General features: G+C 59.5%; 58 protein-coding genes, 2 tRNA genes and 1 riboswitch (1 of these 61 only partly in view). Of the genes, 27 read left to right on the forward strand and 33 right to left on the reverse strand.

All coding sequences use genetic code 11. The features are described 5' to 3' along the window. Window positions 1-195: 195 nt before the first annotated feature. The 5 genes from rplA to CR254_RS12400 form a co-directional block, all read right to left on the reverse strand. Complete coding sequence (rplA, locus tag CR254_RS12380) at window positions 196-894, reverse strand: 50S ribosomal protein L1 (protein ID WP_097930453.1); 699 nt, start codon at window positions 892-894, stop codon at window positions 196-198. Next, the gene (gene rplK / locus CR254_RS12385) at window positions 894-1,319 is read right to left on the reverse strand and encodes a 50S ribosomal protein L11 (protein WP_097930454.1); all 426 of its coding nucleotides are present in this window, start codon (window positions 1,317-1,319) and stop codon (window positions 894-896) included. Before rplK ends, rplA begins: the two co-directional genes overlap by 1 nt. A gap of 127 nt (window positions 1,320-1,446) precedes the next feature. Further along, window positions 1,447-1,980 carry a transcription termination/antitermination protein NusG gene (gene nusG / locus CR254_RS12390; RefSeq protein WP_097930455.1) on the reverse strand — a complete coding sequence of 178 codons (534 nt, stop codon included), beginning with the start codon at window positions 1,978-1,980 and terminating at the stop codon, window positions 1,447-1,449. Between the two features lie 140 nt (window positions 1,981-2,120). Further along, complete coding sequence (gene secE / locus CR254_RS12395) at window positions 2,121-2,318, reverse strand: preprotein translocase subunit SecE (protein WP_097930457.1); 198 nt, start codon at window positions 2,316-2,318, stop codon at window positions 2,121-2,123. A gap of 31 nt (window positions 2,319-2,349) precedes the next feature. Next, a tRNA-Trp gene (locus CR254_RS12400) sits at window positions 2,350-2,425 on the reverse strand. Between the two features lie 175 nt (window positions 2,426-2,600). On the opposite strand from CR254_RS12400, the gene CR254_RS12405 reads away from it, so the two are divergent. Further along, a complete protein-coding gene (locus tag CR254_RS12405; RefSeq protein ID WP_097930459.1) occupies window positions 2,601-2,978 on the forward strand; it encodes a hypothetical protein in 378 nt (125 codons plus the stop codon). Between the two features lie 238 nt (window positions 2,979-3,216). Here the strand turns inward: CR254_RS12405 and CR254_RS12410 are convergent, their stop codons facing one another. From CR254_RS12410 to CR254_RS12435, 6 genes are all read right to left on the reverse strand, one after another. Next, the gene (locus tag CR254_RS12410; protein WP_180955985.1) at window positions 3,217-4,188 is read right to left on the reverse strand and encodes a zinc transporter ZntB; all 972 of its coding nucleotides are present in this window, start codon (window positions 4,186-4,188) and stop codon (window positions 3,217-3,219) included. Between the two features lie 78 nt (window positions 4,189-4,266). Then, on the reverse strand, window positions 4,267-5,442 hold the full coding sequence (tuf, locus tag CR254_RS12415; RefSeq protein WP_097930437.1) for an elongation factor Tu: 1,176 nt from the start codon (window positions 5,440-5,442) through the stop codon (window positions 4,267-4,269). 446 nt (window positions 5,443-5,888) lie between these two features. Further along, window positions 5,889-5,962: transfer RNA gene (locus CR254_RS12420), tRNA-Gly, on the reverse strand. A gap of 82 nt (window positions 5,963-6,044) precedes the next feature. Then, window positions 6,045-8,975 carry an isoleucine--tRNA ligase gene (gene ileS / locus CR254_RS12425; protein WP_097930463.1) on the reverse strand — a complete coding sequence of 977 codons (2,931 nt, stop codon included), beginning with the start codon at window positions 8,973-8,975 and terminating at the stop codon, window positions 6,045-6,047. Between the two features lie 197 nt (window positions 8,976-9,172). Further along, the gene (locus CR254_RS12430; RefSeq protein WP_219618008.1) at window positions 9,173-9,931 is read right to left on the reverse strand and encodes an SDR family NAD(P)-dependent oxidoreductase; all 759 of its coding nucleotides are present in this window, start codon (window positions 9,929-9,931) and stop codon (window positions 9,173-9,175) included. A 10-nt stretch (window positions 9,932-9,941) separates the two neighbouring features. Continuing rightward, complete coding sequence (locus CR254_RS12435) at window positions 9,942-10,763, reverse strand: SDR family oxidoreductase (RefSeq protein ID WP_097930467.1); 822 nt, start codon at window positions 10,761-10,763, stop codon at window positions 9,942-9,944. A gap of 185 nt (window positions 10,764-10,948) precedes the next feature. Here CR254_RS12435 and CR254_RS12440 point away from each other — a divergent pair, with 185 nt between their 5' ends. After that, complete coding sequence (locus tag CR254_RS12440; RefSeq protein WP_097930469.1) at window positions 10,949-11,968, forward strand: alcohol dehydrogenase catalytic domain-containing protein; 1,020 nt, start codon at window positions 10,949-10,951, stop codon at window positions 11,966-11,968. A gap of 44 nt (window positions 11,969-12,012) precedes the next feature. Here CR254_RS12440 and dapB read toward each other — a convergent pair whose 3' ends face one another. Continuing rightward, window positions 12,013-12,816: a 4-hydroxy-tetrahydrodipicolinate reductase gene (gene dapB, locus CR254_RS12445; protein ID WP_097930471.1), complete on the reverse strand. Its 804-nt coding sequence runs from the start codon at window positions 12,814-12,816 to the stop codon at window positions 12,013-12,015. A 159-nt stretch (window positions 12,817-12,975) separates the two neighbouring features. Here dapB and rbfA point away from each other — a divergent pair, with 159 nt between their 5' ends. From rbfA to rpsO, 6 genes are all read left to right on the forward strand, one after another. After that, entirely contained in the window at window positions 12,976-13,386 is a 411-nt protein-coding gene (rbfA, locus tag CR254_RS12450) for a 30S ribosome-binding factor RbfA (protein ID WP_097930804.1), read from the forward strand. 24 nt (window positions 13,387-13,410) lie between these two features. Then, entirely contained in the window at window positions 13,411-14,979 is a 1,569-nt protein-coding gene (locus CR254_RS12455) for a sulfotransferase family 2 domain-containing protein (protein ID WP_097930473.1), read from the forward strand. A 22-nt stretch (window positions 14,980-15,001) separates the two neighbouring features. Beyond that, entirely contained in the window at window positions 15,002-15,904 is a 903-nt protein-coding gene (gene truB / locus CR254_RS12460) for a tRNA pseudouridine(55) synthase TruB (protein WP_097930475.1), read from the forward strand. Window positions 15,905-15,941: 37 nt separating this feature from the next. Then, entirely contained in the window at window positions 15,942-16,466 is a 525-nt protein-coding gene (locus CR254_RS12465; protein ID WP_097930806.1) for a DUF1643 domain-containing protein, read from the forward strand. Further along, the gene (locus CR254_RS12470) at window positions 16,454-17,338 is read left to right on the forward strand and encodes a DMT family transporter (protein WP_097930477.1); all 885 of its coding nucleotides are present in this window, start codon (window positions 16,454-16,456) and stop codon (window positions 17,336-17,338) included. Before CR254_RS12465 ends, CR254_RS12470 begins: the two co-directional genes overlap by 13 nt. A gap of 134 nt (window positions 17,339-17,472) precedes the next feature. Then, window positions 17,473-17,742 carry a 30S ribosomal protein S15 gene (gene rpsO, locus CR254_RS12475; RefSeq protein WP_097930479.1) on the forward strand — a complete coding sequence of 90 codons (270 nt, stop codon included), beginning with the start codon at window positions 17,473-17,475 and terminating at the stop codon, window positions 17,740-17,742. A 64-nt stretch (window positions 17,743-17,806) separates the two neighbouring features. On the opposite strand, the gene CR254_RS12480 is transcribed toward rpsO, so the two are convergent. After that, a complete protein-coding gene (locus CR254_RS12480) occupies window positions 17,807-18,466 on the reverse strand; it encodes a hypothetical protein (protein WP_097930481.1) in 660 nt (219 codons plus the stop codon). A gap of 168 nt (window positions 18,467-18,634) precedes the next feature. Here CR254_RS12480 and pnp point away from each other — a divergent pair, with 168 nt between their 5' ends. Continuing rightward, the gene (gene pnp / locus CR254_RS12485; RefSeq protein ID WP_097930483.1) at window positions 18,635-20,758 is read left to right on the forward strand and encodes a polyribonucleotide nucleotidyltransferase; all 2,124 of its coding nucleotides are present in this window, start codon (window positions 18,635-18,637) and stop codon (window positions 20,756-20,758) included. Window positions 20,759-20,833: 75 nt separating this feature from the next. Here the strand turns inward: pnp and CR254_RS12490 are convergent, their stop codons facing one another. After that, window positions 20,834-20,995 (reverse strand): YqaE/Pmp3 family membrane protein, encoded by a 162-nt coding sequence (locus CR254_RS12490; RefSeq protein ID WP_097930485.1) that lies wholly within the window; start codon window positions 20,993-20,995, stop codon window positions 20,834-20,836. A 59-nt stretch (window positions 20,996-21,054) separates the two neighbouring features. Then, complete coding sequence (locus CR254_RS12495; RefSeq protein WP_180955986.1) at window positions 21,055-21,708, reverse strand: pseudouridine synthase; 654 nt, start codon at window positions 21,706-21,708, stop codon at window positions 21,055-21,057. A gap of 40 nt (window positions 21,709-21,748) precedes the next feature. On the opposite strand from CR254_RS12495, the gene CR254_RS12500 reads away from it, so the two are divergent. Next, window positions 21,749-22,618: a DMT family transporter gene (locus tag CR254_RS12500; protein ID WP_097930487.1), complete on the forward strand. Its 870-nt coding sequence runs from the start codon at window positions 21,749-21,751 to the stop codon at window positions 22,616-22,618. A 25-nt stretch (window positions 22,619-22,643) separates the two neighbouring features. On the opposite strand, the gene CR254_RS12505 is transcribed toward CR254_RS12500, so the two are convergent. After that, entirely contained in the window at window positions 22,644-24,563 is a 1,920-nt protein-coding gene (locus CR254_RS12505) for a transglycosylase SLT domain-containing protein (protein WP_219618009.1), read from the reverse strand. 150 nt (window positions 24,564-24,713) lie between these two features. On the opposite strand from CR254_RS12505, the gene dapA reads away from it, so the two are divergent. Together dapA and smpB are read left to right on the forward strand one after the other, a co-directional pair. After that, window positions 24,714-25,592, forward strand: coding sequence for a 4-hydroxy-tetrahydrodipicolinate synthase (dapA, locus tag CR254_RS12510; protein ID WP_097930491.1), 879 nt, complete (start codon window positions 24,714-24,716; stop codon window positions 25,590-25,592). Window positions 25,593-25,613: 21 nt separating this feature from the next. Beyond that, window positions 25,614-26,090, forward strand: coding sequence for an SsrA-binding protein SmpB (gene smpB / locus CR254_RS12515; RefSeq protein WP_097930492.1), 477 nt, complete (start codon window positions 25,614-25,616; stop codon window positions 26,088-26,090). Between the two features lie 39 nt (window positions 26,091-26,129). On the opposite strand, the gene CR254_RS12520 is transcribed toward smpB, so the two are convergent. Further along, complete coding sequence (locus CR254_RS12520; RefSeq protein ID WP_097930494.1) at window positions 26,130-26,585, reverse strand: 6,7-dimethyl-8-ribityllumazine synthase; 456 nt, start codon at window positions 26,583-26,585, stop codon at window positions 26,130-26,132. 70 nt (window positions 26,586-26,655) lie between these two features. Further along, window positions 26,656-26,788: riboswitch (FMN riboswitch) on the reverse strand. 67 nt (window positions 26,789-26,855) lie between these two features. Between CR254_RS12520 and CR254_RS12525 the strand changes: the two genes are divergently transcribed. Both CR254_RS12525 and CR254_RS12530 read left to right on the forward strand, forming a co-directional pair. Continuing rightward, on the forward strand, window positions 26,856-27,554 hold the full coding sequence (locus CR254_RS12525) for a GNAT family N-acetyltransferase (RefSeq protein WP_245851618.1): 699 nt from the start codon (window positions 26,856-26,858) through the stop codon (window positions 27,552-27,554). Next, a complete protein-coding gene (locus tag CR254_RS12530) occupies window positions 27,551-28,120 on the forward strand; it encodes a peroxidase-related enzyme (RefSeq protein ID WP_097930496.1) in 570 nt (189 codons plus the stop codon). Before CR254_RS12525 ends, CR254_RS12530 begins: the two co-directional genes overlap by 4 nt. A 67-nt stretch (window positions 28,121-28,187) precedes the next feature. Here the strand turns inward: CR254_RS12530 and CR254_RS12535 are convergent, their stop codons facing one another. The 5 genes from CR254_RS12535 to CR254_RS12555 all read right to left on the reverse strand — a co-directional run bounded on the left by CR254_RS12535 (window position 28,188) and on the right by CR254_RS12555 (window position 30,853). Next, on the reverse strand, window positions 28,188-28,679 hold the full coding sequence (locus CR254_RS12535) for a F0F1 ATP synthase subunit B family protein (protein WP_097930498.1): 492 nt from the start codon (window positions 28,677-28,679) through the stop codon (window positions 28,188-28,190). Window positions 28,680-28,691: 12 nt separating this feature from the next. Continuing rightward, window positions 28,692-29,240, reverse strand: coding sequence for a F0F1 ATP synthase subunit B' (locus CR254_RS12540; protein WP_097930500.1), 549 nt, complete (start codon window positions 29,238-29,240; stop codon window positions 28,692-28,694). 185 nt (window positions 29,241-29,425) lie between these two features. After that, window positions 29,426-29,662, reverse strand: coding sequence for a F0F1 ATP synthase subunit C (locus CR254_RS12545; RefSeq protein WP_097930502.1), 237 nt, complete (start codon window positions 29,660-29,662; stop codon window positions 29,426-29,428). A gap of 50 nt (window positions 29,663-29,712) precedes the next feature. Further along, window positions 29,713-30,492: a F0F1 ATP synthase subunit A gene (locus CR254_RS12550; RefSeq protein WP_508619139.1), complete on the reverse strand. Its 780-nt coding sequence runs from the start codon at window positions 30,490-30,492 to the stop codon at window positions 29,713-29,715. Window positions 30,493-30,547: 55 nt separating this feature from the next. Next, window positions 30,548-30,853 carry an AtpZ/AtpI family protein gene (locus CR254_RS12555; RefSeq protein ID WP_097930504.1) on the reverse strand — a complete coding sequence of 102 codons (306 nt, stop codon included), beginning with the start codon at window positions 30,851-30,853 and terminating at the stop codon, window positions 30,548-30,550. 246 nt (window positions 30,854-31,099) lie between these two features. Between CR254_RS12555 and CR254_RS12560 the strand changes: the two genes are divergently transcribed. Then, on the forward strand, window positions 31,100-31,474 hold the full coding sequence (locus tag CR254_RS12560; RefSeq protein ID WP_097930506.1) for an ArsR/SmtB family transcription factor: 375 nt from the start codon (window positions 31,100-31,102) through the stop codon (window positions 31,472-31,474). Here the strand turns inward: CR254_RS12560 and smc are convergent. After that, a complete protein-coding gene (gene smc, locus CR254_RS12565) occupies window positions 31,434-34,886 on the reverse strand; it encodes a chromosome segregation protein SMC (protein ID WP_097930814.1) in 3,453 nt (1,150 codons plus the stop codon). The genes CR254_RS12560 and smc overlap by 41 nt on opposite strands. Before the next feature lie 182 nt (window positions 34,887-35,068). Here smc and CR254_RS12570 point away from each other — a divergent pair, with 182 nt between their 5' ends. Then, window positions 35,069-35,605 carry an NADPH-dependent FMN reductase gene (locus CR254_RS12570; protein ID WP_097930508.1) on the forward strand — a complete coding sequence of 179 codons (537 nt, stop codon included), beginning with the start codon at window positions 35,069-35,071 and terminating at the stop codon, window positions 35,603-35,605. Here the strand turns inward: CR254_RS12570 and CR254_RS12575 are convergent. Further along, window positions 35,602-36,066 carry an Lrp/AsnC family transcriptional regulator gene (locus CR254_RS12575; protein WP_097930509.1) on the reverse strand — a complete coding sequence of 155 codons (465 nt, stop codon included), beginning with the start codon at window positions 36,064-36,066 and terminating at the stop codon, window positions 35,602-35,604. The two genes, CR254_RS12570 and CR254_RS12575, sit on opposite strands and share 4 nt — an antisense overlap. A gap of 134 nt (window positions 36,067-36,200) precedes the next feature. Between CR254_RS12575 and hppD the strand changes: the two genes are divergently transcribed. After that, entirely contained in the window at window positions 36,201-37,310 is a 1,110-nt protein-coding gene (gene hppD / locus CR254_RS12580; protein ID WP_097930511.1) for a 4-hydroxyphenylpyruvate dioxygenase, read from the forward strand. 51 nt (window positions 37,311-37,361) lie between these two features. Here the strand turns inward: hppD and CR254_RS12585 are convergent, their stop codons facing one another. After that, window positions 37,362-37,841 (reverse strand): ester cyclase, encoded by a 480-nt coding sequence (locus CR254_RS12585; RefSeq protein ID WP_097930513.1) that lies wholly within the window; start codon window positions 37,839-37,841, stop codon window positions 37,362-37,364. A gap of 127 nt (window positions 37,842-37,968) precedes the next feature. Between CR254_RS12585 and CR254_RS12590 the strand changes: the two genes are divergently transcribed. After that, window positions 37,969-38,859, forward strand: coding sequence for a LysR family transcriptional regulator (locus CR254_RS12590; RefSeq protein ID WP_097930515.1), 891 nt, complete (start codon window positions 37,969-37,971; stop codon window positions 38,857-38,859). Window positions 38,860-38,919: 60 nt separating this feature from the next. Here CR254_RS12590 and infB read toward each other — a convergent pair whose 3' ends face one another. The 5 genes from infB to mgtE all read right to left on the reverse strand — a co-directional run bounded on the left by infB (window position 38,920) and on the right by mgtE (window position 45,975). Beyond that, on the reverse strand, window positions 38,920-41,460 hold the full coding sequence (infB, locus tag CR254_RS12595; protein ID WP_097930517.1) for a translation initiation factor IF-2: 2,541 nt from the start codon (window positions 41,458-41,460) through the stop codon (window positions 38,920-38,922). Window positions 41,461-41,538: 78 nt separating this feature from the next. Next, window positions 41,539-42,150, reverse strand: coding sequence for an RNA-binding protein (locus tag CR254_RS12600; RefSeq protein WP_097930518.1), 612 nt, complete (start codon window positions 42,148-42,150; stop codon window positions 41,539-41,541). Window positions 42,151-42,173: 23 nt separating this feature from the next. After that, window positions 42,174-43,808: a transcription termination factor NusA gene (gene nusA / locus CR254_RS12605; protein WP_097930520.1), complete on the reverse strand. Its 1,635-nt coding sequence runs from the start codon at window positions 43,806-43,808 to the stop codon at window positions 42,174-42,176. A 6-nt stretch (window positions 43,809-43,814) separates the two neighbouring features. After that, entirely contained in the window at window positions 43,815-44,378 is a 564-nt protein-coding gene (rimP, locus tag CR254_RS12610; protein ID WP_097930815.1) for a ribosome maturation factor RimP, read from the reverse strand. Between the two features lie 217 nt (window positions 44,379-44,595). Continuing rightward, complete coding sequence (gene mgtE, locus CR254_RS12615; protein ID WP_097930522.1) at window positions 44,596-45,975, reverse strand: magnesium transporter; 1,380 nt, start codon at window positions 45,973-45,975, stop codon at window positions 44,596-44,598. Between the two features lie 218 nt (window positions 45,976-46,193). On the opposite strand from mgtE, the gene rimO reads away from it, so the two are divergent. From rimO to CR254_RS12635, 4 genes are read left to right on the forward strand one after another with little or no spacing between them, the layout of a single operon-like run. Next, window positions 46,194-47,573: a 30S ribosomal protein S12 methylthiotransferase RimO gene (rimO, locus tag CR254_RS12620; protein ID WP_097930524.1), complete on the forward strand. Its 1,380-nt coding sequence runs from the start codon at window positions 46,194-46,196 to the stop codon at window positions 47,571-47,573. Next, window positions 47,570-48,070 (forward strand): GNAT family N-acetyltransferase, encoded by a 501-nt coding sequence (locus CR254_RS12625; protein WP_097930526.1) that lies wholly within the window; start codon window positions 47,570-47,572, stop codon window positions 48,068-48,070. Before rimO ends, CR254_RS12625 begins: the two co-directional genes overlap by 4 nt. Before the next feature lie 9 nt (window positions 48,071-48,079). Further along, window positions 48,080-48,310: a DUF8831 family protein gene (locus CR254_RS12630; RefSeq protein ID WP_097930528.1), complete on the forward strand. Its 231-nt coding sequence runs from the start codon at window positions 48,080-48,082 to the stop codon at window positions 48,308-48,310. Further along, window positions 48,288-48,749, forward strand: coding sequence for a hypothetical protein (locus CR254_RS12635; protein ID WP_097930530.1), 462 nt, complete (start codon window positions 48,288-48,290; stop codon window positions 48,747-48,749). Before CR254_RS12630 ends, CR254_RS12635 begins: the two co-directional genes overlap by 23 nt. A 3-nt stretch (window positions 48,750-48,752) precedes the next feature. Here the strand turns inward: CR254_RS12635 and CR254_RS12640 are convergent, their stop codons facing one another. Together CR254_RS12640 and CR254_RS12645 are read right to left on the reverse strand one after the other, a co-directional pair. Then, window positions 48,753-50,177: a flavin-containing monooxygenase gene (locus CR254_RS12640; RefSeq protein ID WP_097930532.1), complete on the reverse strand. Its 1,425-nt coding sequence runs from the start codon at window positions 50,175-50,177 to the stop codon at window positions 48,753-48,755. Window positions 50,178-50,180: 3 nt separating this feature from the next. Continuing rightward, on the reverse strand, window positions 50,181-50,447 hold the full coding sequence (locus CR254_RS12645; protein ID WP_097930817.1) for a DUF167 domain-containing protein: 267 nt from the start codon (window positions 50,445-50,447) through the stop codon (window positions 50,181-50,183). Window positions 50,448-50,549: 102 nt separating this feature from the next. Here CR254_RS12645 and CR254_RS12650 point away from each other — a divergent pair, with 102 nt between their 5' ends. The 5 genes from CR254_RS12650 (at window position 50,550) to bhcC (ending at window position 55,302) form a co-directional block, all read left to right on the forward strand. Continuing rightward, window positions 50,550-51,149 (forward strand): AAA family ATPase, encoded by a 600-nt coding sequence (locus tag CR254_RS12650; RefSeq protein WP_097930534.1) that lies wholly within the window; start codon window positions 50,550-50,552, stop codon window positions 51,147-51,149. A gap of 49 nt (window positions 51,150-51,198) precedes the next feature. Continuing rightward, on the forward strand, window positions 51,199-52,293 hold the full coding sequence (locus tag CR254_RS12655) for a histone deacetylase-like amidohydrolase (RefSeq protein WP_097930536.1): 1,095 nt from the start codon (window positions 51,199-51,201) through the stop codon (window positions 52,291-52,293). A 103-nt stretch (window positions 52,294-52,396) separates the two neighbouring features. After that, entirely contained in the window at window positions 52,397-53,071 is a 675-nt protein-coding gene (locus tag CR254_RS12660; RefSeq protein WP_097930538.1) for an alpha/beta fold hydrolase, read from the forward strand. A 101-nt stretch (window positions 53,072-53,172) separates the two neighbouring features. Next, entirely contained in the window at window positions 53,173-54,015 is an 843-nt protein-coding gene (locus CR254_RS12665; protein ID WP_097930540.1) for a bifunctional allantoicase/(S)-ureidoglycine aminohydrolase, read from the forward strand. Window positions 54,016-54,138: 123 nt separating this feature from the next. Continuing rightward, window positions 54,139-55,302 carry a 3-hydroxy-D-aspartate aldolase BhcC gene (bhcC, locus tag CR254_RS12670; RefSeq protein WP_097930542.1) on the forward strand — a complete coding sequence of 388 codons (1,164 nt, stop codon included), beginning with the start codon at window positions 54,139-54,141 and terminating at the stop codon, window positions 55,300-55,302. Between the two features lie 51 nt (window positions 55,303-55,353). Here the strand turns inward: bhcC and CR254_RS12675 are convergent, their stop codons facing one another. Then, on the reverse strand, window positions 55,354-55,924 hold the end of the coding sequence (locus CR254_RS12675) for a uracil-xanthine permease family protein (RefSeq protein ID WP_097930544.1). Its footprint extends 863 nt past the window's final position; only the last 571 of its 1,434 coding nucleotides appear in the window; its start codon lies beyond the right edge, outside the window; its stop codon occupies window positions 55,354-55,356.

Genomic DNA, 55,924 nt, shown 5'->3' on the forward strand with positions numbered 1-55,924 from the left:
TGATGGGCACGAATGCCCATCCCTTGGGTTCCCGTCCGGGGTCCCGCCAAGATCTGCCCGAAAGCAGAACCTTAACATGTCCCCCGTCTATGGCAGGAATTACGACCCTTTCGGATCACCCACCGTCTCGGACGGATGAGGCAGGCGAACCTGCCCCGGAACATCCCCGCCGCGTGGCGGGGAATCTCTTGCCGTTTACTCGGCCAATGCGCCTGCTACGTCAACCTTAACGCCAGGGCCCATTGTCGATGTCAGCGCGATGGACTTAACGTAAGTGCCCTTCGCGCCTGTCGGCTTCGCCTTGTTCACGGCATTTACGAATGCCTTAACGTTCTCAACCAGAGCAGCCTCATCAAAGGATGCTTTGCCGATACCCGCGTGAACAACACCAGCTTTTTCAGCTTTGAATTGAACTTCGCCACCCTTTGCTGCTTCAACGGCCGCTTTCACGTCCATCGTTACAGTGCCGACCCGTGGGTTTGGCATCAGGTTGCGCGGGCCGAGGATCTTACCCAGACGACCAACGATTGGCATCATGTCAGGGGTCGCGATGCAACGATCGAAGTTGATGTTGCCGGCCTGAACCTGCTCCATCAAATCTTCTGCACCAACGATATCCGCGCCAGCTTCAGTTGCTTCGTCAGCCTTTGGACCGCGTGCAAATACAGCTACGCGAACTGTCTTGCCGGTGCCGTTTGGCAGGCTAACAACGCCACGAACCATCTGGTCCGCGTGGCGAGGATCAACGCCGAGGTTCATGGAGATTTCCACGGTCTCGTCGAATTTCGCCTTAGCGTTGGATTTGATCAGGCTAACAGCGTCCGTGATGGAGATGTTGTGCTTGCCTTCGAATGCGGCTTTCGCAGCCGTCATGCGCTTACCGAGCTTAGCCATTACTTCACCTCGATGCCCATCGACCGGGCGGAGCCCAGGATGATTTTCATGGCGCCTTCGATGTCGTTGGCGTTCAGATCGACCATTTTCGCTTCTGCGATCTCACGAACCTGCTTAGCGGTCACAGTACCAGCCACTTCACGCGAAGGGGTTTTGGCGCCGGACTTCAGCTTTGCAGCTTTCTTGAGGTAGTAAGAAGCAGGAGGCGTTTTGATCTGCATTGTGAACGACTTGTCCACATAATACGTGATCACGGTTGGGCAAGGTGCGCCAACTTCCATTTCCTGCGTCTTGGCGTTGAACGCCTTACAGAATTCCATGATGTTAATGCCGCGCTGACCCAGTGCTGGGCCGACGGGTGGGGATGGGTTTGCCTTACCGGCAGGCACCTGAAGCTTCAGCTGCCCTGCTACCTTCTTGGCCATGATGGCCTCCTCTTCTCACACCCTCAGGTCGCGACCCTTGGGTAGTTTGTGATGTGGTCTGGTCCGGTGCGCGCGCGCCCCTCGCCTCCCACGATTTGACCCCTGCCCTAGATTTAGGCAGGACCGTTCACTCGCCCTTGCGGACTTGTGTGAATTCCAGTTCGACCGGCGTTGCGCGGCCAAAGATCGAGACAGTCACCTTCAGGCGCTGGTTCTCATCGTCAACTTCCTCAACCATACCGGCGAAGCTCTCGAACGGACCGTCGGTAACAGTAACCTGCTCGCCCACGTCGAAAGTGATAAGAGTGCGCGGCTTCTCCACGCCCTCCTGAACCTGATTGGTGATCCGGTCCACCTCTGCCTGACGCAGTGGCGACGGCTTGCCCATCGGGCCCAGAAAACCAGTGACCCGGTTCGTATCGTTGATCAGGTGATAAGCGCGATCCGTCATCTCCATGTTGACCAGAATATATCCGGGCATGAAGCGCTTCTCGGTCTCAACCTTTTTACCGCGGCGGACCTCAACAACCTGTTCGGTCGGGACCAGCACCTCAGTGATATCGTCTTGCAGGCCTTTTTGCTCGACCTGCTCCATGATCGACTCGGCGACTTTCTTCTCGAAGTTCGAGAGAACGTGAACAGAGTACCACCGTTTCGCCATATCGAGTTTTTACCTTGCTTGTGAGCCATTACTGACCCGTAATTTCAATACCCCCAAAACAAAATCGGGCGCGCCGTTCGAATCTAGCGCGCCGTACTGTCTTGAGGTTTGGATGCGTCTACCGCCAAGAGACCCTGAGATCAAGCACCGAACTGTAGAATCTGCTCCAATCCGAAGGAGATCAGCCGATCAATGAAGAAGAAGAACAGTGCAGCGATCGTCGCCATGATGAAAACCATCACCGTGGTCAGCATCACCTCACGCCGTGTGGGCCATGCGACCTTGACCGCCTCAGCGCGAACTTCCTGCACGAACTCTGCGGGATTGCTTTTAGCCATAAGTCGTCTCCTCAGCGTGCTTGTGTCGGCCTGGCAGGGGCAGGGGGACTCGAACCCACGGCCCTCGGTTTTGGAGACCGATGCTCTACCAACTGAGCTATACCCCTATGAGGCCACGGCCGACGAGCAGTCAGTTACGTGCTTTGCGCCCCGGACGCAAGGGGGCCGTGGCCACCTAATTACCGATACAATCTAAAATCTACACTCTGAGATGTTTTCCACTTGTGGTTGTGCGCACAAATGTGGCTCAATTATGGCACTCAGAACGCTAGGAGCATCGTCATGACCGCACTAACCACACGCTTGCGTCCCCTCTTTGGCGCTGCATTGCTGGGCATTGCGTCTGCGCCTCTCATGCTAGCGCTGGCCGATAACGGGCAGACCCATCGCGGACCACAGCGCGCAGCACATGTGGAGCTTCAGAACTTCCAGTTCAGCCGTGTTCGTGCAGCCATGGCATTGACCAAACGTGCGAACAATCCCGGTGCGATTCCCGTCAACATCCACACCGCCGATCCACAGGCGCCCGGTTATGTCTGGCGGGTGACATCTGATGTTCAGTCCGCACCTAGTGCGCTAGAACAGTATGATTCAGATCCAGTTAGGGTAGCAGTATATGCTCCCGTACAGCCGAATGGGGCAATTGCCCTAACCCAATAGCCATTCCGAATTCAGCGTGTTTGCGCTATACTGCGTGATAGTAAGGGGGCTATTATGATAGATAATCACGCCAATATTAGATCAACACTCACAACACTTATCGCCTTAACTGCGGTCGTTCCATTGTTGGTAGACATCAATAGTAACAGCAAAGCAGATATCGCGCAAAACCAGCACACGGTGACACAACCGTTCACCCTGACTCCACCTCTCATTAACGTCACCCGCTAGGTAGTCGCTACATCCATTTACGATATCGTAGGGCCCAGATGATTGCGACCGCCATGCCGACCAGTGACACGCACAGCACGGCAAAGGCCCACGGCGTGTTCACGCCTGGCAGGCCGCCAACATTCACGCCCAGCAGGCCGGTGATAAAACCCAGCGGCAGGAAAACCGCCGACAGAATCGCCAACGCATAGAGGTTTCGGTTCAGTCGGTCCGACAGCACGTTTGCCAATTCATCTCGAATCACCTGAGCCCGCTCACGCAGCATGTCCAAATCCTCGACATGCCGCATGACCCTGTCCGCCGTTTCCTGCAACATGCGACGATCCTCTGCCATCAACCAAGGCGCATCCATATCGCGCAGAGCACGCATGGCATCACGTTGTGGCGCGATGTAGCGGCGCAGAATAATGATTCGACGGCGAGTCTCCGCAATCTCACGGCGTAAATCCGGCCCGGGGGCATCCAGAATCGCTTGTTCCTGCGCGGCAACGGCATCCTCCAACTCATCCAGAACCGGCTCCATGCGCTCGGTCAGCAAACGTGCCAGCGTGGCAAGAAAAGCTCCGGGCGCGTCCGGTCCCCGCCCTGCCCGCACTAAATCCTGCAAATCCGCAACGGCTCGCAAGTCCCGTTTGCGCAGGCTAACCACGCGCCGCGGATCGACCCATAGGCGTAGCGAGATCATATCCTCGGGCACCGCGCCCTCGTTCAGGTTCACCCCGCGCAATAGCAATAACGCGCCATCGTCACTAACCGCGCAGCGCGGGCGAGTATCCTCGGCGGTTAATGCCGTGTGCAGCACCGGATCCACATGGCTAAGATGGCGCGAGAGGAACGCTACCGTACGATCATCATCCGCATCCAGATGGGCCCACAGCAACGTTTCGGCATCCAGCAGGGGGTCAACCTCATCCCGCGCACAACTGCGTCCGCGATCAGGTCCGTTCAGAATCAATGAGCTGAGTACAAAATCCGTCATGCGCTCCATCCTGCCATCAAACGCAAAGCGCCGCCGCAATTGCTTGCGACGGCGCCCTGAATATTCAGTACGAGAGTATTACTCGTGGATTTTGGAGACGACGCCCGCGCCGACGGTGCGGCCACCTTCGCGGATAGCGAAGCGCAGCTTCTCTTCCATTGCGATAGGCTGGATCAGTTCAACGTCGAACTTCAGGTTGTCGCCAGGCATAACCATCTCGGTGCCTTCGGGCAGCATTACCGTGCCAGTTACGTCCGTTGTACGGAAGTAGAACTGTGGGCGGTAGTTTGCGAAGAATGGCGTGTGACGGCCACCCTCTTCCTTGGTCAGGATGTATGCTTCTGCCTCGAACTTCGTGTGCGGCATGACCGACTTTGGCTTACACAGGATCTGGCCCCGCTCAACGCCGTCACGGTCGATACCACGCAGCAGAACGCCAACGTTGTCGCCTGCCTCACCGCGATCCAGCAGCTTGCGGAACATCTCGACGCCCGTGCAAGTCGTGGTCTTGGTGTCGCGGATACCCACGATCTCGATGCTGTCGCCAACGTTGATAACGCCACGCTCAACACGACCGGTTACAACTGTACCACGGCCGGAGATCGAGAATACGTCCTCGATTGGCATCAGGAACGGCTGGTCAACTGCGCGCTCGGGCTGCGGGATGTACTCATCCACAGCTGCCATCAGCTTTGCGATGGAGTCTTTGCCGATCGCATCGTCGCGATCTTCCAGAGCGGCCAGAGCCGAACCAGGGATCACCGGGATATCGTCGCCAGGGTAGTCGTAGGAGGACAGCAGCTCGCGGATCTCCATCTCGACCAGCTCAAGCAGCTCTTCGTCGTCAACCTGATCGACCTTGTTCATGTACACAACCATGTACGGGATGCCGACCTGACGGCCGAGCAGGATGTGCTCGCGCGTCTGTGGCATTGGGCCATCTGCTGCGTTCACAACCAGGATCGCGCCGTCCATCTGCGCAGCACCGGTGATCATGTTCTTGACGTAATCTGCGTGGCCCGGGCAATCAACGTGCGCGTAGTGACGCGTTTCCGTCTCGTACTCAACGTGTGCCGTCGAGATCGTGATCCCGCGGGCTTTCTCTTCTGGCGCGCCGTCAATCTCGTCATACGCCTTGAAGTCGCCAAACTGCTTCGTAATCGCAGCTGTCAGCGTCGTCTTGCCGTGGTCAACGTGACCAATCGTGCCGATATTTACGTGCGGTTTCGTCCGCTCGAACTTTGCCTTCGCCATGATGGCCTCCTTCTTACTTCGACGGGTGATCTAACTACACCGCCAGACAGTCACTTCGCTCGGTTGAATACCGGCCTAAATTCGCCGCGATTGCGGCGGCGAAACCTTATGATAGCGCGTTAATCCGCCCGTGGACGGGATTTGAACCAACAACGCTACGCAACATTTGTGAATGAAACACTGCACTTACTACAGCATCAGCACTAGAAATTACGCTGTGCTGCGCATGCGCAGGGCGAGCAATCGCGTCATCAATGGCCGTGAGGGGGGATTGCGCAACAAATGCGCATGCCAAAGGCGCGACTGGACACGCAACCGCAAAAGCTCGGATCAATCTCATAGCTGCCACCTCACGTGTTTCATGCAACTGCTCAAGCAATCTTCCGAGGCTAACTAGAAGGTTCACGTTAACGGCGCAATACCGATGTTCGGCAGATGTGAAGATTTGGAGCGGGCGGCGGGAATCGAACCCGCGTCTTTAGCTTGGAAGGCTAAGGTCTTACCATTACACAACGCCCGCGCTGGCGTCTGAATACCCAAGCTGCCCACCGGCTGCAAGGGGGGACGCGCAGTGACTTTGCCTCTGCGCGTCCTTTTCTTGATTAACTCAGCGCCGTATCGCAGCGACCGCACACACCTGCATGGGCGTGGGTGCCAACATCGGGCAAGATTTTCCAGCAACGGGCGCATTTTTCGCCTGCCGCTAGGGCCGGAACAACGGCGACACCAGCAACATCATCGAGGGTGAATGCCCCCTCTGGTGCGGGCTGGTCGCTCAACACCACATCCGAGGTGATGCACAGATCCGCCAACGGCAACCCGTTCAACTGGGCACGCAGATCATCATCGAGGATGTGCACAACCGGCGCTGCCTCCAGCGAGGCACCGATCCGCTTTGCCGTCCGTTCGATCTCCAACGCGCCCGTGACAACACGGCGCACAGCGCGAATGCGGGTCCACTTAGCGGCCAGTGCCTCATCAGCCCATTCCGCAGGAACATCCGCGAAATCCTCTAGGTGAACACAGCCCTCGGGGTGCTTTTCCAGCCAGACCTCTTCCATGGTGAAGGTCAGGATCGGGGCCAGCCACTTGGTCAGATGCGTGTGCAGCGCGTCCAGAACGGTCCGTGCCGCGCGCGCCTCAACCGAGGTTTCAGCGTCGCAATACAGCGCATCCTTGCGGATATCGAAATAGACCGCCGACAGGTCGATGGTGCAGAAGGTAAACAGCTTCTGGAACACCCCCTGGAAGTCATATTTCGCGTAGCCCTCACGCACCTGAACGTCCAATTCGGACAGACGGTGCAGCACCCAACGCTCCAGCTCAGGCATATCGGCATGGGCGACCGGCTCATGCTCCGCCATAGAGCCGAGGATATAACGGAACGTGTTGCGCAGACGGCGATAGCTGTCAGCAACACCCTTCAGGATTTCAGGCCCGATCCGGTGATCCGCGGTGTAATCGGTCTGGGCAACCCACAGGCGCAGGATATCCGCACCGTATTGCTTGACCACCTCGGCGGGAACAATCGTGTTGCCGATGGATTTGGACATCTTGATGCCCTTGGCGTCCAACGTGAAGCCGTGGGTCAGAACGCCCTTATACGGTGCGCGCCCCATCGTGCCGCAGGCCTGCAACATCGAGGAATGGAACCAGCCGCGATGCTGATCCGTGCCCTCTAGGTACAAATCCGCAGGCCAGCCCGCATCGGGACGGTCGCGCAGAACGAATGCGTGGGTCGAGCCGGAATCAAACCAAACGTCGAGGATATCCCCGACCTTCTCCCAGCCCTCACCAGCGCGTTCGCCCAGGAACCGCTCAGCCGCGTTATCCTCAAACCAGCAATCTGCGCCCTCAGTCGCGAATGCCTCAGCGATGCGTGCGTTCACCGCATCATCGCGCAGCAATTCAACTTCACCGTCCGAGGATGTCTTGATGAAGCATGTCAGCGGCACACCCCATGCCCGCTGGCGCGACAGCACCCAGTCGGGGCGATTTTCGATCATGGCGTGCAAACGGTTGCGACCGTTCTTGGGCGTCCACGTCACCAGCTCGTCGATGGAGGTCAGCGCCCGCTCACGGATGGTCGTGCCATAGGTGTCATCACCGCCGATGGCCTTGTCGATGGCCACGAACCATTGGGGGCGGTTCAGACGGATCACCGGCGCCTTGGACCGCCACGAATGCGCGTCCGAGATTGTGATCCGCTTGGATGCGATCAGGCCGGAAACTTCGCGCAGCTTGGCCATCACAGCCTTATTCGCGCCGCCGGGCTTACCGTTCGGCTTCAGGATCGCCTCACCACCGAACAGGGGCAGATCGGCGCGGTAGGAGCCGTCTGCCTCGATGTTGAAGGTCATCTTCAGCCCATGCTTCAGACCGATCTGGTAATCGTCATCACCATGGGACGGTGCGGTATGCACGAAACCCGTACCCGCATCATCGGTCACGTGATCGCCGGGCAGCATCGGAACATCGTAATCCCACTCACCCGCAGCATCGGCAGCACCACGGAATGGGTGCGCCAGAGAGATTGCCTCCAACTGCAACGCATCCAGACCATGCAAGCACTCATAGGCATCAACGCGGGCATCCGCGAAAACCTTCTCTGCCAAGGCATCCGCCAGCAAAAATTTCTCACCGACCTTGGCCCAGTTTTCCTCGGCCGCCTCAGTCACCTGATACAGGCTGTAATTTAGCGTGGGGTTAAAACAGACCGCGCGGTTGGACGGGATCGTCCACGGCGTTGTTGTCCAGATAACAACGTTCGCGCCGTTTAAATCATCAGGCAGAACGCCAAGGCCGGTGCCCTCGCTATCGGCGCCCGCTTCCATCAGTTTGATAACGTCACCGACAGGCTCAATCGGGAATTTCACCCAGATCGCATCAACCTGACGGTCGTGATATTCCACCTCCGCCTCAGCCAAAGCAGTTTTCTCAACCGGCGACCACATCACAGGTTTGGACCCGCGATAAAGCGAGCCATTCATGACGAACTTCATGAATTCCTCAGCGATTGTCGCCTCGGAGCTGAAATTCATCGTCAGGTAGGGGTTCGCCCAGTTGCCGGTGATGCCGAGGCGCTTGAATTCCTCGCGCTGGATATCGACCCAGCCCTGCGCGAATTCGCGGCACTCACCACGAAATTCGTTGACGGGCACGTCATCCTTGTTGCGCCCCTTGGCGCGGTATTTCTCCTCGATCTTCCACTCGATGGGCAGGCCGTGACAATCCCATCCGGGGATGTAGCAGGCATCCTTGCCCATCATCTGCTGGCTGCGCACAACCATATCCTTGAGGATTTTGTTCAACCCGTGGCCGATATGCAGGTGACCATTGGCGTAGGGAGGGCCGTCATGCAGAACGAAGGGCGTGCGGCCCTCCTTTTCGCGCAGACGGTCATAAACGCCGATCTCGGCCCAGCGCGCCAGCCATTCCGGCTCACGCTTGGGCAATCCCGCCCGCATGGGGAAATCGGTCTGCGGCAGGTTCAACGTTGTTTTATATTCTGGGGTGGTGGTCTCGGCGCACATTTCGGCGGCTCCGTCACTATCAGGAAAATCAGGTAAAGGCGGCGCGGTCCGGCCATACGCCTTGTCCCGGCATCGCAATCAGCGTGCCGGGCGAATAATTCGGATAGCTATTAGAAATCCACCGGTCATGCCCGTGTCATAGCGCAGCGCAGCGCACTGGTCCAGATAGGACAGTGCACTGGGCAACAGGTTCCCGCTCAATAGGCGGTAACGCCCCCGTCCAGTGCAATCGTCTGACCGGTCATGAAGCTATTTTGCGGGTCAGCCGCGAATAGAATGGCCGCGATGATCTCCTCCCGCTCGGCCAACCGCTTCATCGGAACGCCGCGTGTCAGCTCCGCCTCGGCTGCGGCCTTATCGGGTGCCGCGCTGATAACATCGGCGACCATTTTGGTGCGGGTAAATGCTGGACAGATCGCGTTGACCCGAATGCCGCGCCGCGCATTTTCCAGCGCTGCCGTGCGGGTCAAACCCGTTACGCCATGCTTTGCCGCCGCATAGATCCCCAATGTCGGTGCAGCAACCAGCCCCGCAATCGAGGACAGGTTGATGATCGCGGATGTTGACCCATCGGCCCTGTTTTGCTGCTGCAATTGCGGCAATTGCGCCTGTAGGGCCCAGAACATGCCCAGCAAATCCACCTCGATCACGCGACGGGCGATATCCTCGGGCGTTTGTTCGATCCGCATGGGCTGATGCACGATACCGGCATTATTCAGCGCAACATCCAGCCGACCGCCGATTTCAACGGCCTTGGCCACCAGCGCCTTGTGATCCTGCGGGCTGGCCGCGTCGGCGATCATCCAAGCGGCACCTAGGCGGGCGGCGACATCCTCAACCTGTGGGGAGATATCGCTGAGCAACAATTTTGTCCCGCGCGCGGCAAAGGCCTCGGCAGCGGCTTCACCCAAACCGGCAGCGGCACCGGTGATCAGAACAGTTTTACCTTCAAACATGCTCAGCCCCTCAATGCGCGTTTGCGAAAAGCTTCGCAGGGGTCTGCACGCTCATCCCGCCATCCAGTGGCAGGATAGCGCCGGAAACATAAGCGCCCGCCTTGCCGCACAGATATAGCGTGGCACCTGCAATATCCTCAGCCGCGCCGATACGGCCCAGCGGCACACCAGCGCCGACCTTCTCCGCCTTTTCCGCAGTGCCGGTGGCAAAGCGGGTCATCTTGGACGGGAACGGACCGGGGGCGAAGGCATTGACGGTGATCCGCTTGCCTGCAAGCTCACCTGCCAGCGTTTTGGTCATGTGGTGCACAGCCGCCTTGGACATGGTGTAGGAATACGCGCCCTCGGCCAGTGGCAAGGTGCCCATGACAGAGCCGATATTGATGATTCGCGCAGGGTCCGCATCACTGCTGGCAGCCACCAAGAGCGGGGTCAGGTCGCGGGTCAGGGTAAACATCGCGCCGACATTCACATCCATGATGCGGGTCCACTGTTCCATGGGGAATGTCTCATATGGCTCACCCCATGTGATGCCTGCATTGTTCACCAGGATATCCAGTTTCGCAGTACACCCCTGAACCTCTGCCACTAGCGCAGCAATGCCATCCGGTGTGGACACATCCGCGGCAAAGCTCTCAACACGACCAGCGGGGGCGCCTGCGTTAATCTCATCCGCTGTGACCTGACAGGCATCCCCCTTGCGCGAACAAATCATCACTGTCGCGCCACCCTCGGCCAGTGCCTGCGCGATCATGCGGCCAATGCCGGTAGCCCCGCCTGTGACCAGCGCCACCTTGCCCTGAACCGAAAATAAGTTGTCGAGATATGCCATGTGATCCTCCCTTACCGCCCCCTTTTGCGGCGGCGTTTTGTTGGGCCCAGAATGGCCACCGCATCCAGCATAGGTAAACCCCCGCAGATGAGTGACGCGACGTGACGAGCGGAACAGTCCCTGTGCCCTGTGCAAGCGGCCCTACCCCGCCTAGGCTTCGTCCAAGTCAGAATAAGGAGAACCTCATGAGCATTCCCGAAACGATGCGCGCCCTTGTCCAATTGCATGACGGCTATTCCGGCACGCAGGAAGGTCCGGCGATCGATACCGTCGCACCCTATCTGGAGCTTCGTGAAATTCCCGTGCCACAACCCGCTGCGGGGCAAGTGCTGATCAAGGTAGACCTCGCCGCCGTAAATCCGTCCGACCTGCATTTCATCAAGGGTGAGTACGGTCAGCCCCGCATCAAGGATTGCCCCGCCGGGTTCGAGGGCGTGGGCACAGTCGTCGCCGGTGACAGCCCGTTTATGGGGCAGCGGGTCAGCTTTTTCGCCACCCATTCCGGCACATGGGCCGATTACGCCATGACCGAGGCACAGGGTCTGGTCCCCTGCCGCCCCGATCTGGCCGCCGCCGATGCAGCAGGGCAGATCGTGAACCCGCTGACCGCGATGGCCATGTTCGATATTGTGCGCGAAAGCGGTGCTGACAGCTTTATCCTGAATGCAGCGGGTTCGCAGTTGGGCAAATTGCTGATCGGCTTGGGCCGTGATTACGGCATCGCGCCCATCGCGGTGGTCCGACGGGCCGAACAGGCCGATCTGCTGCGCGAACATGGCGCGGCAGAGGTATTGATAACCTCGGATGAGGATATGATGGCCAATGCCGCCCCGATCCTGCGTGAGCGTAAGCCGCGTATCCTGCTGGATGCTGTGGGCGATCAGGCAACGGCTGATCTGTTCTTTGCCATGCCCAACCGCGCCCGCTGGGTGAATTACGGCAAGCTGTCCACAACTCCACCGCAACTGACACAGATGGGCCAGTTGATTTTCCAGCAAAAGGTCATCGAAGGCTTCTGGCTGACCCGCTGGATGAAGGACACCGCCCCGCAAAAACTGGGCGCCGTGATTGCCGAGGTGCAGGAGCGTTTCGTCTCAGGCAAATGGCAAACGGACGTAGCAGCCATTGTTCCGCTGGCGGACGTGATGCAAAGTCTGCCTGCCGCAACCAAAGTCGTGGACGGCAAGGTTTTCATCAAACCCTGATGACAGGTTGCACGGGGCCATCGCGCCCCGTGCAGCCAATCCGGTCAGCTAAGCCCTAGAACGTCCACCATATCGAATTCGCCAGATTTCTGGCTATGCCCCCAAACGGCAGCGGTCACCGCGCCGCGCGCGAACAGCATCCGATCAGACGCAATATGGCCCAGCGTGATCCGCTCACCCGTTCCCGCAAAAATTGCCTGATGCTCACCCACCACATCACCGCCACGCAGGGCCGCAAAGCCTATCGCGCCGCGCTTACGCTCACCCGTGATACCGTCACGGCCGCTTTCGCGCATTTCGTCCAGATTGATGCCGCGCCCCTCGGCTGCGGCCTCGCCCAGCATCAATGCGGTGCCGGATGGGGCGTCTACCTTGTGCCGGTGATGCATCTCGATGATCTCAACATCGAAATCCTCGCCCAGCGCGGCGGCGACCTTGCGCGTTAGAACCGTCAGCAAGTTCACGCCAAGGCTGAAATTACCCGCCCGCACGATTGTCGTGTGAACGGCGCAGGCGGTCAGATGCGCCAGATCGTCCTCCTCCAACCCTGTTGTGCCAATCACATGCGTGGCCCCCGCCTGTGCGCATAGCGAAGCATGTTCGCGGGTCGCCGATGGTGCTGTAAAGTCGATGACGGCATCGGCCCGTGCAATCGCGTCCACGGCCTGCGCCTCAACCACCACATCGGATGCTGTTTCGGGCAGAACCTCCCGCAGGGTTTTCCCGACCCATGGATCATCCGGCAGGGCGGTTGCGCCGACCAATTCGCAGCGCGTATCCTCGGCCACGGCACGGGCCAGCATCCGGCCCATTCGGCCTGTTACTCCGGTAATCGTGACTGCAATCATGGCGTCCTCCTGCTGTGTTGGCACTGAGATAGGCTGGACAGCGCCGCTTGGGCAACACCCACAGGAACCTCTGTCGCAAATTAACCCCATGCTGCGCAAACTTACCGCCACACCCTGCGGCTGCTTGACTCCGGCCGCTATCCGCACGACATGGCCATCATGGCAAGTAACAAGTTTCACGAGGGCGCCGGCCCCTCGCAGCGTCAGCTCCGCGTAGGCGAGCTTATCCGCCGCGCCCTGTCGGACACATTAATGCGCGGCGATCTGCATGATCCTGACCTCGCACATGTCTCCGTCACGGTGGGCGAGGTACGGATGAGCCCCGACCTGCGCCATGCGACTGTTTTCGTCATGCCGCTGGGTGGTGGTGATGTGCAATCCGTGATCAAGGCACTGGCCCGCAACCAATCCAACCTGCGCCGTGCGATCAGCAAGCAGGTCATAATGAAATATTCGCCCGAGCTTCGCTTTCGCGCGGATGACAGCTACGATCAGATGGACGAAACACGTCGACTGCTGGATCTGGAAGAAGTGCGCCGTGATCTAGATACAGATGAGGATGCCGATTAAACCTCGATTGGAGGGTAAGACGCGATGAGTCTTCTGCCGTGGCGATGGAAGAAACGCCGGAAAATAGCCCCCGAACCTGTCATACAGGCCCCTGCTGTGGACCCCGAGATTGCACGGCGGGAGCGTATCGCGCGGCGTCTTGCCAATGATGAGGCAGCCCGCGATCCGTCCATGCTGCTAACCACGGATGCCTATCCGATATATTACCTGCCGATCACGAAATGCGGGTGCACCTTCCTCAAAAACCTATTCTACTCCCTCGACCATGGGACGGAACATCCCGCAGGATTGTTCGTGCATGAGGAAGAAGACGGCCTGCTAAATGCAGCCGCAGATGATTACGAGACAGTCTATAATAGCCCCTACAGCTTTACCGTGCTGCGCGATCCTGCCAGCCGGTTCATGTCGCTGTATTTCGACAAGATATGGGGCGATGGCGCGGTTAACTTCCCGAAAATCCGCACACATCTAGCTGAAATCGGGGTTGTCGACCTCAGCCGGGATTTGGATACGGAACAGCACCGCGACAATGCCTACCGCCTGCTGGACTGGGTTAGCCGCAATTTGCAGGGTGAGACTGATCTGGCGATCAACTATCACTGGCGTCCGCAAACCAGCCGCCTGCGGCGCGCGCGTATGTTTCGCCTGAACTACCTGACGCTGGAGGGGTTGGACTGGCAACTGCCGATGTTAATGGCCCCCGTCGTGCCAGATATGGCTGAACGCATGCAGGTGGTGAAATCACGCAACAAATCCGCACGCCCTGCGCCCGCAGCAGATGTTTTGGATGAACCGCTAACGGCCGCGATCCGAAAACTCTATCGCGCAGATACCATCCTGCATGATCGGGCACATCGCGCATGGGCCGGTCAGGCGCAGGAGCAACGACAGGGTGAATTTGCAAGCCCGCCCCTGCCCCGCCATCAACGGGTGCAACGCCTCCTCACGCCTCAACCGACCAGCCTGACCTATGCGGCCCAAGCGGGTGGAGTGGCCGTCACCGATGTTTTGACGACAGCAGGATTGATAGGGCAAACCACCGATATTCCGCTTGAGGGTCTGTCCGAGCGTGACGAGCGCGCATTGGTGTTGATGCGCGACCCGCTGGAACGGTTTGGCGCGCTGTATAATTTGATGAATTCCCGTCCGCGCCGCTCCGGCTTTACCGCGCTGCGCCTGACCCTGACAAAGCGTCGCGGGTTCATTCCGCAGCCGCAGAGCATCGACGATCATCTGCATAACCTGCCCATAATGGTGACCTATATGCGGCGGCGGGGTGATGAATTCACCCATGCCCATGGCTTGGCCCGCAGCCGCATGCAGTCCCACGATATCCGGCGCGTGATTGCCGCAGGCGGGACACCTGTCTTCTTTGACCGCTTGGCCGAGGATTTGCCCGCATTGCTGGATCGCCCCGACCTTGCCATACCGTTATCCGCCATTGTGACAGCAAACCGTTTGCCCGACGATATTGCCGCCGCCCTGACGGGACCGGTTGCCGAAAGCGTGCGGAGCCTGTACCGCACCGACTTCGATCTGTATGACAGCCTGCGCAGCGCGGCTGGACTGCCGGTCAGCGGGGAATGGGCCTGAGGGCCGGTACGAAAGAAACGACATGGCAAGACGTAAAAAGGGCCGCGCAATTGACGGCTGGCTCGTAGTGGATAAACCGGCGGGCGTGACTTCCACCACCGTTGTGAACAAGGTCCGCTGGGCGCTGGACGCTAAAAAAGCTGGCCACGCGGGCACCTTGGATCCAACGGCAACCGGCGTGTTGGCAATCGCACTGGGTGAGGCAACCAAGACCGTCCCCTATATTACCGATGCGCTAAAGGCCTATCGCTTTACCATGCGGCTGGGCACGGCGACCAATACCGATGATACCGAGGGCGAGGTCATCGCAACCTCGGAGACACGCCCCACAGATGCAGAAATCGTCGCGGCCCTGCCCACCTTTACCGGTGATATTGAGCAAGTGCCCCCGCAATTTTCCGCAGTGAAGGTAGACGGCGAACGCGCCTATGCCCGCGCCCGCGAGGGTGAGGAGATGGAGCTAAAGGCCCGCCCCCTCTACGTCGAAAGCCTAGAGATGGTCAGCCGCGACGGCGATCTGCTCGTTCTGGAAATGGTATGCGGCAAGGGTGGCTATGTCCGCTCCATCGCGCGTGATCTGGGCGCAAAGCTGGGCTGTCTGGGCCATGTCGATCACCTGCGCCGCATCTGGTCCGGCCCGTTCGAGCCATCCGACGGCATCAACTGGGAAACGCTGGAAAAACTGGCCCGCGATCCGGAGTTGGATCAGCACATCCACCCGCTTAGCGTTGGTTTGCAGGATCTGGTCGAACTGCCCGCAACGCCAGAGGGCGCGGTGCGTCTGCGCAATGGCAATCCGGGAATGGTTCTGGCATCCGGCGTGGAATATGGCGACGAATGCTGGGCCAGCTACGAGGGTAAGCCCCTCGCCGTTGGCATCTACAAGGCGGGCGAGCTGCACCCAACCCGCGTTTTCAACCTGTGAGGGACTTTCCGTGAATACGGGCGCCATGCGCAAATGTATGACCGGAAACCCCGACTGGATCGTCCGCACCCATATTGCGGACGATCGCCAATCCCAGGCGATCTACGACCCGAGCGAAACATATCGCTACGCCCTGACCCGCAGTTGGGGAACGGGGCCAAAACTGAACATCGTGATGCTCAACCCCTCCACCGCCGACGAATTACGCAATGATCCAACGATCGAGCGGTGCGAGCGTCGCGCACGTGCCGGTGGATTCGGGGCGTTCCGTATAACAAACCTGTTCGCCGTGCGCGCCACCGATCCCCGCGATATGAAATCGCACCCAGCGCCGATTGGTCCCGACAATGATCTGGTGCTGCACATGGCCACCGCATGGGCCGATATGACACTGTGCGGCTGGGGTGTTCATGGCACGCATATGGACCGCGCAAAAACGGTCACGGACATGCTGCGTTCCTCGGGCAATGCCTTACACGTGCTGGGATTGACCCGCGACGGCCATCCCCGCCACCCTCTCTACGTCGCATATGCACAAGGACCGCGCCCATGGGTGGTATGACTGAACGGCATCGCGGGCTTGCCATGGCCCTTATCGGGATCATGGTTCTGATGCCCGACACTGTGCTGTTTCGCCTGATCAGTACCGATTTGTGGACGCTGATGATCTGGCGCGCCGGGTTCCAGGGCGTCGTGCTGTGGATTGCCCTGATCCTACTGCGCGGGCGTAAACTGCCCGGCGATATCCGTGCATTGGGCCTGCCCGGCCTAGGCTTCATGCTGGCAATGGGTGTGGCGGCGATCTGCTTTAACCTCGCTATTGCGTGGACCACCGTCGCCAACACGTTGTTCATTCTGGCCGCAATGCCGCTATGGGCCGCGTTGATTTCATGGCTGTTGATGGGGGAGCGGATTGGCCTGCGCACGGGCCTGACCATCGCCGCGGCAATGATCGGTATCGGCATTCTGGTCACCGGCAAGGACGAGGGTGGCATCGCCCATTGGACCGGCGATCTGGCGGCATTGGCTGGCAGCTTTACCATGGCCAGCGGCTTTACCCTCGCGCGGTTTTCGCCGGGGCGCAGCATGGTGCCTGCGCTGGCGGGGTCGGCCTTTATCCCGGTACTGTTTGGCATTGTGATGGGCGGCGCAGCGATGCCGTTGCACGGCGATATGGGGCTGCTCTTTGTGATGGGAGCAATCATTGCTCCACTTAGTTTTGCGCTGATCTCCACCGCGCCGCGCTATATCCCCTCGACCGAGGTTAGCCTGATTATGCTGCTGGAAACGGCGCTGGCACCAATCCTCGTGTGGTGGATCGTGGGTGAGGACCCCGGCCCGCGCGCCGTTCTGGGTGGTACGATTGTGGTTAGCGCGCTGGTCATCAGCAACCTGATCGGGCTGCGGCGCGCACGCCCTTCCCCTGCGGGCTAAACTGTGCAATACGACGCGCGTTGCAACGGGACGACCGCTGCGACCCCTTCGCTGATTCCCGACCATGCTGGACGACATCCCGGCATTGGCCGTGGGGCGCGGGGCTTCTCAATACGAACCGAAAGGAAGACACGATGTCGATTACACCAGAGCTGAAAGCACAACTGATCAAGGATTATGGCGTTAAAGAGGGCGATACCGGCTCCTCCGAAGTGCAGATCGCAATCCTGACCAGCCGTATTTCCACGCTGACCGAGCACTTCAAAACCCACAAGAAGGACAACCACTCGCGTCGTGGCCTTCTGAAGATGGTGGCCCTGCGCCGCAAATTGCTGGACTATGTCCGCAAGGGCGATGAGGCAAAGTATCAGGACCTGATCAAGCGCCTGGGCATCCGCCGCTAAGGCATTTGCTATTGGTTGAGATTAGAGAGGCCGTCCCATCGGGGCGGTCTTTTTTGTTAGAATATTAGCTTTTCGCATGCTCGGGGTAAGGCAATCGAGCCTCTAAGCGTTTTAGCACCCATAGATAATCAGCAACGGCGACTTTGAAATCATCTATCGTTCCCAAATCACGATCTTTGAACGCGTGTATGGCATTTCGCCTGTGTTGGACCATTGTGACAAACAGATCGACCGCATTCGCCTCATCCGCAAACAATTTTATCTTAAGAAGAAACTTCCTTAATTTATCAAAATTAATTCCATCAGGCTCTTCCGGTACTCCCCTTTTTCGATCCATCGCCCCTGCATACTTAAGAGCCTCTGTATTTTCCGCGTACTCGCAGTAGTAGACGCAGAAGAGAAGCTTGAGAGTCCCCTCCACCAGAGCACCAAGGTTTACCCAAGCCAGAATGAGGCGCCCAGAATCCAAAGGATGGCAATCATCCGAAACCCACATTTCAAGCGTTTCAGATAATGACACCTGCCAGTCTAGTCGTGCCCTCGCAAGTAATTCCGCTGCCTCGTCTGGTGCCCAACCATGCGCACTGTGCCAAAAATCGGCGCACTTTTGGTTCAATGCTACGATTTCCGCAATCACGGTTTTCGGCGATGCGGTTGGCTGACTAAGCATCTTGATCCCTTCTACGCTACCAAACACACATAAGGCAGCAATGTAGCCGATCATAGCAAAACGCACCCCCTACCCAACCCGTCAAAAACCAGCTACACACGCGCGCATCTGCGCCGTAACGCTCCGACCCCGGCGTGCGCAGGAGGACTGGGGTTTGCGGCAATGGGGCCGCGTATGTTTAGGGGCGCCCGGAACGCTGGGTACGCCTCAGAAGGACAATAAATGTTCAAGGAATTCAAAAAATCCATCGAGTGGGGCGGTGATACGCTGACCCTCGAGACTGGCAAAATTGCCCGTCAGGCCGACGCAGCCGTGATCGCCACCTATGGCGAGACCAGCGTGCTGTGCGCCGTGGTGTACGAAAAGCAGCCCAAGAAGGGCTTCGATTTCTTTCCCCTGACGGTTCACTATCAGGAGAAATACTACGCAGCAGGCAAGATCCCTGGTGGCTTCTTCAAGCGTGAAGCACGTCCAACGGAAAAAGAGACGCTGACCTCGCGTCTGATCGACCGTCCGATCCGCCCCCTGTTCGTTCCCGGCTTCAAGCATGAGACACAGGTTATCTGTACCGTGCTGTCCCACGATCTGGAAAACGACCCGGACGTCGTTGCGATGATCGCAGCATCGGCTGCGCTGACCCTGTCGGGCGCGCCGTTCATGGGCCCGATCGGCTGTGCACGCGTTGGCTATTCCGGCGGTGAGTACCAGTTGAACCCATCCGTGGATGACATGCACAAGCTGCGTGAAAATCCTGAGCAGAACCTCGATCTGGTCGTTGCAGGCACCAAAGACGCCGTGATGATGGTTGAATCGGAGGCTTACGAGCTGTCCGAGGAAGTCATGCTGGGCGCTGTAAACTTCGGCCATCAGGCAATGCAGCCCGTGATCGACATGATCATCGATCTGGCTGAGGATTGCGCGAAAGAGCCATTCGACTTCACGCCTCCTGACTATTCCGAGCTGTTCGGCAAGGTTAAGGGTCTGGGCGAAGAGTCCATGCGCGCTGCCTTCGCGATCCGTGACAAGCAGCAGCGCCAGTCGGCAATCTCCGCTGCGCGTGAGGCGATCAAGGCAGAGTTGAGCGAAGAAGAGCTGGAGGACGCCAACCTCGGCGCCGCCATGAAGAAGCTCGAATCCTCGGTTCTGCGCGGCGACGTGGTCAAGAACGGCAACCGCATCGACGGTCGCGCGCTGGACACCGTGCGTCAGATCGTTTCCGAGACAGGCATCCTGCCTCGCACCCACGGTTCCGCACTGTTCACCCGCGGTGAAACGCAGGGTCTGGTTGTGACCACACTGGGCACAGGCGACGACGAGCAGATCATCGATGCGCTGCACGGTGAGAGCCGCTCGAACTTCCTGCTGCACTATAACTTCCCTCCCTACTCGGTTGGTGAAGCTGGCCGGATGATGGGCCCTGGCCGTCGTGAGATCGGTCACGGAAAGCTGGCATGGCGCGCACTTCAGGCGGTTCTGCCTGCGCCGACCGACTTCCCATACACCATCCGCGTTGTGTCCGAGATCACCGAGTCCAACGGCTCGTCCTCCATGGCATCCGTTTGCGGTGGCTCGCTGTCCATGATGGATGCAGGCGTTCCGCTGAAGGCACCGGTAGCCGGTGTTGCGATGGGTCTGGTGATGGAAGACGATGGCGACTACGCGATCCTGACCGACATTCTGGGCGACGAGGATCACCTCGGCGATATGGACTTCAAGGTTGCTGGTACGCAGAACGGCATCACCTCGTTGCAGATGGATATCAAGATTGCAGGCATCACGCCTGACATCATGAGCACCGCACTGGAGCAGGCAAAGGCCGGTCGTTTGACCATCCTGAGCGAAATGTCCAAGGCGATCACCACGGCGCAGGACTTCTCCGTCCACGCACCCCGCATCGAAACGATGCAGGTCCCTACCGACAAGATCCGTGAAGTTATCGGTTCCGGCGGCAAGGTCATCCGCTCGATCGTTGAAGAGTCCGGCGCAAAGGTCGACATCAACGATGACGGCGTCATCAAGATCGCATCGCCAAATGGCGAAGCAATCGAGAAGGCCCGCATGCTGATCCACTCCATTGTAGCGGAGCCTGAAGCAGGCGCTATCTACACCGGTAAAGTGGTTAAGCTGATGGACTTCGGCGCATTCGTGAACTTCTTCGGCAAGCGTGACGGCCTCGTGCACGTTTCGCAGCTGTCCAATGAGCGTGTTGGCCACCCGAAGGACATCCTCAAGGAAGGCCAGGAAGTGAAAGTCAAGCTGATGGGCTTTGATGATCGCGGCAAGGTACGCCTGTCCATGAAGGTTGTAGATCAGGAAACCGGCGAAGAGATCAAAGCCGAGGGCTGACCCCTGCGAACCAAAAATAGAAAGGCCCCGATGGTTATCCATCGGGGCCTTTTTCATTTGGGCGTCAGTTAAAAATTAATTACGCGCAATGATCCAGATCGCATGCACCACGCCCGGAATATAACCCAGCAAGGTCAGCACAATGTTGATCCAGAATTGCAGGCCAAATCCAACCTGAAAGAACACGCCAAGCGGCGGCAAAAGAACCGATAAAATAACGCGGATAATATCTGCCATGGAAAACTCCATTCTTTAAATTCGGCAAATCAACGCAGGTTTACACCCAAGGTTCCGGATTAGAACTGTGGCGGCACCTCAAATGTATGCCATGCACCGCCATCGGGGTGGCGCAAGCTCAGGGTTTCGGCATGCAACATCAGGCGCGGCGCCTTGGCCCCTGCATAGAACCGATCGCCCATGATCGTGTGGCCCAAGGCGCGGCAATGCACGCGCAACTGATGGGTGCGGCCCGTGCTGGGGATCAACGTTAGCAAGGTGTTATCCTCGCCCCGTTCGCGCACGCTCCAGTGGGTCAGACATGGCTTGCCCTGCTCGAAATCCACCTTTTGCAACGGGCGGTTCGGCCAATCGGGACATAGCGGCAGCGCGACAAAGCCCGCCTGCCCTGCCACCTGCCCGCCGACCCGCGCAACATATTGCTTACGCAGCGTTCGTTTTTCGAACTGCCAGTTCAAATGCCGCTGCGCCAACACGGTACGGGCAAACACCATGATGCCCGACGTATCCATATCCAATCGGTGAATCAGCAGCGCCTCGGGATAGACCTGCCGCAGGCGCAGTTCCAGCGAGTCAGTAAAGACGTTCCCCGGCACGCTGAGAAGCCCCGCAGGCTTCGCCACGATTAGCAGGTGTTCGTCCACGTGCACTACCTCCACCGGCACGACAGGCGGGCGGTAGATCAGCAGCGGCGGCGGTTTAATGTTGACCATGGGTTCCATCCCGCATCACTTACGTCACGGAGGTATCCCCATGCAATCCAACGACGCGAAACGCGGCATCTCTTTGATGGTCGCCACCACCTTTGTCTTTGCGGCACAGGATGGGATCAGCCAATATCTGGCCTCGGAATATAACGTCATCATGATTGTCATGGTGCGGTACTGGTTCTTTGCCGCCTTTGTCATCGCACTCAGCGCCTCTGGCCCGGGGGGAATCAGGGCGACCGCACGCACGACCCAACCCGTCTTGCAGATTTTCCGTGGATTGCTGCTGGTGGCAGAGATTTGCGTGATGATCCTCGCCTTTACCCTGCTCGGCCTGATCGAGAGTCATGCCGTATTCGCCATGTACCCCCTGCTGATCGCGGCGCTAAGCGGTCCGGTGCTGGGTGAAAAAGTCGGCTGGCGGCGCTGGGTCGCCATCGGCTTCGGCTTTGTCGGCGTGCTGATCATCCTGCGCCCCGGCCTGCGGGTTTTCGCGCCAGAGGCATTGGTCCCCCTGATCGCCGCATTGATGTTCGCGCTATACGGCCTGCTGACACGTCGCGCGGCACGGGATGATACGGCGGCCACCAGCTTTTTCTGGACAGGCATCGCCGGTGCCGTCGCGATCACCTGCGTTGGCCCATTTTTCTGGGAGCCGATGAGTGGCGGCGACTGGATGTGGATGGCGCTGCTGTGCGTAACAGGCGCGGGCGGGCATTGGCTGCTGATCAAAACCTATGAGGCCGCCGAGGCCGGAACAGTGCAGCCCTTCGCCTATTTCCAACTGGTGTTCGCAACTGGCTTAGGGATTGCCGTGTTCCGCGAAACGCTGGACCCGTGGACAGCGGGCGGTGCGGCACTGATCGTCAGCGCCGGTATTTACACGCTATTTCGGGAAAGGCTGCGCAAACGCTAGGCGCAGCCTACCGATAGTAATGCGATCACCCTGCGGTGATGTCCTGCTCAATGCGGATCGGCACGGGCGATCCGTTCAAACGCTGGCGATAGACGTGCATCCCCTCCAGCACACGCATCACGTAGTTGCGCGTCTCGTTAAAGGGGATGCCCTCGATCCAATCGACAACGCCCTCCACATCCATACGGCGCGGATCACCGTAGCGCTGCGACCACTGGCGGGGGCGGCTGGGGCCGGCATTATAGGCTGCCGCTGCCATGATGTAGCTGCCGCCAAAGGTCTGCAACTGCTCGGACAGATAGGTCGTGCCCAGCTGGATGTTATAGGCCGGATTTTCCGTCAACTGACCCAGCGAATATGACAGGCCCAACTGCCGACTAACCGCCTGCGCGGTGGCGGGCATCAGCTGCATCAGACCACGCGCGCCAACGCGGCTCTCAGCCTGCGGGTTCAGTTCACTTTCCTGTCGCGACAGGGCCATGACCATCTCGGCTGGCAGGTTTGCAGGCAGGGGCGGCAGGCCCATCAACGGATAGGCTGTCAGCGGCAGGGTCACGGTGGACCGTGCTGCCTGCTTGGACAAACGCACCGCGCTATCGGCACGCTGCACACCATCCAATGCGAATTGCGCAACACCGGCCATGGCTGCTGAGTCGGCTTGATCCAGCATCATCCGTGTCAGGAACAATTCGCCGTTCACCCAATCGCCACCTGCGTACAGAACGCTCGCCGCCGTAATGCGAGGATCGTTGCCAATCGCGGAGCTGCGCCAATCAGCCGCCTGCCCCTGCGACAGGCTGACATCAGGACCAATGCCAAGGCGCTGCGCCGCCAACTGCCCGTAGAAGCTAACCTGATGCTCCGCGCCGATCTCATAGGCTCTCTGCGCTGCGGAGAGGTCGCCTGCGGCCTCATGCGCGCGGCCCAGCCAATATCCCGCCCGACCAATTGAGATCGGCGTGCCTGCCACCTGTGAGAACCGCTCGAAATGGCCAATTGCGGCCTGCGGGTTGCGCAACTTGCGCAGTTGCAGGAACCCGGCCAGCCACTCCAGATCCGCATAGTCGGACCCGTCGCTCAGGCCGTGGCGCGATGCAAGTTCGTATGCGACCGAAACATTGCCGGTTCGCATCTCGCGCCGGGCATCGTCACGGCGATACCGCGCCCAGCGATCAGGGCGGCCCAGCATCTCAGCCGAGCCGGAGCGTTCGCGCATCAGGTCCATGGCCGTATCCAGCCCGCGCTGCCGCCGCCAACGGAACCGGTCATAGGCAAGGCCGGGATTCGATTGCAGCGCGGCAGGCACAGCATCAATCAGGTCGTTCACGCCATCAGCATTCCGCCGCAGGGCAATACGTGCAATGGCCAGCGCGCGCCAATCGGGGCTGACACGGGGAATCATCCGCTCCGCCTCGCTCAACCGGCCATCCCAGATTGCCGTATCCAACCGCGTCTGGTGATGTGCAGCCAATAATGCGGGGTGGCTGGCGGCGAGCTGCTGCTCTCCCAGCGTATCCAGCGACATGTTTTGCCACGCATCCACGACCAGCGCGTCGGCTTCCGCCGCACGCCCCGTCGCGCGCAAAGCGCGGTCCAGCGCGATCACGCCACCGCCTGATTGCGGGCTTTCCCCGTCAAAGAATGTCAGAATATCCGCAGGCGTCGCATCCGCAGGAATCCGCGGCTCACCCGCGCGGCGCATCCGTGCCAGACCGGGCCAGTCGCCGCGTGTTTCCATGAACCGGACATATTCCCACCAGTTCGCATCACCGGCGCGCAGGCGGCTCCAATTCACGACCTCCATCGCCTCTGAGGAGCCTAGCCCCTGCGCGGCGGTGACGGCCTGAACCCAGTCACGTTCCCCCGCCGCATCGACCAATTGCGTGGCCCGCGCCGCATCCTGCGCCGCAACCGGCCCCGCACTTAATATAGCAATCGCTGCCACCGGCAGGATCATTCTCGACAAAACGGTAAAAACCACTAGAACCCCCAACACATCTGCGTTCGTCCGACCATATGGGCCGGCGGCGTGTGTTTCCAATCACGGCTTTGCGGGCGAGGGCTCGTAATTGCAAATAATTCCGGAGCTTTCCCCATGTTCAAAGGTTCGATCCCCGCGCTCGTCACACCCTTTGCCGATGGGAAGATCGACGAGAAGGCGCTGCGCGCCATCGTTGATTGGCACATTGCTGAGGGTTCCCATGGGCTTGTCGCCGCTGGCACCACAGCGGAAAGCCCAACCCTGACGCATGACGAGCATGAGCAAGTCGTGCGCATCGTCGTGGAACAAACCGCAGGCCGCGTGCCGGTCATCGCGGGTGCCGGGTCCAACAACACGGTCGAGGCAATCCGATTCGCGCAATTCGCGGCGGAGGTCGGCGCAGACGGTCTGTTGATCGTTACACCGTATTATAACAAGCCGAACCAAGCGGGCATGATCGCGCATTTCACCGCGATCCACGATGCCTGCACCCTGCCAATCATGTTGTACAACATCCCGTCACGTTCGGTCGTGGATCTGACACCTGCAACCATGGGCGAACTGGCCAAGCTGGAGCGCATCGTCGGCGTCAAGGATGCAACCGGCGACGTGGCCCGTATTTCGGATCAGCGCATCACATGCGGCACCGATTTCATTCAGGTTTCGGGCAATGACGAAACATCGCTGGCGGTAAACGCACATGGCGGCGTTGGCTGTATCACCACAGTCGGCAATATCGCGCCAAAGCTGTGCGCAGAACTGCAAGTCGCCTGCCTCGCCGGTGATTTCATCACGGCCCGCGAAATTCACGACCGCCTGTTCCCGCTGTTCCGCGCCGCGTTTCTGGAACCGAACCCCGTTCCCGCCAAATACGCAATGTCGCTGCTGGGCTTGTGTTCCGAGGAGGTTCGCCTGCCCTTGGTTCCCTGCTCGGACGATACGAAAGCACGTGTTTGCGCAGCAATGCAGCATGCAGGCCTGTTGAATGGCTAAGCGAAGCGCTATCTAAACAGCATGGCACAGAAAAAGAACGCAGACCCGAACAACAAGACCGTCGCGGAAAACCGCAAGGCGCGCTATAATTATGCCGTTGAGGATACTCTCGAAGCAGGAATTATGCTTGAGGGGTCCGAGGTCAAAAGCCTGCGCGCTGGTGGTGCAAACATCGCTGAAAGCTATGCCAGCGTTGAGGAGGGTGAGCTGTGGCTCATCAACTCCTATGTTGCGCCCTTTGCCCAATCCATGAATCGCCATTTCGCGCATGAGGAACGGCGGCGGCGCAAGCTGTTGGTGAACAAACGCGAGCTGTCCAAACTGTGGCAGGGCGTCGGGCGTGAGGGGATGACCATTGTTCCGCTCAAGCTGTACTTCAACGACAAGGGCCGTGCGAAGCTGCTGCTAGGCTTGGCCAAAGGTAAAACCCATGCCGACAAACGCGACACCGAGAAAAAGCGCGACTGGCAGCGTGAAAAGGCCCGCCTGCTGCGCTGAATAAATGCCGAAGGGACGAATGCCCCTTCGGCCCATCTATTAGGCAACCGCCTCTAGTGCGGCATCCGCGCTCAGCACAGCAACAGCCGCGCGTGCGGCCTCTTTGCCCTTTTCCACGAAATGCGCCTCGAAGAAGCTCTGATGCTCAGCCGAGTTGTGGAAGTGATGAGGGGTCAGAACCACGCTCAGCACCGGTACATCCGCATCCATCTGCGCGCGCATCAGGCCGTCAATCACCGCGCTGGACACAAAGTCATGCCGGTAGATACCACCATCCACAACGAAAGCCGCTCCAACGACTGCTGCATAACGACCCGACAGGGCCAGACGGCGGGCCAGCAGCGGGATCTCGAACGCACCGGGCAGGTCGAACACATCGACGCTCATATCCGGGCGCAATTCGCCAAGTGTCTCAACAAAGCCAACATGGGCGCGATCAACGATTTCCGAATGCCAACGGGCACGGATAAAGGCGATACGATTTGGGCGTGTCATGGGAAATTCTCCTTTGCTCCAAGTGACACGGACCCAGGGCATAGGAGAGCATGCCGCATAATGCGACCGCCCCCGTTCTCTCACATCCGGACTATGACCGTCGGCTCTGGAATTACACCAGATCTGCTGACACCTCTCTGCTGAGAGGCCGCTCGCGGGCTATCACCGCCGGTGGGGAGTTTCACCCCGCCCCGAGAACGTCGTCCCCCCTTTGCGGGCGGACGAGTTATGATAGCAAGGGATGACACGCGCTGAAAGACGGAACACGACATGACGTTGCCTACACCCGCCACTCTGTTCGACACGCTCGACGCAACATGGCCGCCCGAACGCTATCAACAGCAGGGCGATTGGCTGCTGCGTATCGGCGGTGACGGGGGCAGCAGGGTCAATTGCGCCACGCCTATGGTGGATGCGCCTGACCTAAGCGGGTGTGGCCCTCTCATCAGTGTACGTGGCGCACAGGGCGATCTGGATGCGCAACTAGACGCCGCCGGATACCGCATCAAGGATGCCTGCCGCCTGATGGTCGTGCGCAGTGCTGATCTGGCCGCCCAACTGCCCGCTGGCCCCCGCACGATCGCGGGTGACGGTCCAATCGCCCGGATGCTTGAAATCTGGCAAGCTGGCGGCATCGGACCCGCACGGCTGGCAATCATGAATCGCGCGAACGCTCCAAAATCCTACATCGCTGGGCGCGTCGGTGATCGTCCGGCGGGCTGCATCTATGTCGGCGCAAAGGGCAACGTGGCCATGCTGCACGCGCTGGAAGTCGCCACAGAGCATCGGCGCAAGGGCCTCGCCCGTGATCTGGTCGCCGCCTGCGGACACTGGGCCGCGCAAAACAATGCGGAATGGCTGAGCCTGATCGTGACAGAGGCAAATACAGGCGCACATGCACTATATTCTAACATGGGCTTCACCGATATCGGCGGCTACCATTACCGAAAAATGGAGGAAGCCCAATGAACCCAGACCACCCAACCGCGCTAAACCTGCGCCAGCAGGAACCCCTGCCAGAACGCACAGCGAAATTCTTTGCCATCTGCGAGGAAAAGCTAGGCATGGTGCCCAACGTGCTGCGCTCATATGCCCACAACACCGTCAAGCTGGATGCATTCACCGCAATGTATAATGACCTGATGCTGGGTGAGAGTGGCCTGACCAAGCTGGAGCGTGAGATGATCGCCGTCGTCGTCAGCGCCGTGAACCGGTGCTTCTACTGCCTTGTGGCCCATGGTGCCGCAGTACGTGAACTTAGCGGTCAGCCTGAACTCGGCGAAGCGCTGGTGATGAATTACCGTGTGGCAGTTGTCAGCACGAAGCAACGTGCCGCTTTGGATTTCGCCGTTTCCATGACCGAAGCCTCCTACCGCATTGAGGAAGCCGATCGTCAGGTTCTGCGCGATGCGGGCTGGACCGATGCGGACATCTGGGACATCGCCGCTATTGCGAGCTTCTTTAACATGTCCAACCGGATGAGCAGCGCAATCGATATGCGCCCAAATACAGAATACCACGCCACGGCACGCTAGGACTGTAGATACAAAAACGCCCGAACCATCAGGTCCGGGCGTTTCGTAAACTTCAATATGCGAAGGCTTAGTGCAGCTTTGCGCCAACCTGCTCGATAGCGGAATCGATCAGGTCGCTTGCCCGTGCTGCGTCCATCTGCGTGGTGATCACATCCTGTGCAGCGGCAATAGCCACCTCAACAGCACGATCCTTAACTTCCCGAACTGCGCCAGCCTCAGCAGAAGCAATCTGATCCTTCGCGGATGCGATGCGACGCTCAATCGAGGCAGCCAGATCAGCCTTTGCCGCATCAGCATTTTGCTGCGCTTCGGCTTTTGCCTTACTTACGATCTCGGCAGCCAACTGCTCAACTTCCTGCTGCTTCCGCTCATAGGAAGCGAGGATTTGCTGTGCTTCCTCACGCAGAGCGCGGGCTTCGGCCAGATCAGCTTTGATCTTGTCAGCGCGATCATCGAGCAGCTTTGCGATTTTGCCGGGAACGCCAGCATAAATCAGGAAGCCAACGAAGATGACGAACGCGATAGCGACGACGATATTGGTGTCATACAAAAAGCTCATATCAGACGCTCCTTACGAGTTCGTGCGTGCAGCAACGGCCGCGTCGATGGCGGATGCGTCTGCAACGTCAGGGGCCAGGGCTGCGACCAGTGCCTGCGCAGTGTCCCTCGCAACGGCCTGAACGGCAACAGCAGCTTCGTCGCGGATCGTGGCGATACGTGCTTCGGATTCTGCGGATTGTGCGTTGATCTGCTCATCAGCTTTCGTCATGGCGGCGTCGATCTCTACCTGGATTTCAGCGCGGGTCTTATCCGCGATGCGGCCAGCCTCGGCACGGGCATCTGCGAGCGCTTGGTCGTAAGCTGCCTCGGCTGCCTCTGCCTGACGGCGGTAATCAGCGGCACGTTCGATATCATTAGAGATCGCGTCCTGACGCTCCTCGATCGTTGCGCCGATCCGTGGCAGTGCCACGCGGGAGAGCAGGAAGTAGATGGCGACCAGCGCCACGAACAGCCAGAAAATTTGACTTGGGAAGGTTTCGATCGCCAGCTGCGGAATACCGCCAGCCTCATGTGCGACTTCTGCGCCGTGTGCCGCGCCTTCCGTGGTTGATGTCGCCATGACAGCTCTCCGATACGGGCTGAGCCTGTATGCACCCGGTATTACGCGGATCGCAGACAGGTCCGAAAATCTGGGTCATCAGCCCAATGGGCCGGTCGTGTAGGTTCGACTGAACCTGAACTTGCTCCCGAAGGAGGGTTCACCGCGCGAGGGATATCCCCGCGCGGTGGAATGCAAACTGTCGATTAGACAGCGAACATCAGCAGCAGAGCGACGAGGAACGAGAAGATCCCCAGTGCTTCTGCGAATGCGATGCCGATGAAGAACGTAGCTGTCTGCTCGCCTGCTGCCGCCGGGTTGCGAAGTGCACCCGAGAGGAAGCTGCCGGCTACGTTGCCTACACCGACGCCCGCGCCGCCGATGCCGATGCATGCGAGACCTGCGCCGATGAACTGGCCCATTGCTGCGATATCGCCTTCCATGATGATGCTCCTTAGGTTGGAATGGCTAGATTAGAAAGCTGCACGAACCGTTAGTGGCCCGGATGCAGCGCGTCATTGAGATACACGCATGTCAGGATAGTGAAGACATACGCCTGCACCACAGCGACGAGCAATTCGAGCCCGTACATCGTGGAGATCGCAAGGATAGGTACCGCCGCGCCTGGCCCGTAGGTCAGCACTGCGAGGCCACCGGCAAAACCGGCGAACACTTTAAGAACTGCGTGGCCTGCCATCAGGTTTGCACCCAAACGAATGGAGTGGCTGACGGGGCGCACGAAATAGGAAATCAGTTCGATAACTGCCAGAATTGGGCGCAGCGCGAGTGGCGCATCCTCTGCCCAAAACAGCTTAAGAAATTTGGGGCCGTTCAGCACAAAGCCGAGGATCGTAACGCCCAGAAAAACCAGCATCGCCAAAACACCGGTCACAGCAACATGCGATGTGACGGAGAAGCTGTAAGGCAGCAACGCCAGCAGGTTTGCGAACAGGATGAACGTGAACAGCGTCATGATGTAGGGGAAAAAGCGGATCGCCTCACGACCGGCAACATCCTCGACCATCTTGTAAACAAAACCGTAGATCATCTCACCAACGGACTGGATCCGTGTTGGAACCATTGCGCGGCCACGGCTGCCCAGAACGAACAGCGCAGCGATTGCGACCACGGTCAATGCCAGCCACAGCACCTGATTGGTGAACATGCCGATACCGGCCATACCGACAGGGCCACCCTCGCCGCCGAGGCTCGACACAATGAACTGGTCCATCGGGTGAATGGCGAAGAGTTCGCCTTCGGTCGGTGTTGCCACGTCTCAATCCTCACTCATATCGCCCGAATTCCGGCTGTGCCGGTATGGGCGGATCTCAATCCTGACGCGCTTGCGTCGCTTTATCCTGCACCCGCTTGGCGGTGCGCATCATTGTGCGTACTCCGGCGATGAAGCCAAGAATACAAAAGGTCGCAAGGAAGATCGGCATCGTGCCAAAGAGCCAATCGAGGCTCCAACCCATCCCCAAGCCGATCAGCAAACCTGCCACCAACTCGATCACCATCTGCCACGCTAGGTTGGCCTTCTGGTACTTGCTCTCTCCCTCGGGTGCGGGCTCCCGCGCAGCTTGCGCTGCTGCGATCCTCCGGTCCAACTCATCCAGCTTGTTTCGATCCGTCATTCTGATCGTTCCAGCTGGCGGCTGGCCTCCTCAACCGATTTGCGCGGACCATAGGCACGCGATAGTGCCAAGTCAACAGACCTACACAGCGAATTCATCGGCCTAACTCACTGTAAATAAACAACATAAATATCAGCACTTGAATTAGATTCAGACCGGCACCACCCCGCAGCCCATGAACCAGCACGATATGGTATTTTCAACCAATCGGTTGATGATTCATTCGCAACAGGACACACTCACCTGATGTCATCGCGCTCCGCCACACTTGATGCCGCATTCGCCGCCCTTGCCGACCCGACGCGGCGGGCGATCCTAACGCGGTTGCTGGATGGCGACCTGCCCGTCGGCACCTTGGCAGAGCCGTTTGACCTGACCCTCGCCGCCGTATCCAAGCATCTGCAAATTCTGATGCGGGCGCAGCTTGTCACGACAGAAAAACGCGGGCGCGAAAAATGGTGCGCCCTCAACCCCGATGCGATCGCCCCCGCCGCACAATGGATCGAGGCCTTTGGCGCCTGGGGCGATGATGATATCAACCGAATGGAGGCCGCTCTCGCACCGCTGCTCGATGCAGAGGTCACCCCACCAGCTCCTCCGCCCGACGCAGATCAACGCTGACCAATTGACTGACCCCCTGCTCCGCCATCGTGACGCCGAACAGCCGATCCATGCGGCTCATCGTGACGGCATGATGCGTGATGATCAAAAAGCGGGTGGCCGTGGTGCGCGTCATCTCATCCAGCAGATCACAGAACCGGCTGACATTGGCATCATCCAGGGGCGCGTCCACCTCATCCAGCACACAGATGGGCGAGGGGTTGGCGAGGAAGACCGCGAAAATCAGGCTCATCGCCGTCAGCGTCTGCTCACCACCGGATAGCAGGGACAGAGTGGACAGCTTCTTGCCGGGCGGCTGGCACATGATCTCCAGCCCGGCCTCCAGCGGGTCATCGCTCTCGATCAACTCAAGATTCGCCTCACCACCCCCGAACAAATGCGTAAACAACCGCGCGAAATTTTCATTCACAGTGTCAAAGGCCGCCAGCAACCGCTCGCGCCCCTCACGGTTTAGATTGGCGATGCCGATGCGCAGCTTCTCACAGGCGACATCCAGGTCCGCCTTTTCCGTGGCCAGCGTATCGTGCTCCTCACGCACCTCGCGGCTGTCCTCCTCCGCCCGCAGGTTAACTGCCCCCAGCGCATCGCGCTGTCGGCGCAACCGCGTGATGTCAGCCTCAATCATATCAACCGGAGGCATCTTGTCTGGGTCAGCCTCCAGCGTTTCCAGCAGTTTTTGCGGCGAGACGCTCAGCGCCTCCTCGATCCGCTCCACGGCCAGCGCCACAGTTGCCGCCGCCGCGTCCCGCAGCGCCTCATCCCGCGCGCGCCCCTCACGCGCGTTCGAGGCCGCCTTCTCCGCCTTGCGCTCCGCCTGATCCGCATCGCGCAGCGCCGCCTCCCCCACGGCCAGCGCATCCGAGGACGCCCGCCGCCGCGTTTCCGCCCTCGTAAACTCAGTGGACAACTCTGCCCGCTTCGCCGCGATCTGCTCCGGCTGGCTGCTGGCCGATTTCAATTCTGCCTCGGCATCCTCGGCGCGGGTGTGCAATTCCGCAGTCCGCTTTTCAGCCGTCTCCAGCCGCTGTTTCCACCCGTTGATTTCAACTGTCAATTCCTGCTGGCGTTTCACGCGGGCCTCACCCTCACGCCGCACAGCATCAGCGCGGGAACGGGCCGCCATCATGGTCGAGCGCGCCTCCGCAACGGTGTCACGGACAACCTCAACCGCGGCACGGACCTGCTGCAAATCGCCCAATCCACTATGCTGTGCTTGCGCATCTGCCAGCGCCTCCTCAGCCTGCACTACATCCTCGGCACGATGCTCCGCTGCCTGATGCAAAGTCTCCACACGGGCTTGCAACATCGACATATCCGCTTCAACCCGACCCAGAACGCGCGTCGCATTGGTTGCCGCCGCATCTGCATCACGTCGTGCCGCGCGGGCCACGCTATCCTGTTGCGCCGCCTGCTCCAGCGCATTTTTGGCCTGTTGATGCGCCACGCCAGTCATACGCGCGATTTCCTGCGCCGTGCCATGCGCCGTCTCCAACTCCTCCAACCGATTTTTCTGCTGCAACCGCAATGCCGTGGTCGAGGGCACATCAGCCGCAGCCACGCGGTAACCGTCCCAACGCCACAAATCCCCCTCACGTGAAACCAATCGTTGGCCGGGGGTGAGCGCGCCCTGCAACGCATTCCCTTCGGACGCCCCAACAACCCCGATCGCCTGCAATCGCCGCGCGAGCACGGATGGTGCAGTTACGTAATCGGCCAGACGCGCGGCGCCCTCGGGTAATTCGGTGATTTGCGCATAGGGGGGCAAATCCGACCAACCTGAGCCCTGCTCACCCGCAATCGGCGCTTTCAGATCATCGCCAAGAGCCGCCCCCAACGCGGCCTCATATCCCCGTTGCGCACGGATATGTTCCAGCACCTGCCCACCCTGCCCGACATCGCGCGCCAGCAAGCGGCGCAGGGCAGTAACCTCCCCCTCCAGCGCCTTTGCCTCACCTGCGGCGGTGGAGGCTGCACCGCGCGCCTCGGCCTCCGCGATCTGAGCGGCAGCGCGGGTTTTCTCAACATCCAGCAGGTTCTCCTCCGCCACAGTGGCCTGCTGCTGCGCGGCCTGTTGTGCGGATATCGCATCGGCAAGGCGCGTCCGCAGCGCCGCTAAATCTGTCGTAATTTGCGTGGTTGCTGCTGTGGACTTGTCACGAGCGGCAATTGCTTGGGCCTGACGTTTCTGCGCCTCGTCCAATTGGCGGGCGACAGTTTGATGTCGCGCGGACAGGCGCGCGGCATCCTCCGCCTGCTGGTCCAGAGTTGCCTCATGCGCCTTTAGTTCCGCCTCGGCCTGCGTGGCCTCGCTTAGCGCCTTGGCGCTCAACGCCTCATGCCCGGCACCGGCCTGGATCAAGGTCGCCTGCTCCGCCTGTAACCGCGCGACAGTTTCGCCCGCATCGTGGTTTAGCTGCCCCTCACGGTCCATATCCTTGTGCAACTGCGCGATATTGGCCTGCAAGCGCTCCACAGCCCGCCGCGCGCGATGCTCGCGATCCTTCAGCGTATCGCGCTCCACCGTCAGACGTTGCAGAACAGCACCCGCAATGGCCTCCTCCTCACGCAAAGCTGGCAAAGCATCGGCGGCGGTCTGCCGGACCTGTACACAACGTGCCGCCTCACCCTGCTCACGGGCGGCCTTGGCTGTTGCTTCGGTCAGGGTTGCCTCAGCCACCAGCAGGGCAGCATCCGCCTCACGCCAGCGGCGATACAACAGCAAGGCCTCCGTCTGCCGCAGCTCATGCGCAATCTCACGATATCGCGCGGCCTGCCGCACCTGTCGGGCCAACACGCCGATCCGTTGTTCAAGCTGGGTCAGCACGTCCTCAACCCGCTCCAGATTGGAAGCGGTGGCGCGCAGTTTTAGCTCCGCCTCATGTCGGCGCTGGTACAGGCCGGAAATGCCGGCAGCTTCCTCCAGAATACGCCGCCTTGCCTTGGGCTTCGCATTGATCAGCTCCGATATCTGCCCCTGCCGCACCAGTGCAGGAGAATGCGATCCCGTCGAAGCATCCGCAAACAGCATCTGCACATCGCGCGCACGACTGTCCCCGCCATTAACCTTGAACGCAGACCCCGCATCCCGCGTAATCCGGCGCACAATCTCAATCCGGTCGCTGTCGTTAAATCCTGCGGGGGCCAATCGCTGCGTATTATCCAGCGTTAGAGTGACCTCCGCATAATTTCGGGCAGGCCGCGACGACGCACCGGCAAAGATCACGTCCTCCATCCCCGAACCGCGCATCGCGGTGGGCCGGTTCTCGCCCATGACCCAGCGCAGTGCCTCCAGCAGGTTCGATTTCCCGCACCCGTTCGGCCCCACCACACCGGTCAGCCCGTCAGCAATCAGCAACTCCGTCGGATCGACGAAGCTTTTGAAGCCCAGCAATCTGAGTTTTGTGAATTGCACGTGCGGGATGCCCTGATTTCGATCGCAACCATGGTCAGGTTGCATGTGGCGTTAAGTCAAGGCATCCACGGCATGTGCGCTCTAGCCTCGGGAGCGTTGCAATATAATGAACGCTCTATGTTTTCTTTGCCTGTGGCAGCCCCATTTCTATGCCAGACCATATACATCAGAAAGAGCATATCATGACACATCTCGTTGGTATTTCCGGCTCACTACGCGCCGCATCGTCAAACACACTTCTGGTGGATGAGGCTGCGCGCCTGTTTGCACCTGATATCTATACCCGCGCGGATTTGAACCTGCCCCTGCTGAATACCGATCTGGAAACCCCCGAATCGGTTCAACGCCTTGCTGATCTGGTGCGCGGTGCAGATGCGGTGATTATCTCCACCGCCGAATATAACAAAATGATCCCCGGCCTGCTGAAAAACGCACTCGATTGGTTGAGCATTCACCCCGACGGCAACCCCTTTATCGGTAAGCCCGTTGCGATCATGTCCAGCGCCGCCGGCCGGTCCGGTGGTGAGCGGTCGCAATACACTTTGCGCCACGCCCTGATCCCGCATGAGGCCCGTGTGCTGAGCGCACCAGAGGTCACCATTGCCGGTGCGAATGCCGCCTTTAACGATAATGGCCGCCTAAAGGACGACAAAAGCACCGAATTTCTGACAAAGCAGATGGACGCCCTAAAGTCGGAAATCGCCCTGCACAGCCGTTAAACTGCAATCGGCGCGTTATCCTTTAACCGCTCCATCACGATCTGGCTCTGCACCCGCGCGACGGCATCGTGGGGCAGCAGCACCTGCTGCACCAGATCGTTCAGCGCCACCAGATCGGCACAGAATACCCGCAGCATGTAATCTGCCTCTCCGGTCAGGGTCCACACGCTGACCACTGCGGGTGTGCGTTCCGCCAACCGAATGAAATCCTGCGCGTTTTCACGGCTATGCGCCGCCATTGTCACCTGCACAAATGCCTCAACCGTCGCGCCGATTTTCGCGGCATCAACGATGGCATTATAGCCGGTAATATAGCCCTCTTCCTCCAACCGCTGCCTCCGCCGCGCGCATTGCGAAGGGCTAAGATGCACCTGCTCTGCCAGCTCGGCCGAGGTCAGGCGAGAATTTCGTTGCAAACAGGTCAACAGCGCCCGATCCAGCGCGTCCAATTGGGTACTCATGCTTACTCCACGTACAAACTAGGCCATTCATATAATTTTGACGCACATTATGGGCAGTTTACCACCCACTTTGCGCACCGACAACGCATGCCCTGCAATATGCTGCTCTCAACAATCCCAGCAGGAGCACGATTATGGGCCCGTTTCCACACGACGCACCAAAAGCCACGATTTCCGAAACCAACCCCGCAGGCACCGATGGGTTCGAATTTGTCGAGTTCGCACATGCTGAGCCTGAGAAGCTGGACACACTTTTCCGCTCAATGGGCTACACACCTGTTGCGCAGCACAAGACCAAGGATATTACGCTCTACCGGCAGGGCAATATCAATTACATCGTGAACCGTGAGCCAAATAGCCACGCCTCGCAATTTGTAGAGGATCACGGCCCGTGCGCGCCTGCCATGGCATGGCGTGTGGTCGATGCGCAGGTCGCGCTAAAGCGGGCCATCGACACCGGCGCCACCGAATATACCGGCACGGGCAAGAGCATCGACGCCCCCGCCGTGATCGGCATTGGCGGCTCGCTGCTATATTTCATCGACAATTACGACGAAGGGAACTCACCCTACGATGCCGATTTCGACTGGATTGATGAGCGTGATCCAAAACCGGTCGGCGTCGGCTTCTACTACCTCGACCACCTGACCCATAACGTGGTGAAGGGGAATATGGACACTTGGTTCAAATTCTACTGCGACACGTTCAATTTCCGCGAGATCCGCTTCTTCGACATCGAGGGGAAATTCACCGGCCTTCTCAGCCGCGCGCTGACATCCCCCTGCGGTAAAATCCGCATTCCGATCAACGAGGATCGCGGTGAAAAGGGCCAGATCGTCGAGTATCTGAAGCGTTATAACGGTGAGGGCATTCAGCACATCGCCGTCGCGTCCGAGGATATCTACACCTCCGTCGATCAAATCCACGATAACGGCATCCGCTTCATGCCACCGCCCCCCGCGACATATTTCAAGCTGAGCCATGACCGCGTTGTCGGGCATGAGGAACCCATCGAGAAAATGATGAAGCACGGTGTGCTGATCGATGGTGAGGGCGTGGTTGATGGCGGCGAAACGCGCATCCTGCTGCAAATCTTTTCGAAAACCGTGATCGGCCCGATCTTCTTTGAGTTCATTCAGCGCAAGGGCGATGACGGATTTGGTGAGGGCAACTTCAAGGCTTTGTTTGAGAGCATCGAGGCAGACCAGATCGCCCGCGGCGTCGTCGGCGATGGTGCCGCCTGAGAACTGACAAACATGGCTGAGGGTGCGCAAAACACCCTCAGCCGATTTTACTTACTGACCAGACAGCTGACGCAGGGCTGTTGACCAATCCTCAACATGATAGGTTCGTGCGATCACCCCATCCGACAATTCGTGAATGTCGATGGCCATGATCTCAAAGCTGCGCCCCTCACCATCGACACCAAAGAACGGTGCGACCGGCGTACCCGTTGCGCGGCTGCGCACGATCACTGTATCTCCGTCCTGATGCATCGCCTCTACCGCCCAGTTCAGATCCGGAATCAGGTTCGCGAACCCACCAAGCTGACCGATAAACGCTTCGCTGGATTTAACCTGACCCGAATAATCACCGATGCTGCCCCAATCAGACGTGGTGGCCGCGCGGAAGGCGTCAGCGTGGGTGGCGGAGCCTGGATTGCTCAGGAAATCATAGAAAACTTGCACGGTGGATGTATCGTCGGCCATCGCGGCAGATGCGGATGTGACCAGTGCGATGGACAGGGCGGCGGCGGTTTTTTTGAAGTTCAACATGTCGGTTCTCCGAAGGGATGTGAGTGTAATCGGGCACGACCCTCGGCCCGTGCTTGCAGGTATAGACAGCCCCGCATTGTGCGATAATCTGGGATTGATAGATTTATAAATTCGGATTTCTTGCATAATGATCGATCAACTCCGCCAGATGGCCATCTTTGCCAAGGCTATCGACCACGGCTCCTTTCGCGGCGCCGCCACAGAATTGCGCCTGTCCCCCTCGGGCGTTAGCCACCACATTTCCCAGCTTGAGGAACATCTGGGCGTCGCTCTCGTCTATCGCACCACGCGAAAGCTGCGATTAACCCCACAGGGTGAGCGTTTGCTGGCGGCGACCCGCAAAATGCTGGACGCAGTTGAGGGTGAATTGCTGGACTTGACCTCAATCGCGAGCGAACCCAGCGGGGAGCTGCGCGTCACCGCCCCCTCCGTCCTGTCAAAATCGCCGCTAATGTCCACGATCGCGCTGTTCTTGCGAACCTATCCGCGCGTGCGCCTAACGCTCGACTTCTCGGATGAACGGCGTGAGTTGATAGATGACGGGTTCGATGTGGCAATCCGTATGATGATTGCACCGGCACGGGCCGCAAACACGCGCAAGCTGTTCGATGTGCATCGCCGTGTTGTCGCCTCGCCGGATTACATGGCGGACAGGCCCATGGCGACGCAGCCCGCAGATATCGCTGATTGGCCGTGGTTAGAACTGGCCCCCGTGCGCCATGCGCAGGCGACATTTCACAGGGGCGACGCCGTGCAAACCATCCCGCGCAGCACGACGCAATTGTCCTGCAATGATGCGCAGGGCCTGTACCGCTTGGCGTTGGCTGGTATCGGCTTGGCAATCGTGCCTGGGTTTCTGGCGACTGAGGATCACGCCGCCGGACGCATTTGCTACCCGATCCCCGATTGGCACGTCGCGCCTGCAACCGTTTTCGCCCAATGGCCAGCCAGCGCCCCGAAACACGGCCTGATCAAATTGCTGATCGATATGTTGAGCACCAAGCGCGCAGATTTCTGACCTCACGAAAAAGGCCCGCCATTTCTGACGGGCCTTTTGAATTCTAGCGACGGGGATAGATCAGAGCGTGCGCTCGATCTCCTCCGTCTCGAATATCTCGATGACATCGCCAGCGCGGATGTCTTCGTAATTCTCGAACGCCATACCGCATTCCTGACCGCCCTGAACCTCTTTGACTTCGTCCTTGAAGCGCTTGAGCGTTTTGAGCTTGCCCTGATGGATAACGACGTTGTCACGCAGCAGGCGAACACCTGCGGAACGACGGGCCACACCCTCAGTGATGACACAACCGGCAACTTTACCGACATTGGAGACCTTGAAGACCTCCTTGATCGCTGCGTAACCGATGAAGGTTTCACGAACCTCAGCCGACAACAGACCGGAAGCTGCCTGCTTCACGTCATCCACCAGATCATAAATGATCGAGTAGTAACGGATTTCCAGACCCTTCTGGTTCGCCGCTTCACGCGCCGGGGCGTTTGCACGAACGTTGAAGCCGATGATCGGCGCGCCGGCTGCTTCTGCCAGTGTCACGTCGCTCTCGGTGATGGCGCCAACGCCGGAATGCAGAACGCGCACCCGAACCTCGTCGTTACCAATCTTCTCCATCGCCTGAACAATCGCTTCGGCCGAACCCTGAACGTCCGCCTTAACCACGATGGGCAGCTCGGAAACGTCCTCATCTGCCTTGGCCTTCGCCAGAAGCTGATCGAGCGTGGTCGCAGCACCAGCCGCCGCGCGCTTATCCTTCGCGAGCTGCTGACGGTATTCCGCGATCTCACGGGCACGTGCCTCATCAGGAACCACGTTCAGAACATCGCCAGCCTCAGGTGTGCCGTTCAGGCCAAGAACCTCAACCGGAACCGAAGGACCAGCCTCCTCAACGCGCTCACCCTGATCGTTGATCAGTGCGCGCACACGGCCCCACTGCTCACCTACCACGAAGATATCGCCACGGCGCAATGTACCGTTCTGAACCAGAACTGTCGCAACAGGGCCACGGCCCACGTCCAGCTTTGCCTCGATCACGGCACCATCAGCGGCGCGATCAGGGTTGGAGCGCAGTTCGAGCAATTCAGCCTGAAGCGCGATATTCTCAAGCAATTTATCCAGACCAGCGCCGGTAACAGCCGAAACCTCAACATCCAGAACGTCGCCCGACATCGCTTCAACAACAACTTCATGTTGCAGAAGCTGCGTGCGCACCTTCATCGGATCGGCGCCGGGGCGGTCGATCTTGTTGATTGCGACGATCATCGGAACCTTCGCAGCCTTCGCATGGTGGATGGCTTCGATGGTTTGCGGCATGACCGAATCATCCGCAGCAACCACAAGGATAACGATATCCGTTACCTGAGCACCACGAGCACGCATCGACGTAAACGCCGCGTGACCCGGAGTATCGAGGAAGCTGAGAAGCGTCCCGTCATCCGTGGTGATCTGATACGCACCGATATGCTGCGTGATGCCGCCAGCCTCGCCAGACACAACGTTCGTCTTGCGAATCGCGTCGAGCAGCGAGGTTTTACCGTGGTCAACGTGACCCATGATCGTGATGACAGGCGCCCGAGGTTGCAGATCCGCCGGATCGTCCTGCACCAGCGTGATGACATCCTCGACGTCAGCATCCGATACGCGAACAACGCGGTGGCCAAATTCCTCAACGATCAATTCAGCCGTATCGGCATCGATCGTCTGGTTCTGTGTCGCCATGATGCCGCTTTGCATCAGGGATTTCACAACAGATGCGACCCGCTCAGCCATACGGTTGGCCAGTTCTGCCACCGTGATCGCCTCAGGGATCTTAACGTCGCGAACTACCTTTTCACGAGGCTCGTTCGAACCGCCACCCTTGCGGGCCTGACGTTCCTGACGGCGACGCATCGCTGCCATAGATTTCTGACGGCCACCTTCGCCACCCATCGCTTGGTTGATGGTCAGCTTACCGGAGCGACGCTTGTCACCACCCGGGGTCTTCTTGGCATTGCGGTCCTCACGACGGTCGTCACGCTTTGGCGCGGAACCCGGCGCGGTACGGCGCGGGCCCTCAACCTCGTTCGGTGGCGCAGGTGCGTCGGCGGGGGAGATTACGTTCTCCTCCTTCTTCGCCCGTGGCTTGTTCCGGGCGCGTGCTTCCTCGTCGGTTTTGCGCTTGGCTTCTTCAGCCTCCTGCATCGCCTTGGCCTCAGCCTCGGCGATTATGCGCGCCTCTGCCTCAGCAGCTTCACGCTCTTTGGTTTCTTTTTGCTCACGCAGGGCTGCGAGTTCTGCCTTACGGCGTTCCTCGGCCTCTTTTTCCTTTGCGACACGCTCAGCCTCAGATGCCTTCGCGGCCATAAGGGCGCGGCGGCGGCGTTCGATCTCGCTGTCAGAAACGGATGCACTGGCCCCGCCCTGTGCGCTGCGAACCTGCGCGGCATTTGCGCCGGCGGTCGCTGCTGTTCCAGGCTTGGGCACCACGACACGCTTTCGCTTCTTCTCCACGACGACCGATTTGGATCGCCCGTGGGAGAAGCTCTGCCGGACGCGGCTCGTCTCGGTCCCGCTACCGCGTGTCCCGACTGTCCTGCCCTTGTCGCCGTTGCCTTTGTTGTCGCTCATGCTGACCTTAACCTTTTTGTCGGAGCCCCGTGCCCCGTCGTGCAAATCTCATCTCGTCCGTCGCGCGCATCGCGGCGGTCAGTCTACTGAAACGGCCTGATGGCCCCGCAGCCCGTTTAGCCGCGACGCCTCCCTAAGGACCTGTTTCGTGACACCGCCCGCGTCCAGCGCGGCATGTATCACATTATCCCGTCGGAATGCCAAACCCAATTCCTCCCTGGAAAGACAGGAGATCACAGGCGCTTCCCTGGCCATCGGGCGGAGCTTGGCGCGTTGCGCGTCAGATCCATCGCTGGCCTCAATCAATGCGGCGACCGGACTGAATTTCAACCGCCGATGGACCGTATCGAACCCCATATGGGCCAGACCGGCCTTTCTGGCAAGAGCCAGCGCGTCTTGAAGTCGTCGCGTTAGCAACGCTTCTACCCGATCTGACAGGTCCGGAGTGGCCTTTACAGGTGCCTTGGCCGACCGACTGAACAGGTTTTTCTTTACCGCCAGATCAATCGCAGCACGGTCTGCGGTCACCCACATACCCCGCCCGGGTGCCTTTTCAGCCACATCAGGAAAAACATCGCCATCAGGCCCGACCACAAAGCGGACGAGGGGGGCGGTTGACCCGCACTCCCCCGTCGCTATGCAACGCCGTTCTGGCTCGCTGCGATCTTTTTCACGTCCACCGCGACTCACCGGCGATCCTCCGAAAGCTTCAATCAGCCCTCGGCCTCCTCATCTGCGTCCGCGCCTGCCTCAGCAGCTGCGGCCTCAGCGTCGGCGGCCTGTTGGGCAACCATTTCGTCAGCATCGATATAGCCCAGCAGCACGCGCGCCGTCAGAACCAGCTCTTTTGCTTCCTCAAGGCTGACATCGAATTGCTCCAGCAATCCGTCATCCTTAACCCGCTTGCCGTCTACAGTGGTGTAGCCGCCAGCCAGTTCCCAATCTGCACATTGTGCAAAATCGGTCAGGTTCATGATACCATCATCAGCCAGCGCAACGATCATCTGCGGGGTCAGGCCCTCGAATTCGAACAGCGAATCCTCGACGCCCATTTCCTTCGCCTTGGCCGTTGCGGCCGCGTTGATTGCGTCCAATGCCTCACGAGCACGGGTCTGAAGCTCCTGCGCTGTTTCCTCGTCGAACCCGTCGATTCCCGACAGCTCCTCGATTTCAACATAGGCAACTTCTTCAAGGCTGGTGAACCCTTCAGAAACCAGCAGCTGCGCGACCATCTCATCCGCATCCAGCGAATCCATGAACAGTTTCGAGCGGACAGCGAATTCAGCCTGACGACGCTCCGATTCCTCGGCCTCCGTCATGATGTCGATGTCCCAACCGGTCAGCTGGCTGGCCAGACGCACGTTCTGACCGCGGCGACCAATGGCCAGCGACAGCTGCTCATCAGGAACCACAACCTCGATACGGCCTGCTTCCTCATCCATCACAACCTTGGCCACCTCGGCTGGCTGCAATGCGTTGACGAGGAAGGTCGCAGCGTCGTCATTCCATGGAATGATGTCGATTTTCTCGCCGTTCAGCTCGTTCACAACGGCCTGAACGCGGCTACCACGCATACCGACGCAGGCGCCGACCGGATCAATGCCCGAATCGAACGAGATCACGCCGATCTTTGCGCGCGAACCCGGATCACGAGCCACTGCCTTGATTTCAATCACGCCGTCATAGATTTCAGGAACTTCCATCTTGAACAGCTCAGCCATGAATTCAGGCGCTGTACGCGACAGGAAGATCTGCGGGCCACGCTGCTCCAGACGTACGTCCTTGATGTAGGCGCGGATGCGGTCGCCATTGCGGAAGGCTTCGCGCTGGATCAACTGATCGCGGCGCAGCATTGCCTCACCACGGCCAACATCGACGATGACGTTGCCATATTCGGTACGCTTGACCAGACCGTTGATGATCGTGCCCTTGCGGTCCTTGAACTCGTCGTATTGACGCTCACGCTCAGCCTCACGCACACGCTGCATGATGACCTGCTTGGCCGACTGCGCGCCGATGCGGCTGAAATCCATAGGAGGCAGCAAATCGCTCAGCTCGGTGCCGATTTCTGCGTTGCGATCGACGTCACGGGCGTCGTGCAGGTCCAGCTCGGTAAAGTGGTCCTCGACCTCCTCCACCACGGTACGCACACGGGTCATGGTCAGATCGCCGGTCTTGCGGTCGATATGGGCGCGAATGTCGTAATCAGCGCCGTAACGGGCCTTTGCCGCCTTGGAATAGCTTTCTTCGAGCGCCTCGATAACCAAACCGGGGTCGATCATCTTTTCCCGCGCAACCGCGTCGGCGATCTGAAGAAGCTCAAGCTTGTTTGCTGCAACCGTTGCCATTGTCCGTTACTCCTCTTCGCTCGAGGCATCATCCTCGATGATCTCGTCAAATCCTTCGAGCTTGGTATCGCGCGCCTTCAGGCTCTCCGCGATCAGCTCATCGGTCAGAATCAGTTTTGCATCTGCCAGCCAGTCGAATTGCAGGCCAACAATGCCCTCGGCAATCTCGATCAGAATCTCGCCGTCCTGAACGCCGCGCAACTCACCGTTAAACCGGCGGCGATTGTCGATCAGTTCGGTTGTTTCAACCTTGGCCTGATATCCCTCGTAACGCTCAAAATCCTTGAGGCGTGTCAGCGGGCGATCAATACCGGGCGAGGAAACTTCGAGGGCATATTCCCCCTCGATCGGGTCCTCGACATCCATCAGCGCGGAAACGGTGTTCGAAATCTTGGCGCAATCATCCACCTCGATCCCACCCTCGGGCCGCTCGGCCATGATCTGCACGACCTTGGTTTTGCCGCCCATGAACCGGATGCGCACGATTTCAAAGCCCATATCCTCAATGGCGGGCGCAATGATATCATGGATGCGGCGATCAATGGACGCCTTTGCAATCATATCAGTCATGAATACGGGCACCTTTCGGGCATAAAAAAACGGGCCAGCGGCCCGTTGCATGTTTCGGTGATCGTCGGGGGTGGAGGCCGACAGTCGCTGTTATCGTCTCATATACGCCCACATGCCCGTTCACGCAAGCCCCGCCACATTCATCGCATTCTTGCAATATCCCCGCCGGAGGCATCCGCAGATAACCACGATCACCTCCGACCAGTATATTCACAGCTTACAGCAACAACACCGACGCCAGCCCAAGGAACAGCATAAAGCCGACCACATCCGTCACCGTCGTCACAAATGTCCCCGAGGCAAGCGCCGGATCGGCGCCGACCTTATCCAATGTCAGCGGCACAATAATGCCCGCCAAACCAGCCACAGCCATATTGCCGATCATCGCAATGGCCAGCACCAGCCCCAGCATCGGGCTGCCAAACCACACGATACCGACGACCGAGATAATTGCAGCAAAGGCGATGCCGTTCAGCGTACCAGCCACCAATTCACGCCGAACCACCCGCATGGCGTTCGATCCGGTAAGGTCGCGCGTGGCAATCGCCCGCACCGCCACCGTCAGCGTTTGTGTGGCGCCATTGCCGCCCATGCTGGCCACAATCGGCATCAGCACGGCCAGCGCGACCACCGCCTCAATCGTGGCGGAGAACAGCGAAATCACGACCGAGGCCAAAATCGCCGTAATCAAATTAACCAACAACCAAGGGAATCGCTGCCGCGCAATCTCCCATGTGGTGTCCGAGATTTCCTCGTCACCCACACCGGCCAGCAGGCGCATATCCTCCTCTGCCTCATCCTCCAGCACGTCCATCGCATCATCCATGGTGATGATACCGACCAACCGGCCATCGGCATTCACAACCGGCGCCTGGATCATGTGATACTGGTTGAACGCGTAGGCGACATCCTCCTGCGATTGATCCACAGGGATCGTACGCAGCTTTTTCTCCATCAGATGTTCCAGCATGACACTGCGCGGATGCGCCATCACACGGCCCAGACGCACCTCACCAATCGGGCGCATGGCCGGATCAACGACGATGATGTCATAGAACTGTTCGGGCAAATCATCCGATGCCCGCATAAAATCGATCACATCGCCCACGGACCAATGCGCGGGGGCTGTGACCATCTCGCGCTGCATCAGACGACCGGCGGAATATTCCGGATAGGTCAGCGATTGCTCAACCGCGACACGATCCACATCGTCGAGCTGGTCGAGCAGCTCCTCCTTTTCCGCGTCCTCCAGATCCTCAACCAGATACACCATGTCATCTGTGTCGAGCTCCTGAACCGCTGCGCCCAACTGGGCCGCTGTCAGGGTTTCCAGAACGTCGTCGCGAACGCCTTCCTCCAGCTCCGACAGAACCTCGGGGTCGATATCGGCGCCCCACATCTGGATCATGCGAATACGCTTGGGCTGTTCGATCTGCTCCAACAAATCGGCCACGTCGGCGGGGTGCATATGGCCCAGGAATTCAAGCAGCCGGTCGCGCGCGCCCACTTCGAGCGCGGCCAGAATGGCGTCCACCGTCGCGGCGTTCAGCGCGTAGACGTCTTCGTTCTGGTGCGGCTCTTGCAGGTTTTCGGCCATTCACGATCTCCAAAAATCGGGGTTCATCTTTGTCTTAGCACGCGTTTGCGCCATGGAAAGGGCATCTGCGCAGCACAACACCACCTGCGCGACAATTTTACAAAATCCAGTCACTTGCACCGCCCAGCGCCTGAAAAACGTGCAGAATTATCACGACATCGCGTCGGGGATGCATCTAGCTACTTTGCGGGATCGCGAACTGGTTGTAAGAGGCGGGCATGAGCACCAATCCACCAGATATTCGCCCCGACCTCGCCCCTGCCGCCGTCATTCGCGGTGAGGCCCGTCCAGGCCAGCCAACCATCGGCATGGTTTCCCTTGGCTGCCCCAAGGCGCTGGTGGATTCCGAGCGTATCCTGACCCGTTTGCGCAGCGAGGGCTACGCCATCACCGGCGACTATGCCGGTGCGGACAGCGTGATCGTGAACACCTGCGGCTTCCTGGACAGCGCCAAGGCCGAATCGCTTGAGGCAATCGGCGAGGCCCTGCGCGAAAACGGTAAGGTCATCGTGACCGGCTGTTTGGGCGCGGAGGAAGATTACATTCGCGGCACCCACCCATCGGTCATGGCCGTCACCGGCCCGCATCAATACGAGCAGGTGCTGGACGCCGTGCACGCCGCCGTGCCGCCGGACCCCGATCCGTTCATCGATCTGATGCCGCCAGCGGGCCTGAAACTGACCCCGCGCCATTACGCCTATCTGAAGATTTCCGAGGGCTGTAACCACAAGTGTAAGTTCTGCATCATCCCCGATATGCGCGGCAAACTGTCCTCGCGCCCCGTCCATGCTGTATTGCGTGAGGCGGAGAAGCTGGTTGAAAGCGGCGTAAAGGAAATCCTCGTAATCTCGCAGGACACCTCCGCCTATGGTGTGGACCGCAAACATGACACCCATCCATGGAAGGGCGGCGAGGTTCGCACCCACATGGAGGATCTGAGTCGCGAGCTAGGCAAGCTGGGCGCATGGGTGCGCCTGCATTACGTCTACCCCTACCCCCACGTGGACAAACTGATCCCGCATATGGGTGAGAACCTGCTGCCCTATCTGGACATCCCGTTCCAACACTCGCACCCCGATGTGCTGAAGCGTATGGCCCGCCCCGCCGCGTCCTCCAAAACGCTGGAGCGGATCGCCGCTTGGCGCGCCATAAACCCCGATATTATCCTGCGCTCCACCTTTATCGTCGGTTATCCCGGTGAGACGGAGGAGGAATTCCAGCATCTGCTCGACTGGATGGAGGAGGCCCGTCTGGATCGTGTCGGCGCATTCAAATACGAAAACGTCGCAGGAGCCCGCAGCAACACCCTGCCCGATCACGTGCCAGAGGACGTGAAGGATGAACGCTACGCCCGCTTCATGCAGGTCGCCCAGCGCATTTCCGCTGAGAAGCTGGAGGCCAAGGTCGGCACAATCCAGCATGTCATCGTAGACAGCGTCGATGACGAGGGCGCCGTCTGCCGGACCAAGGCTGACGCCCCCGAAATCGACGGCAACCTGTTCATTGACGAGGGGTTCGAGCATCTGTCCCCCGGCGACATCATCAGCGTTAAGGTGGACGAGGCCAGCGAATACGACCTGTGGGGCACGCCCGTATGATCCGCACAGCGACACCGGATGACTTACCGGCCATCGCGGCGCTGCATTTGCAAAGCTGGCGAACGACCTATGACGGGTTGCTGCCAGCCGATTATCTGGGCGCAGGAGCAGAGGCGCAATTGCGCGCCAAATGGGCCGATCTGCCCAGGGGTACAACGCTGGTCGCGATGCAGGGCGACCGGCTGGCCGGATTTATCAGCGTCAATACCGGCAACCCCGCCTATCTGGATGCGCTGCATATTGCGGGCTTTGCACAGGGCGGCGGCCTTGGCCCCCGCCTGATCGCCGCAGCCTTTGCACAAATCGCAGCGCAGGGCGTCACTGCGGCCTATCTGTATATCGTCGATGGCAATGATGGCGCACGGCGGTTTTATGAACGGCTGGGCGCGATGGAAACATGGCGTGGTCCCGATCCCGACTACGATTTCCCTTCCACCGCGATCCGGCTGGACTGGCGCGACATTTCACCCCTAGTGGGAATGGCCAAAGCCCCCTAGGCTCGCCCCATGTTTACAATCGAACACGAATTCGACGCGACCGTTGTCACACTGGTCGGCGACAATCCCACGGCCGAGGACGTGACCATCACGCTATTCGACGATGGCGCGCGGGTTGAACAACTGGATGCACGCACTGGCAAGGTTCAGGCACTGACCCTGACCACCGCGCAATTACGCGACCTGCATGCAGCACTGGATTTGCCCGAGGGCAGCTATGCTCGCGACACCAAAGGGTAGGGACGGGATAGCCAGCCTGAGCATCAGCCTTATAGAATTTGCGGGCTATACCCTGTCCGTTGCAGGTTTTTTCTGGATCACCGCTTTGTGGCGCGGCATGAACGCACCGCCCAGCGATATGGCTACCTCAGATATAATCGGCACAGTGGCATTCGCAGCACTCGCCGGATTGGCCATAGCCGTGACCAGCGGGATCATCTGCCTTTTCTTCGTCAGCTATCTGCTGCTGCCGTTCATAACGCGGGTTCTTTTCAGGAATGACCGGATCGCCCTGCCGGCTACATTCGTCCTGATCGAAACACACTACGTGGTGGCGCTGTGCTGGATGGCGCAGGATTTCGGGTGGCAAATCTCTTTGCCCCTCGCCCTCGCCACCCTGATGAATAGCGTCCTGCTATACCTATTCCTGCGCCGACCACACCTGCACAGAACCTATTAGGGCCTAGCGGGTAAAGGTCAGCACACCGTCATCCACCGGCGCATAGCGGAATTCGTAGATGTCTCTCAGATAGTTCTGATGCACCCGCCACGGCGCCCGATTGCCCTGTAGCGGCAACTCCCCCACCCCGCGCTTGATATAGCCAGCGGTTAGCGGCACAGCGGGCTTTCGCGGCATGTCCGCAGGCAGCTTTGGCACGACACTGGTTGCCTCGACACGTTCCATCCGGTCCAGAACACGCACCACCCAGCGGGCGATCAGCTCGCATTTCAGGGTCCAGCTTGCATTGGTATACCCGAACATCTGCGCGAAATTCGGCACACCGGACAGCATCGCGCCCTTATAGCTGACCAAATCGGGAAAGCGGACCTGCCCCCCATCCACCGACAAATCGGCCCCACCGCCCAAGCGTAGGCGCAGCCCCGTCGCGGTAATGATGATATCTGCGGGGATGAAATCACCCTGCTGCATCCGCACGCCCTGCCCCTCGAACCGATCAATATGACCGGTGCGGATACTGGCCCCGTCGCGCAGCGCATCAAACATATCACCATCCGGCGCGACGCAAATCCGCTGATCCCACGGCCCATAGGGGGCCTGAAAATGTGCGGGGTCCACATCTGCCCGCTTCGCCGCCTTACCGGCCAGCATGCGCCCCATAAGGTCCGGCCACGCCCGCGTCACCTGATAGGACAGCATCCCCACCACGATGTTTTTCCACCGCGTTATGGCGTGAGAGGTCCGCGCAGGCACAACACGATCCAGCCACCCTGCGATCCGGTCACGAGCAGGCATCTGCACCACATATGAGGGCGTGCGCTGGATCAGCGTCACATGGGCCGCATCCCGTGCCAGTTCCGGCAGCAAAGTCACCGCCGTCGCACCGCTGCCGATAATGGCCACATTCTTACCGGCCCAATCCAAACCATCGGGCCAATGCTGCGGGTGAACCATCGCTCCGCTGAAATCGTCCTGCCCGTCGAAATCAGGCAAGTAGCCGGATTCGTAGTCATAATAACCAGTGCAGCCCAACAGAAAGCGGCAGGTCAACGTTTGTTGGCCCTGCGGTGTATCCACATGCAGGTGCCATATCTGCGCGGCACTATCCCAGTTCGCCGCGACCAACCGATGATTAAACCGGATCAGTCGCTGCACATCCTGATCGCGTGCCGTATCGCGGATATATTCAAGGATAGACGGCCCATCCGTGATCGCCCTCTGACCTCGCCACGGGCGAAAGGAATAGCCAAGCGTATGCATATCACTGTCCGATCGCACACCGGGATACTGGAATAAATCCCATGTGCCGCCAATGCTGCTACGCCCCTCTAGCACAACGATATTATCGTTTGGGCGAGCCACACTGATCACGCTGGCCGCGCAGATGCCCGACAGGCCAGCACCGATTATGATGACATCTGCATCCATGTGCTAATCCCCGTGCTCGATCAGGAAAACCTTATCACGGCTGGCCTCCCCCCGCACGAGGATCACTGCGGATTTAGGCAAGCCAAACGCCCGTGCCAGCAGGGCAATAACCGCCTTGTTCGCCTTGCCGCCCTCGGGCACGGTCGTGACTGCCACGCGCATCGGATCACCGGGGACCAAGCGTTCCGCCGATGCGCCGGGGCTGACGCGCACCGGCAATTTTCCGTCAGGGCCGACATGGTCGATAGGGTTCAGGCTGCCACGTTTCATGGCACCACGGTCACGCGCCACAGACCTAAGCGCAAGTCGATTTCGGTTCTCTTTACCTGCGAAAGGCGTCACGCTACGCTTTATTGCACTGCGGGGTAGGAAATGGGCCGGATCATTACGTTTGCACAACAAAAGGGCGGCGCGGGGAAAACAACCGTGCTGACTCAACTGGCCCATCACTGGCTGGCAACCGGAGTCACGGTCGCCTTGGTCGATCTGGATCCGCAGGGCTCGCTCAGCCGTTGGGCCAGCATGCGGGGCGATATGGAATGCACCGCCAGTTCCGATTGGAAGGCAGGGTCGGATATCCGCGCCGCCGCGCGTAAGGCGGATCTGGTTCTGGTCGATTGCCCTGGAAACGCTGACATTTTGCTGCGTGCCACGATCCGCGATAGCGATCTGGTGGTTGCGCCTGCTCAACCCTCGATGATGGACCTATGGGCGCTGGAACCGGTGGTTGAGATGGCACGTAAGGAGAAAACCCCCCTGCGCGTATTGCTGAACCGCGTGCCGCCAACGGGGCGTGCAGCACAGGATGCGCGGGACGTGGTGACCGCTGACCTGCTGGACGAACAGATGGGGAATCGCGTTGTTTTTCAACAAGCTTTCGCTGTTGGAAAGGCCGCCGCAGAACTGCAACCACGGTCCAAAGCAGCCAGCGAGGTCGCAGCAATCGCGGCCGCACTAGACGCAATCGAATAGTTGCAATCGTGGCTCCATCCGTCTCAACTACTCCAAAACGGGAGGGCGGTTGATGACGGCGTTTTACAGTGATGAGCGGTGCTTTTGGCATTCCGGCGGCAACTATGCCCTGACCGCGCCCGTGGGTGGTTTGGTACAGCCGCTTGCCGCAGGTGGATTGCCCGAAAGCCCTGAAACCAAACGGCGTTTGCGCAATTTGATCGACGTTACCGGCCTGTCACGCGATCTGGTGATGACCAGCGCACCAATGGCGAGCGAGGAGGCATTGCGCCGCATTCACCCCGCCGATTACCTGAGCGAATTCAAACACCTGTCGGATAGTGGTGGCGGTGAGTTGGGCCAGCGAACGCCCTTTGGCCCCGGCGGGTACGAGATTGCCGCGCTATCCGCGGGACTGGTTTCTGCCGCCGTGCAGGGGGTGCTGCGCGGGCAGCATGAAAACGCCTATGCTCTCAGCCGTCCACCGGGTCATCACTGCCTGCCCGATACGCCTATGGGCTTTTGTTTATTGGCAAATATCGCCATCGCGATTGAGGAAGCCCGCGCAGCAGGGCTGGCCAAACGCTTTGCCGTTGTGGATTGGGATGTGCATCATGGCAACGGGACGGAGGCTATTTTTGCCAATGATTCCGAAGCCTTGACCACATCCATCCATCAGGCCGCAAACTATCCATGGCATAGCGGCGGGGTTGAAACCGATGCCCAAGCCAACATCAATATCCCCCTGCCCCCCGGCGCGGGGCATGCCGCCTATCTGCACGCGATGCACCGGATTGTGGTGCCGGCGCTGCGCCAGTTTGAACCGGAAATGATCATTATTGCATGTGGTTACGATGCTAGCGGCGTTGATCCCTTGGCCCGTATGCTGGCCGGATCGGATACCTTTGCCGCCATGACCCAGCAGGTGATGCAAGCCGCCGATGAGCTGTGTCAGGGTCGTTTGGCCATGGCGCATGAGGGTGGCTATTCCGAGGTTCACGTCCCCTTTTGCGGCCATGCCGTGCTGTCCGAAATGGCACGCAGCACGATCACCGCCGACGACCCGCTCGGCCCGCGCATCACCGCGCAACAGCCCGATGCGCGGATGAATGCGGTTTATCGCGGCCTGATCGACGAGATCGCCGTTTACAATGGTTACCACTGAAAGAGGCAGGCTGCGCTGTGGCTGCTTTGCGGCTGCTCTATGGCTGGCAAGTGGCTGGCCCACCCGCATTCGTTAACAAGATTCATCTATTGTGGAGCGCCCGATGACGCTGATCCTGATCCCCGGCCATCTATGCGACAGCCGCCTATACGCACCGCAAACGCAGCAGCGCGACGACATCATCATTGCCGATGTCACGCAGGATGATGATCTGGGCGCTATGGCGAATCGGTTGCTGGCCACTGCGCCGGAACAGTTCGATCTGGGCGGGCTGTCGATGGGCGGCATGATCGCGATGGAGGTTCTGGCCCGCGCCCCCCACCGTGTACGCCGCGCCTGCCTGATGGCAACCGACCCCACAGCCGCCCGACAGGTGGAGCAGGACTGGCGCGCCGGAATGCAGGCGAATGTGCGGGCCGACGGTCTGGCCGCATTCTCGACCCCGTTCACGGCCATGTTCTTTGCCCATGATACGGATGTTGCCGCCCGTCTGGCCGCGCCGGTTGCGGAAATGGTCGCGGCTATGGATGAGGATCTATATCACCGCCAATCCAACGCGCTGAACACACGGCGGGACATGTTGGAACGGTTGGCCGATTGCGCGGTGCCAGTACAGATCATCGTCGGGTCCGAGGATCGGATTTGCCCGCCAAAGCTGCACCAGAAACTGGCCGCCGCCCTGCCCAATGCGACCCTGACACAGGTTGACGGCTGCGGGCATCTGGTCAGTCTGGAACGCCCCGATGTGGTGAACGAAATTTTGCACAGCCCCGGTTGATTGCCAAATTTTCCCGAAAGGTGCTGTCGCCCCATTGCGGGTGGATCATCCTATGCCGTAACCACATATTTATATGACGTAATGTCGCATCAGGAGCCGCCATGTCACCCAAGTATTTTGCCCCCACAGGCGGGCACCCCGGGCAGGAGCAGCTTCTAACCGACCGCGCCGTTTTCACCGATGCCTATGCCGTGATCCCCAAGGGGACGATGCGCGATATAGTTACCAGTTTTCTGCCCTTTTGGGAGAAAACGCGCCTATGGGTGATCGCCCGCCCGATGAGCGGTTTTTCCGAGACATTCTCGCAATATATCATGGAGGTCGCCCCCGGTGGCGGGTCCGACCGGCCTGAATCCGACCCTGACGCGCAGGGCGTTCTGTTCGTGGTGGAGGGGGAGGCAACCCTGACCGTCAACGGCGAGACGCATGTTCTGGCCGAAGGTGGGTACGCTTACCTACCGCCGTCCAGCGGCTGGACGCTGCACAATGCCAGCGATCAAACCCTGCGGTTCCACTGGATTCGCAAGGCCTATGAAGCGGTGAACGGCCTCGACCAACCCGATGTTATCATCGCGAACGAGCAGGACATCCCCCCCACCATCATGCCGGATACGGACGGTAAATGGGGGACGACCCGCTTTGTCGACCCCGCCGATCTGCGTCATGACATGCACGTCACCATTGTGACGTTTGAGCCGGGGGCGGTTATCCCCTTCCTTGAAACGCATGTGATGGAACACGGGCTATATGTGTTGGAGGGTAAGGCCGTTTACCGCCTGAACAGCGACTGGGTTGAGGTCGAGGCAGGCGACTACATGTGGCTGCGCGCCTTTTGCCCGCAGGCCTGTTATGCGGGTGGCCCCGGTAAGTTCCGGTATTTGCTGTATAAAGACGTGAACCGGCATATGGGCTTGCGTCCCTTGGCCGCGCCGAACCGGCGATAGGGTTGCGCGCACGCGCTACGGGACATTCGCTGAACGCATGGACTTGGTGCTTTTAACCGCGCCAATCCCACGGCTAATCTGCGCCCATCAACCGGCAATGCAGATTACGCGAGGGGATTTTTCATGAGCGCAGCAACCAATTTCGACGGGCTCGAGGTCGGCTATGATATCCCCGCACTGCCCGGCATGGATGAGGCTGATATTCAGACGCCGTGCCTGATACTGGATCTGGACGCGCTGGAAACCAACATCAAGAAGATGGGCGATTACGTTCGCGCCCATAACATGCGCCTGCGCGTTCACTGCAAGATGCACAAATCGGTCGATATCGCCAAATTGCAGCAAACGCTGGGCGGCGCGGTGGGGGTGTGTTGTCAAAAGGTATCCGAGGCGGAGGTTTTCGCCCGTGGTGGCATCACCGATATCCTGATCACCAATGAGGTGACGGATCCCCTGAAAATCGACCGTCTGGCCCGTATGCCCAAACTGGGCGCGCGGATTTTGTGCTGCGTTGATGATCCCGAAAATGTCGCCGCCCTGTCCGCCGCCGCCGTCAAGCATGGCACGCAGATCGAGGCCTTGGTCGAGATTGATTGTGGCGCGAACCGCTGCGGCGTGGAAACCGCGCAGGAGGTGGTCGAGATCGCGCAGCTGATCGACGCCGCTGAGGGGCTGAAATTCGCAGGGATTCAGGCCTATCAGGGCGCTATGCAACATATCGACCTATACGATGATCGCCGCGCCGCTGTGGACAGTGCCGTGACGCAAGTCACCGAGGCGGTTGATGCATTGCGGGCGCATGGTTTGGAATGCGATATCGTGGGCGGCGGCGGCACCGGCTCCTATCAATTCGAGAGCGAGTCGGGGGTTTATAATGAGCTGCAATGCGGCTCCTACGCGTTTATGGATGCCGATTACGGGCGCATTCTGGATAAATCCGGCCACCGGATCGATTATGGTGAATGGCGTAATGCCCTGTTCATCCTGACCAGCGTGATGAGCCATACAAAGGTGGATCAAGCTGTCGTTGATGCGGGGCTAAAGGTGCAGTCGCTGGATAGCGGGCTGCCGATTATCTTTGGTCGCAACGATGTCGAATACCTCAATTGCTCGGATGAACATGGTGAGGTCGCGGATCCCCGTGGTGCGTTGAAAATCAATGACAAGCTGCGGCTGGTTCCCGGTCACTGCGATCCGACCTGCAATTTGCATGATTGGTATGTTGGCGTGCGCAAAGGCAAGGTTGAGTCGCTGTGGCCCGTTTCGGCCCGTGGCAAGGCATTCTGAGCCCCAAAAGGGTCCGACTGGTGCAGCCGGACCCTAATGATAGCGGCGGGCTTATTTGCTGCCCATCGATCCCTCACCCTTACCCGACAGGCCGCCGGAAACCTCCTCGGTTGCCTCGGCTGTTAGATCCTCGGGCAAGAGCAGGTTCAGCACGATGGCGATCAGGGCAGCAGGCAGCAGGCCCGATGTCATCAGAACGCGCAGGGCATCGGGCAGGTATTGCACCGCCTTAGGTTCCAATTGCAGGCCCAGACCCACCGACAGCGCAATTGCAAAGATCACCATATTGCGGCGGTTCCAGTTCACATCGGACAGCATCGAGATGCCCGAGGCCACAACCATGCCGAACATCACAATCACGCCGCCGCCCAGAACCTCGATCGGGATGGTGTTGATGACCGCGCCCACCTTGGGGATCAGGCCGCAGATAATCAGGAAGATCGCGCCGATGGTCACCACATGGCGGCTCATCACACCTGTCATCGCGATCAAGCCAACATTCTGGCTGAAGGACGTGTTCGGGAACCCGCCAAAGATACCGGCAATCGCGGAACCGACACCGTCCGCATAGGTGGCGCCCTGAATCTCGGCCTCCGTCGCCTCGCGCCCGGCGCCGCCCTTG

The sequence above is a fragment of the Pontivivens marinum genome, assembly GCF_900231835.1.
Classification (GTDB): Bacteria; Pseudomonadota; Alphaproteobacteria; order Rhodobacterales; family Rhodobacteraceae; genus Pontivivens; species Pontivivens marinum.

What these genes read in the sequence shown, in the direction of transcription:
- CR254_RS12640 (WP_097930532.1), bottom strand. Translation starts at nt 50,177, where the DNA reads ATGGATGCAGATGTCATCATAATCGGTGCTGGCCTGTCGGGCATCTGC.
- CR254_RS12530 (WP_097930496.1), top strand. Translation starts at nt 27,551, where the DNA reads ATGAACCCAGACCACCCAACCGCGCTAAACCTGCGCCAGCAGGAACCC.
- CR254_RS12590 (WP_097930515.1), top strand. Translation starts at nt 37,969, where the DNA reads ATGATCGATCAACTCCGCCAGATGGCCATCTTTGCCAAGGCTATCGAC.
- CR254_RS12440 (WP_097930469.1), top strand. Translation starts at nt 10,949, where the DNA reads ATGAGCATTCCCGAAACGATGCGCGCCCTTGTCCAATTGCATGACGGC.
- CR254_RS12470 (WP_097930477.1), top strand. Translation starts at nt 16,454, where the DNA reads ATGGGTGGTATGACTGAACGGCATCGCGGGCTTGCCATGGCCCTTATC.
- CR254_RS12430 (WP_219618008.1), bottom strand. Translation starts at nt 9,931, where the DNA reads ATGTTTGAAGGTAAAACTGTTCTGATCACCGGTGCCGCTGCCGGTTTG.
- CR254_RS12535 (WP_097930498.1), bottom strand. Translation starts at nt 28,679, where the DNA reads ATGAGCTTTTTGTATGACACCAATATCGTCGTCGCTATCGCGTTCGTC.
- smpB (WP_097930492.1), top strand. Translation starts at nt 25,614, where the DNA reads ATGGCACAGAAAAAGAACGCAGACCCGAACAACAAGACCGTCGCGGAA.
- CR254_RS12645 (WP_097930817.1), bottom strand. Translation starts at nt 50,447, where the DNA reads ATGAAACGTGGCAGCCTGAACCCTATCGACCATGTCGGCCCTGACGGA.
- truB (WP_097930475.1), top strand. Translation starts at nt 15,002, where the DNA reads ATGGCAAGACGTAAAAAGGGCCGCGCAATTGACGGCTGGCTCGTAGTG.
- CR254_RS12585 (WP_097930513.1), bottom strand. Translation starts at nt 37,841, where the DNA reads ATGTTGAACTTCAAAAAAACCGCCGCCGCCCTGTCCATCGCACTGGTC.
- CR254_RS12665 (WP_097930540.1), top strand. Translation starts at nt 53,173, where the DNA reads ATGTCACCCAAGTATTTTGCCCCCACAGGCGGGCACCCCGGGCAGGAG.
- CR254_RS12455 (WP_097930473.1), top strand. Translation starts at nt 13,411, where the DNA reads ATGAGTCTTCTGCCGTGGCGATGGAAGAAACGCCGGAAAATAGCCCCC.
- mgtE (WP_097930522.1), bottom strand. Translation starts at nt 45,975, where the DNA reads ATGGCCGAAAACCTGCAAGAGCCGCACCAGAACGAAGACGTCTACGCG.
- secE (WP_097930457.1), bottom strand. Translation starts at nt 2,318, where the DNA reads ATGGCTAAAAGCAATCCCGCAGAGTTCGTGCAGGAAGTTCGCGCTGAG.
- CR254_RS12560 (WP_097930506.1), top strand. Translation starts at nt 31,100, where the DNA reads ATGTCATCGCGCTCCGCCACACTTGATGCCGCATTCGCCGCCCTTGCC.
- CR254_RS12540 (WP_097930500.1), bottom strand. Translation starts at nt 29,240, where the DNA reads ATGGCGACATCAACCACGGAAGGCGCGGCACACGGCGCAGAAGTCGCA.
- nusG (WP_097930455.1), bottom strand. Translation starts at nt 1,980, where the DNA reads ATGGCGAAACGGTGGTACTCTGTTCACGTTCTCTCGAACTTCGAGAAG.
- CR254_RS12490 (WP_097930485.1), bottom strand. Translation starts at nt 20,995, where the DNA reads ATGGCAGATATTATCCGCGTTATTTTATCGGTTCTTTTGCCGCCGCTT.
- rimP (WP_097930815.1), bottom strand. Translation starts at nt 44,378, where the DNA reads ATGACTGATATGATTGCAAAGGCGTCCATTGATCGCCGCATCCATGAT.
- ileS (WP_097930463.1), bottom strand. Translation starts at nt 8,975, where the DNA reads ATGTGCGCCGAGACCACCACCCCAGAATATAAAACAACGTTGAACCTG.
- CR254_RS12545 (WP_097930502.1), bottom strand. Translation starts at nt 29,662, where the DNA reads ATGGAAGGCGATATCGCAGCAATGGGCCAGTTCATCGGCGCAGGTCTC.
- tuf (WP_097930437.1), bottom strand. Translation starts at nt 5,442, where the DNA reads ATGGCGAAGGCAAAGTTCGAGCGGACGAAACCGCACGTAAATATCGGC.
- nusA (WP_097930520.1), bottom strand. Translation starts at nt 43,808, where the DNA reads ATGGCAACGGTTGCAGCAAACAAGCTTGAGCTTCTTCAGATCGCCGAC.
- CR254_RS12435 (WP_097930467.1), bottom strand. Translation starts at nt 10,763, where the DNA reads ATGGCATATCTCGACAACTTATTTTCGGTTCAGGGCAAGGTGGCGCTG.
- bhcC (WP_097930542.1), top strand. Translation starts at nt 54,139, where the DNA reads ATGAGCGCAGCAACCAATTTCGACGGGCTCGAGGTCGGCTATGATATC.
- CR254_RS12465 (WP_097930806.1), top strand. Translation starts at nt 15,942, where the DNA reads ATGACCGGAAACCCCGACTGGATCGTCCGCACCCATATTGCGGACGAT.
- pnp (WP_097930483.1), top strand. Translation starts at nt 18,635, where the DNA reads ATGTTCAAGGAATTCAAAAAATCCATCGAGTGGGGCGGTGATACGCTG.
- CR254_RS12480 (WP_097930481.1), bottom strand. Translation starts at nt 18,466, where the DNA reads ATGATCGGCTACATTGCTGCCTTATGTGTGTTTGGTAGCGTAGAAGGG.
- rbfA (WP_097930804.1), top strand. Translation starts at nt 12,976, where the DNA reads ATGGCAAGTAACAAGTTTCACGAGGGCGCCGGCCCCTCGCAGCGTCAG.
- infB (WP_097930517.1), bottom strand. Translation starts at nt 41,460, where the DNA reads ATGAGCGACAACAAAGGCAACGGCGACAAGGGCAGGACAGTCGGGACA.
- CR254_RS12625 (WP_097930526.1), top strand. Translation starts at nt 47,570, where the DNA reads ATGATCCGCACAGCGACACCGGATGACTTACCGGCCATCGCGGCGCTG.
- CR254_RS12635 (WP_097930530.1), top strand. Translation starts at nt 48,288, where the DNA reads ATGCTCGCGACACCAAAGGGTAGGGACGGGATAGCCAGCCTGAGCATC.
- CR254_RS12650 (WP_097930534.1), top strand. Translation starts at nt 50,550, where the DNA reads ATGGGCCGGATCATTACGTTTGCACAACAAAAGGGCGGCGCGGGGAAA.
- CR254_RS12495 (WP_180955986.1), bottom strand. Translation starts at nt 21,708, where the DNA reads ATGGTCAACATTAAACCGCCGCCGCTGCTGATCTACCGCCCGCCTGTC.
- rplK (WP_097930454.1), bottom strand. Translation starts at nt 1,319, where the DNA reads ATGGCCAAGAAGGTAGCAGGGCAGCTGAAGCTTCAGGTGCCTGCCGGT.
- CR254_RS12405 (WP_097930459.1), top strand. Translation starts at nt 2,601, where the DNA reads ATGACCGCACTAACCACACGCTTGCGTCCCCTCTTTGGCGCTGCATTG.
- CR254_RS12555 (WP_097930504.1), bottom strand. Translation starts at nt 30,853, where the DNA reads ATGACGGATCGAAACAAGCTGGATGAGTTGGACCGGAGGATCGCAGCA.
- rplA (WP_097930453.1), bottom strand. Translation starts at nt 894, where the DNA reads ATGGCTAAGCTCGGTAAGCGCATGACGGCTGCGAAAGCCGCATTCGAA.
- rimO (WP_097930524.1), top strand. Translation starts at nt 46,194, where the DNA reads ATGAGCACCAATCCACCAGATATTCGCCCCGACCTCGCCCCTGCCGCC.
- CR254_RS12630 (WP_097930528.1), top strand. Translation starts at nt 48,080, where the DNA reads ATGTTTACAATCGAACACGAATTCGACGCGACCGTTGTCACACTGGTC.
- CR254_RS12500 (WP_097930487.1), top strand. Translation starts at nt 21,749, where the DNA reads ATGCAATCCAACGACGCGAAACGCGGCATCTCTTTGATGGTCGCCACC.
- CR254_RS12575 (WP_097930509.1), bottom strand. Translation starts at nt 36,066, where the DNA reads ATGAGTACCCAATTGGACGCGCTGGATCGGGCGCTGTTGACCTGTTTG.
- CR254_RS12520 (WP_097930494.1), bottom strand. Translation starts at nt 26,585, where the DNA reads ATGACACGCCCAAATCGTATCGCCTTTATCCGTGCCCGTTGGCATTCG.
- dapA (WP_097930491.1), top strand. Translation starts at nt 24,714, where the DNA reads ATGTTCAAAGGTTCGATCCCCGCGCTCGTCACACCCTTTGCCGATGGG.
- CR254_RS12570 (WP_097930508.1), top strand. Translation starts at nt 35,069, where the DNA reads ATGACACATCTCGTTGGTATTTCCGGCTCACTACGCGCCGCATCGTCA.
- CR254_RS12410 (WP_180955985.1), bottom strand. Translation starts at nt 4,188, where the DNA reads ATGACGGATTTTGTACTCAGCTCATTGATTCTGAACGGACCTGATCGC.
- CR254_RS12525 (WP_245851618.1), top strand. Translation starts at nt 26,856, where the DNA reads ATGACGTTGCCTACACCCGCCACTCTGTTCGACACGCTCGACGCAACA.
- rpsO (WP_097930479.1), top strand. Translation starts at nt 17,473, where the DNA reads ATGTCGATTACACCAGAGCTGAAAGCACAACTGATCAAGGATTATGGC.
- hppD (WP_097930511.1), top strand. Translation starts at nt 36,201, where the DNA reads ATGGGCCCGTTTCCACACGACGCACCAAAAGCCACGATTTCCGAAACC.
- CR254_RS12660 (WP_097930538.1), top strand. Translation starts at nt 52,397, where the DNA reads ATGACGCTGATCCTGATCCCCGGCCATCTATGCGACAGCCGCCTATAC.
- dapB (WP_097930471.1), bottom strand. Translation starts at nt 12,816, where the DNA reads ATGATTGCAGTCACGATTACCGGAGTAACAGGCCGAATGGGCCGGATG.